Source organism: Streptomyces pseudovenezuelae (genome assembly GCF_029892565.1).
In the GTDB taxonomy this organism is placed as follows: domain Bacteria; phylum Actinomycetota; class Actinomycetes; order Streptomycetales; family Streptomycetaceae; genus Streptomyces; species Streptomyces pseudovenezuelae_A.
Map to the genome: position 1 here is coordinate 278,661 of NZ_JARXVH010000002.1, position 57,271 is coordinate 335,931.

Consider the following 57,271-nt stretch of genomic DNA (forward strand, 5'->3'; position numbering starts at 1 on the left):
GTCACGCGTACGTCGCCGTGGCCCAGGGCGTGGGAGGAGGCGGTGGCCAGTACGCCGGCGGTCACCACGGTGCCGCCCGTGTACTTGTTGTGGCCCTCCAGCGTCAGCGTGCCGGTGCCGCGCTTGGTCAGGCCGCCGTCGCCGTCGATGTCGTTGCGCCAGCTGTCGGCCGCGCCGAAGCCGCCGGCTGCCGCGTCCAGCGTGACGGTGACGTCGCGGTCGAAGGTGCCGTACCCGTCCGCCGCCGCGAACAGGTTGAGCCGACCCCACTGCTCGAAGCCGTCCAGCATCACGTAGCCCGAGGGCAGTGCCGTCGTGCGCAGCACCTCGCGCCGCTGGGCCGCGTCCAGGTACGGCAGCCGCGTCTCCAGGAGCACCTCCGCGCCCTTCGGCACGGTCAGGGGCGTGCTGTGGCCCCTGCGGGTCAGCACGTACGTGAACTTGGGCTCCACGACACGGGCGTTGGCCTCGCGGTCGGCGTACCGGTCGGTGCCGGTGCCAGCGGAGTGGGCGTAGGCGTACAGGGTGTCGGCCGTGGTGCCCGTCCGCGCCTCGAAGTAGGCGAGGGCCTGGGCGCGGGCGGCGGCTTTGAGGTCGGCGTTCGCCGGGTCGGCGAGGGTGGCGGCGGCGAGGGCGGTGGCCATGATGCGGCCGCCGATGACGTCGACGGTGTTGTGCATGCCGGCCACGATCCTGGTGTGGCTCAGTTCCAGGGTCCGGGTCACCAGCTCCTGGAACCGCTCAGGCACGGCGTACGCGTAGGCCAGGCCCGCCAGGTGGAAGGCGTTGGTGTGGCCGCTGGGGAAGCCGCCGTCGTCGACGGGGGAGGTGCTGCGCTGGCGCAGGAGTTGAGGCGCCACGATCACCTTGGAGTCGTAGACGGGGAAGCCGAGCGCGTCGACCTTGCCCGTGTCGACGACCTCGCTGTCCTCGTTCATGCGCCACGGACGCGGGTACTGGTAGGCGTACTTGCCGGGGTTGCCCGACGCGTAGTTGCCGCGCACGGTGTCGACCAGCTCGGCGACCTTGCCGAGCGCCGAGTCGTGCGAACCGGCGCCGAGCGCGGCACCCGCGGGGGCGTCGGCGGGCACCGCGTCGTTGATCGTGGTCGCGGGCGTGCCGTCGGGGGCGCTGGTGATCGAAGTGACCGCCAGGGCACCGGACTTGTAGAGGTCGGCCAGCGGACCCAGGGCCGCGATCATCGCGTAGCTCTGGTGCTGGCGGTCGTGGATGAAGGCTTCCTTGGCCTGGGCGTCCGTGCGCGAGCGGGTGATCTTCGCGCAGTAGCGCATGTTGGCGCGCAGCACCTCGGGCCGGAGCGGTGTGCCGGTGTTCCAGGCGCCGCCGGTCTTCCACACCTTCGCGAAGCCGCCGAGGATCCGCACGACCGCGTTGGTCTCGGGCGTCAGGTTCGTGATGACGTTGCTCTTGTAGTCGTCGACGAACGGGAGCGCCGCGGCCGCGGCCTTGGCGTCGGCGGCGGCCAGCCAGGTGACGAGGGTGGGCGCGGCCAGCACACCGGCCGAGGCGCCCAGCGAGCTCTTGAGGAACCCCCGCCGGTTGACGGCGAGTCGGCCGGCGGACGAGGGAGAGCGGTGCCCGGCTGGTGACGGCATTCGTGTGCCTCTCTTGAGTTCTTCGGCCCTGCGGCCGGGGGGAGTTCGTGCGTGGAGGTGTGGTGCGCGGGACGCGTGGGAGGTACGGATCCGGCGCGTCCCGTTGGTGCCTGAGCGAAGATCTACGGCCGGGCCCTGTCCCGTCAGGGCCGGCCCGGCGACCGCGACAAGGCGGCTGCGTGAACGTGGACCGACCGGTTCACAGGATCGAACGCGCCAGCCTCACGGCGCCCTCGACCGGGGACACCCGCAACGGCTGCGGGCGCGCCCCGGGCACGGACGCGGCGAGCGAGACGGCGAACGCCTCGTACAGCGAGGGTTGGGCGAGGACCGTGCTGCCCGCGACCACCACGTCGTCCACCGGGACCCCGCGCGCGGCGAGCCGCTCGACGAGCGCGGCCAGCGAGCGGCCGGCCTCGGCGATCACGGTACGGGCGATCGTGGAGCCCGCGTCGGCGGCGGCGAACACGAAGGGTGCGCGTCGGCCCCACTCGGCGGAGACGTCCTTGGCGCTCTCCAACGCATCGCCCAGCGCCGGGACTTCGGCGACACCGAACGCCTCGACGAGGCCGAGGGCGAGCGCGTCGGGTGCCTCGCCCCGGTCGTGCGCCGCCCACACGGCGCGCGCGGCGTCCCGGACGAGACCGGCCGCGCCGCCCTCGTCGCCGAGCACCGCGCCCCAGCCACCGACCTGAACGGGGCTGCCGTCGGGCAGTCGGCCCACGGCCACGGAACCGGTGCCGGCGACCAGGCCGACGCCCTTGTCCAGGCCCGCGGCGGGCACGAGGAGTTCGGCGTCGCCCACGACCAGCGCGGGCGCGTCGAAGTGGAGTTGCAGGGCGGTACGGATCTGCGCGCACTGGCGCGGGGTCTCGCAGGCGTGCCCGCCGAGGGCCAGGGCGGACGGACGCGCGCCGGTGGGCAGGGCGTCCGCGACCAGGGCCGCGAGCCAGCCGGCGGCGGCCAACGGGTCGTGCGGCCGCCAGCCGCTGCTCGTCCGGACGTGATCGGCGACCTCGGCGTCCCCCGCGAAGGCGCGGAGGTGCGTCTTGGTGCCGCCCACGTCGATACCGACCACAAGAAGGTTCGAGGGGGGTGCGTCCTGCACGGACTCCTCTTTCATCGTTCCGCTGAACCGCGAACGGTGGGCGAACCGTGCCTGGCCGAAGAGGACTTGAAGGAGTAGGGAAGCCCCGGGACGGGCCTCGTGCGGATCACGGCAGGCGAGTACCGTGTACTTCGTTAGGAAGTTAACTAACGAAGTACAGTGCGTCAAGAGTCATCGCGAACTCGATCACTGGAACGACCTTCCGGGCCGCTGCGTGGCGGGGACGTGCGACGCAAGGGCATCTCAACGCCGCCTCCCGCGACACCCGGGGAGCGCGGCCCCTGACCCATGGGGGAACTGTGGAACACGTCGTGGCGGAGACCCCCCGCCTGACCGAGAGCGCGAGCGCTGTCTTCGCGGTGCTGGCTCAGGCCGGCAGCGCGACCCGGCCCCAGCTCGCGAGCCTGGCGGGCCTGTCCAAGCCGACGGTGTCCTCCGCCGTCGCCGAACTGGAGGCCGCCCGGCTGGCCACCCACTCCGGCACCGCCTCCGGCGGCACCGGCCGCTCCGCCGCCGTATACGGCCTGGGGCCCGCCTCCGGCGCCGTGCTCGCCGTCGACCTCGGTCCCGCCCGGACCCTGGTGCGCGGCTGCGCGCTGGACGGCACTTTGCTGGCCGAGGCGACCGGCACCCGGGAGGAAGCCGTCGAGGCCGTGCGCGAGGCGCTGGACGCGCTGCCCGTCGGCGCCCCCCTGCGCACCATCGTCGTCGCGGTCGGCGACGTCACCGCGCCGGACGGCGCCGGCGGCGGCATGCGGCCCGCGACCGCCAAGGCCGGTCCCGTCTTCGACGCCGTGTCCGTCGCGCTGCCGCCCGGGGTGCCGGTCCACCTGGAGAACAACGTCAACTGCGCAGCCCTCGCCGAGCTGCACGAGGGCGCTGCCCTCGGCAGACGCACCTTCGGCTATCTGCGCATCGGCGTGGGCATCGGCCTCGGCATCGTCATCGGCGGCCAGGTGCTGCGCGGGGCCAACGGCGCGGCCGGTGAGCTCGCGCGGCTGCCCTACCCGTGGGACGACGACCGTGAGCCGCGCCAGGAGGCCCTGGAGGAGTACGTCGGCGCGCACTCCCTGCTGCGCCGGGCCGCGGCGGCCTGGCGGGACGCCGACGGCCCGTGCCCGGACAGCGCCGACCAGCTCTTCGCCCTCGCCGCCGAGGGCCGCGAGACGGCCGGCGCGCTCGTCGCCCGGCACGCAGCCGACGTGGGCCGGCTCGCCGCCGCCGTGGCCGCCGTACTGGATCCGGGACTGATCGTGCTGGGCGGCAGCACCGGCGCGTACCCGCAGCTCCTGCCCGGTGTGCGGGCCGAGCTGGGGCGGCTGAGCTGGCCCACCGAGGTGGTCAGCAGCACGGTCGGGGACCGCGGCACGGTGGTCGGCGCGGCCCGGCTCGCGGTGGCCAGAGGAGTCCAAACCGTGACCGAAGCCGCGTGGGTGAAGGATTGACGGCCTCGGACTCGGTCTGCCAATGTCCGGACAAGCGCTTTCTAAGTCGGCCGGGACGCCGACTTGGGGTGAGCCTCCCAGCCCGTACACGACGACGTACGGCAACCGCACGAGGGCGTGCCCGTGCGGTGACGGCCAGGACGGCCGGGGATCTCGCCCCGTGCGGATGATGCGGCCGGGCGAGGCCGCGCCCCCGGAATGCGAACTTTCTTGCAAAATGCACCTGTGCCGCCTCAGTCGGCGCCGTGCTCCGTCCCCGATGACGAAATGGGATCGAAGATGACCACTGTGGGTGTGCGGCGCTCTCGCCGACTCGGCCGCGGCGGCATGCGCCGCCTGGTTCCCCTCGCTGCCGTCGCCACGGCAGGTGCCCTGCTGCTCTCCGCCTGCGGGTCGGGGTCCGGCTCGGGCGGGAACGCGAAGTCCCTGACGTTCTGGATCTCCACGGTTCCGGGGCAGGACGCGGGCTGGAAGAAGCTGGTGGCGCAGTACAAGAAGGAAGCCGGCGTCACCGTCAAGCTCGTCAACATCCCCTACGACGGGTACCCGACCAAGCTGCACAACGCCGCGCAGGCGAACTCCCTGCCCGACGTGGCGGACGTGCCCGCGCTGGACCCGATCTGGTCGAGCAAGCTGATCGACCTCAGCTCCATCGCCAACAACAAGAGCTACAACATCAACGCCAACTTCCTCGCCAAGGACTCGTCCGGCAAGGTGCTGGCCATCCCCTCGGACGTCACCGCGTCCGGCCTGTTCATCAACAAGACGCTGTTCAAGAAGGCCGGCGTCGACGTCCCGGCCTCGCCCGACAAGACCTGGACCTGGACCGACTTCATCGCGGCGGCGGACAAGGTCCGGGAGAAGACCGGCGCCAAGTACTCCCTGACCTTCGACCAGTCGCCGTCCCGGCTCCGCGCCATGGTGTACGAGATGGGCGGGAAGTACGTCCACGCGGACTCCTCCGGCAAGTTCTCGGTGGACGCCGCGACCAAGAAGGCCGTGAAGTACTTCGTCGGGCTGAACGACGACAAGACCATGCCGAAGTCGGTGTGGACCAGCGGCGCCGACCCGTCGGCCATGTTCCAGAGCGGTGACGTGGTCGCCTACTGGTCCGGCGTGTGGCAGGTCCCCGCCTTCGCGGACAGCATCAAGAAGTTCGACTGGGCGAGCGTCCCGACTCCCGCCCAGCCGGTGCAGGCCAGTGACGTCAACAGCGGCGGCATGATGGTGGGCTTCAACAACAACGGCGCCGCGGCCACCGCCGCGCAGAAGTTCATGTCCTGGGTGTACGAGCCGAAGAACTACACCGAGCTCGTCGAGACCTCCGGGTTCCTCCCGGTCGAGGGCGGCCTGAACCCGAAGTACCCCTTCAAGTCCGCCGCGGCGCAGGCGGCGTTCAAGTTGTACAACGAGGAGATCCCGCTCTACGCCCCGATCTCGGGCTACTTCAACGGCGCGCAGACGAACTGGGTGCTGAAGGGCAAGAGCCTGACCGAGGACCCGACCAAGACGGAGCTCGGCAAGGCGATCAACGGCCAGCAGTCGGTCGACAAGGCCCTGCAGAACATCGTGGACGGCTACAACCAGGCGGTCGGCGGCTGATCGTGGCCCCGGGGGCTGGGCGGTGGGTCGAGACACCGCCGCCCGGCCCGGGCGCCCACGTGATGCCGGGCTCACGGCCTGAGCCCACAGCAATCCATTCCACCAGCACGGAAGTCAGGAAGATGACAAAAAGCGCCGCGGACGTGTCCGTGAGGCCGCCCAGGAGACGACGCAGCACCTACACCCTCGCGCCGCTCGTCCTCATCGCGGCCAATGTCGTGCTCTTCGCGTTGTTCTTCGTGTGGCCGGCGGTGATCGGGCTCGTCTACTCGTTCACGAACTACACGGGTGTGGGGGCGTTCCAGTTCATCGGACTGGACAACTACCAGAACCTGTTCGGGGACTCCACCTTCTACGACGCGCTGTTCCGGACGCTGCTGTACACCGTGCTCGTCGTTCCGCTGAACTTCGTGCTCTCGCTGTTCATCGCCAACCTGGTGGTGAGCAAGCAGGCCAAGGGCGCGTCGGTCGCCCGTGTCGTCTTCTTCGTCCCGTGGCTCATCTCGCCCATCGTCGTGGGTGTCCTGTGGCGGTGGCTGTTCGGTGAGAACTTCGGACTGATCAACTACGTCATCGAGAAGCTCGGCGGGGCCGCCGTTCCGTGGCAGTCGAACGCGGACCTGTCGCTCGGCGTGGTCGTGATGGCGGGCGCCTGGTGGGGAACGGCCTTCTCGATGCTGCTGTTCATCGCGGCGATCAAGAACGTGCCCACCTCGTACTACGAGGCGGCCTCGCTCGACGGTGCGGGCCCCTGGCGCCAGTTCGTCAGCATCACGCTGCCGAGCATCGCGCCCACCTCGTTCATCGTCATCCTGCTCAACACGATCAACGCGATGAAGGAATACCCGCTCTTCGTCTCCCTCAACAACGGCGGGCCGGGTACGTCGAACAACCTGCTTGTCCAGTACATCTATCAGACCGGCTTCAACCGGGGCCAGATCGGCTACGCGAGCGCCGCGTCGTTCGTGCTCATGCTCATCCTGATGGCCGTCGCGATCATCCAGCTGATCGTCAACCGGCGGGTGGAGAACCGATGACAACCACAGACACGCCGCGTCCGGTCGACGCCGATTCCGCGCGGACCGTCTCCAAGAAGCGGCCTCGCAAGGGGAACAGCGGTGAGCTCCGGCGCGCGGTACCCGCGACGACACTGCTGTGGATCCTGGCGGCCCTCTACGGGCTGCCGGTGCTGTGGTTCGTCCTCAGCTCCTTCAAGCCGGCGGGAGACCTGTTCTCCCTTCCGCTGACGGTGCTTCCGCACGACCCCACCCTGTCGGGTTACAAGGCGGCGTGGGACAGCGCCAATTTCTCCCAGTACTTCATCAACACGGCCATCGTGTGCGTGATCACGACGATCCTCACGGTGGGGGTCAGCTGCTGCACCGGGTATGCGCTGGCCAAGTACAACAACAGGTGGCTCAAGTTCTTCTTCATCTGCATCCTGGCCACCACGATGCTGCCGTCCGAGGTCATGCTCGCCCCGGAGTTCCTGGTGGTCCGCGACCTCGGCCTCTACAACTCGTTCGGCGGCATCATCCTCCCGGCCGTGCTCACCGCGACCGGATGCTTCATGTTCCGCCAGTTCTTCCTGACGGTCCCCGACGAACTCGTGGAAGCCGCACGCATCGACGGCGCCCGCGAACTGTCGATCTTCATGAGGATCATGGTGCCGATCTCCCGGCCCATCATGCTGACCCTCGCCATCCTGTCCTTCCAGTGGCGGTGGAACGACTACATCTGGCCGCTGCTGATGCTGAACGACCCCAACAAGTTCACCGTGCAGATCGGCATCCAGAGTCTCGTCGGCGCGCAGAACATCAACTGGTCGGTGCTGCTCGGCGGTTCGGTCATCTCCATGATCCCGCTGATCCTCATCTTCCTGGTGTTCCAGCGTTACGTCATGAGCGCCGACATCAATGCCGGACTGAAGGACTGACCGTGCCCACCCCGCTCGACCACGAGTTCGACCATGAGTTCGTCCGCGCGGTGGCCGGCGCCGCCGACCGGTCGGCCGCCCCGCTGGCGGCCGGCCCTGACGAGGAACCCGCCGGTGTGACCCACCGCGCTCTGGCACGCCGGGTGAAGACCCTGATCGCGGCGTACCGTTCCCCGGACTCGACCCTGTACGGCAGCGGGCAGGCCGTCGCCGCCGCGACGACCCACCTCGGCGCCCTGCGGGCCGCGCAGACCGCCACCGGCCTCTTCGCCGGCGGCGACAATGTGCAGTCACCGCCGGACTCCGGGTTCACCGTCAACGACGTGTGCGACGCGCACGTCCTGGCCGCGGGCGCGGGGCCGGAACTGCGCGAGGTCACGGCCGCGCTCGCCGACATCGCCGGCGCCGCCGTCGGCAGTCTCCTGACCGGTGGGGTGCACACCCCGAACCACCGCTGGGAACTGTCCGCGGCGCTGGCCCGGCTGCACCGCTCGTTCCCTGACGACCGGCTGCTCGACCGCATCGAGGAGTGGCTCGCCGAAGGCGTCGACATCGACGCGGAGGGCCTGTACTCGGAGCGGAGCGCCGTCTACGCCTCCCACGTGTCCAACCCCTCGCTCCTCCTGCTGGCCGACGTCCTCGACCGCCCCGGCCTGCGGGACGCCGTCGAACGCAACCTCACCGCGACCCTGGACCTCATCAGACCGGACGGCACGGTGGAGACCGTCCACTCGCGGCGCCAGGACCAGAAACACCCGTTCCCGCTGGCGCACTACCTGCCGCACTACCGGCTGCTCGCGATCCGCACCGGCCGGGGCGACTTCAGCCGAGCGGCGCGCTTGGCGGCAGTCGGCGGCATCGACGACCCCGACCTGCTCGCCGAGACCATCCTCACCCCCGACCTGTGCCGCGAGCTGCCGACACCGGAGCCGGAACCGCTTCCCCGCGACCGGTACATCACCACGGCACGCCTCGCCTCACGCGCCTCCGCCACCGCGCACAGCGTCCTGTACGGCGGCTCGGACGTGCCCGAGCACCGGCGCATCCGCTCGGGCCTCGCCTGCAATCCCACCTTCCTGCGCCTGTTCGCCGGCGACGCCGTCCTCGACGCGGTCCGCCTCTCGCAGGGATTCTTCGACCTGGGCCCGTTCCGCGCCGCCGACATGGAGCAGCTCGCCGACAACCGGTACCGGCTCAGCGAAACCCTCTCGGCCGCCTACTACCAGCCGCTCCCGCCGGACCGGCGACGGGACGACGGCGCCTACCGCATGGCGGACGAGGGACGCTTCTCGGCCGCGCTGGCCTTCCCTGACCGGCCTCGGGACGAGGTCTCCCGGACGACCCGCGTCGAGGTGGATCTGCGGGACGACGGTGCCGATCTGCGGATCGACATCAGCGGACCACGGGTGCCGTGGGCCCTCGAACTGACCTTCCGGCCGGGGGGCGTGCCAGAGGGCGCCGTACCGATCGGCGACGGACGCTGGTGCCTGACGACCGGCCCGATGACCTACCGGGTCGGTGACGACGAGATCCGGGTCGAGGTGGACGTCGAGGCGGGCGAACCGCTCGCCGGGCCGGACCGGATCGACGTACTGCGGTACGACCCGGGTCAGGACTACACCGTGGCGGGCGGCACCGACGCGACGACCGGGAACCGCGTCTACATCGGTGGACAGGGCCCCCGGACACTGAGCGTCGCACTGCGCGCCCGCCGCCCCGCCCCTGCCTCTTGACCCCGACGACCCACGCCATGGCCACCTTCGGTATGAAGGGCTGATCCACCCGTGCACCTCCTCCACCAGCGCGGCCCGTTGCACCACCTCGCCGACACCCCCGAGGCGTACGACGCCGTCCTCGCCGACGTCACCGAGCAGGCCCTGGCCCGCCTGACGTCGGAGGGCAACCTCGAACACCCCGACGCGCTCGACGACATCGGCGACACCTCGCTCGGCATCACCTCCCTGCTCGCGCTGGCCTGGCAGCGCGGCAAGGACCCACGCCTGCCGGAGGCGGTGCGCAGCAGCCTCGCCTTCCATCTGCGCGAGCGCGTGTACACGGAGGACAACCCCGGCTATCCGAACCTGACGGTCCGCAACTCCGGCTTCCCGTACGCCCGTTACGTCCTGGAGTCCGGCGCGCACCCCATCGGCGACTGGCCGAGCACGGTGTGGGCGCTGCTCCAGGCCGTCAACCTCCTCGACCTGGCGGAGGGCCTGATCGAGGACGAGCAGCGGGCGGAACTGCTGGCGGTGGCCCAGGGCTACTGGCGCTGGCTGACCGAGGCGACCTTCTTCAACCCGCAGGAGGCCGGCAACCAGGCCATCGGCTGCGTGGTCGGCGGCTTGATGCTGGCCCGCCAACTCCCGCCCACCGAGGGCGAGTCGGTGCGCGCCCGGGCACTGCGTGTGTACGAGGACGAGATCCGCGCCCACCGTGTACGCGACCGGGGCGCCCTGCTGCCGCCCGAGCACGGCGGTGCGTACGACAACAACTACGGCCCGATCTCCCTCTCCTTCCTCGCCCAGGCCCACCGGGTGAGCGGCGAGGAGATGTTCGCGCAGGACGGCGACGCGCTCGCCCGCTACATCGACGCACGCCTCACCAACGGCGGCTTCGACAACGGCGGCCCGCGCTACAGCGAGCAGCACTCCGGCTTCGAATCGGTGCTCGGCCTGCGTTACTTCGGCAGCCGTATCGGCTCGGACATCGGCCGCTACCGGGGCGACACCCGCTGGGGGAGGCACGCGGTCAAGCCGGACGGCGGGGTCGACGGGCACTTCGCCTGGATGCTGGTCTGGCAGATCCAGGACAGCACGTGCTGGCACCGCGCCCCGTCCACGTCGGCCGCCCGGCATCAACTCCGGGCGGGAACCGTCTCGGTGGCCTTCGACACCAAAATGACCCCGTCACTGGTCGAGGCGGCCGGCACGTACTACCTGCCCGCCGCCGTGAACCGCCAGCACGGCTTCGGCCCGGTCCTCGACGGCTTCCTGCTGTGCCGTCCCATGGGCGAGGTCCGCGTGCGTGACATCAAGGGGGACGGTCTGACGGCCAAGCTGGTCACCAAGCCGGTCGTCGGCCGCGACCACGTCCTGCGCCACGTCCGCTCCCTGTACGTCACCGACGGCACGACCCTGTGGACGACGGTCGCCGTGGAACGCCTGCCCGGTACCCCGTACCTGCTGGCCGGCCTGCCGTACGCCACGGACGACGGCGACCGGGTGCGCAGGACCGTGGACGCGCAGGTGACGTCGGCCGGCGAACTGCGCCTGACCCACCCGGAGTCGGAGGGCGTCGACCACTTCGACTCCCGCGCGGAGCGGACCCAGGAGCAGGCGGCCTTCGCACTGGCCGAGGACCCGCGCGGCTACGGGAACCCGGACGAGGGGTGGCGGCACCTGGTGTCCTCCACCGCGCTGGAAGCGGAACCGGCTCCCGAAGCGCCGTCGGGGCTGCACGTGTTCGCGGTGCGCTACGGCGCCGACGGCCCGTTCGCGCCCGCCTTCGAGCTCGGCGACAACGGCCTGACCGTCCGCACCGAGGCCTTCACCGCGGTGATCGGCGACCCGGCGGGCGACGCCGACGCCGAGCCGCAGCTCACCCTGCGGGCCTGAGCGTCCTCAACCGCCTGCCCGCGCCGCCGAGTTCTCCTCCGGCGCGGGCAGTGCACCGACCGGCACGACCAAGTCCGCCCGGTCCCGGGTCGTCGCCACCAGGTCGGCGTTGCGCTGGTCCGTGCCCGACACCCAGGCCACCGCCGTCGCGTGGTCCTTGCCGAACTCCTCGTGCCGGGCGACCAGTCGACGGATCCGCTCCTGCTCGTCGATCTCGCAGAACCACACCTCGTCCAGTGCCGCACGCACCCGCGCCCATGAACCGGTGCCCAGCAGCAGGTAGTTGCCCTCCGTCACGACCAGCCGGATGCCCGGCGGCACCGGGATCGCCCCCGCGATCGGCTGCTCCAGCACCCGCTCGAAGCCGGGCGCGTACACGATCTCGTCCGTCTCCTCGCGCAGTCGCCGCAGCAGCGCCGCGTACCCCGCCGCGTCGAAGGTGTCGGGGGCACCCTTGCGGCCCCGGCGGCCGAGCCGGTCCAGCTCGACGTCCGCGAGATGGAAGCCGTCCATCGGGACGTGCGCGGCCCAGGGCTCGCCGGCGCCGTTCAGCTCTCGTACCAGACGCTCGGCCAGCGTCGTCTTGCCGGAACCCGGACTGCCCGCGATGCCGAGGAGCGCGCGGGGTCGGTTGCCTGGGAGCAGGGCGCGGGCGCGGATGAGGAGGTCGTCGAAAGTCAGCGGCACAGGGCCGAGTGTGACACTCGAAGAGATCGAAGAGCTCGGGGAGTGACGAGCCCCCGCCAGGGGAGTCGCCCCCGTAGAGGAAAGGAGCGCCCGCCATGCCCGACGACGTGGCGCGGATCCGTGCCCTGGTCATCCGGTGGGCCGACGCGGTCCACCGCGGCGACCTGGCCGGCGTACTGGCCGATCACGCGGAGGACCTCGTCATGTACGACGTGCCACCGCCGTACGAAGGGCTGCGCGGGCTCGCCGCCTACAGCGCGGCCTGGCCGCCGTTCTTCGCCTGGCAGGCGCAGGGTGCCTGCTTCGAGATCGACACCCTCGACGTCACCGCGGACACCGACGTCGCCTACGCCCATGCCCTGCTGCGCTGCGGCACCCCCGACGAACTCGCGCACCACCCCACGATGCGGCTGCGGCTCACCCTGGGCCTGCGCAAGGACGACGGCCGCTGGGTGGTCGCCCACGAGCACCACTCGTTCCCGCACGACTGACCGGCCTTCATGCCGCTCGATCGTCGAGGAGTGCGCGCAGGGCCTTCTCCTGTTCGGCGTCGAGCCGGGTCACGAACTGTCGCAGTGTCGCGATCGGGTCCGGGCCGCGGTCGAGGGCCTTGTGCATGGCCTCGGCGGTCAGCTCCGCCGCGTTCTTCAACGGCCGGTAGGCGCCGCGCCGCCCGTCGGCGTCCCGGAGCACGAGTCCCTTGTCGTAGAGGCGTTTGAGGATGGTGTGCACGGTGTTGTAGGCGAGCCCGCCGCCGATCTCGGCCTGGATGTCCGCGGGCGTCAACGCCCGCTCGGTCGCCCAGAGCGCGGCGAGGATCTCGCTCTCCAGCTCGCCGGAGCCGCGCCGTTCCGTTCGCCCCTGAGGCGCGCTGCCAGCCATGGGGGCAACGTTACAGCGCGTAGGGAGGTCATCCGCCCGGCGGTACCGCGCTCGGCGGCCTCGCCGGGAGCGGGGTAATTTGTCCCTGTTTTTCGTAGTCGCCGGAGTCCGTGCGGCGGCCGACGAACACCGGCTCGGCGTCCGCCCGCCCTGCCGGCGCACCGGCCACGAGGGGGAGGGGAAGCACCGCATGACATCGCCGCCGGCGCTCGCCGCACCCACCCGCCGACGCGTGTACTGGCAGTCGGTTCTCGCCCTCGCGCTGCTGGTGTGCGCCACCTGTCTGGCCCTGCCGCACTGGCGCGCCGTCGTCACCGGAGCGGGTCGGCTGGCCGTCGCCGACGAGGGGTGGCTGCTGGTCGGGGCCGGCGCCGCCGCGGCGACCTGGGGGTGTGCGGCCCTCGCCCAGCAGGGCGCGGTGCGGGAGCGGCTGCCTGGAGGCCGGCTGGTGGCCGCGCAGTTCGCCGCCACCGCCGCCAACCACCTGCTGCCCGCGGGACTCGGCGCCGGCGCGGTGAACCTGCGCTTCCTCATGCGCTGCGGCCTGCCCGCCGGCCGCTCCGCCACCGCCCTGGCCGTCAAGACGTCCGCGTCCGCCGCCGTCCGCTGCGCCCTGATCGCCGTACTCGCCCTGGCCTGCCCCGGAGTCCTGCGGCTGCCGCCCGTCCCCGGCTGGCTCGTGGCCGTCGTCCCCGCCCTGGCCGCGGCGGTGGTCGTCCTGGTCGGCTGCCCGCTGTGGCCGCGCTGCCGCAAGGCCCTTACGGCGGTGATCGCGGACATCCGGGCCGTGCACGCGCAGCCGCACCGGGCCGCGGCCCTGTGGGGCGGTTCGCTGGCCTTCGCCGCGCTGCACTCCCTGGTCCTGATCGCGGTCACACAGGCCGTGGAACTGCCCCTGGCCCCGGCCCGGGTGGCGCTGCTCTATCTCGCCGCCAGCAGTGCGGCGGCGCTGCTGCCCACCCCCGGCGGGCTCGGCTCGCTCGACGCGGCCCTGGCCTTCGCGCTCACGACGACCGGGGCGCCGGTCGCCGCGGCGGCCTCCGTCGTGCTCGGCTACCGGCTGCTGACCGTGTGGCTGCCGCTGCTGCCGGGACTCGCGGTGCTCGGGGTTCTCGTCCGTCGCAAGGCGCTGTGAGCGGGTCCGCGTTTTGCGTCGGCCTGCTTCAGGTAGGAATTCGTCATCGGCCCGGCGCGGAGGGGGAGTTGGATGACAGGCAGCGAGTCCGAAGGCCGTTTAGGGGAGGAGTTCTTCATCCCCGGGACCTCGTCCTTCGCCGAGTTCCTGGCCACGCACCGCCCCCAGCTGCTGCCCATGAGCCCGCAGCTGCCGCCCGGCGTGCGGGCCGCGCCCGGCCGGTTCCCGCACGGCACCACGGTGCTGGCCCTCGCCTACCGCGACGGCGTGATGATCGCCGGCGACCGCAGGGCCACGATGGGCAACCTCATCGCGCAGCGCGACCTGGAGAAGGTGCACCCCGCCGACGACCACACGGCCGTCGCCTTCGCCGGGACCGTCGGACTCGCCCTCGACATGATCAAGCTCTACCAGGTCGAACTCACGCACTTCGAGAAGATCGAGGGCATCCCCATGACCCTCAACGCGAAGGCGACCCGGCTCGCCGGCATGATCCGGCAGAACCTCGGCCAGGCCATGCAGGGCCTCGCCGTCGTACCGCTCCTGGTCGGCTACGACGGCTCGGCGGCCGCGGGCGGGCGGGGCCGCATCTTCAGCTTCGACGTCACCGGCGGCCCCTACGAGAAGTCCGACTTCCACGCCGAGGGCTCCGGCTCGCCGTACGCCAGGGGGGCGCTGAAGAAGCTGTTCCACCCGCAGATGTCCCGGCGCGAGGCGGCCCTGGCCGCGCTCCAGGCGCTGTACGACGCCGCGGACGACGACTCCGCGACCGGCGGCCCGGACATCAACCGGCGGATCTTCCCGCTGGTGTCGGTGATCACCGAGGGCGGCTTCGAGCGGCTGCCCGAGACGGAGACGGAGCAGCTCAGCCGCGAGATGGTCGACCAGCGGCGCAGCCGCCCGGACGGACCGAACGCGGTGGCCTGAGCAGCCCCCACTTTTCCCGCGCATGGGAAAGGCCTGCCTCGGCCTTTACTGCACATGAGTTGCAAGTACGGGAGCATGGCACAAGGCTGCCTTGTGCGGCCGTTCGTGTTCCACCGACGGAAAGACCCTCCCGATGACGGCCGCCCCTGGTTCCGCTCCGCCCCTCCCCGCCCCGGCCGAGGCCAAGCGCTCGGCCTGGCACCGCGTCCGTGGCTCCATGACGCGGCAGGAGTGGATCAGGGTCGGCGGGATGGCCGCCTTCGTGCTGGCGCTGCACGTCATCGGCTGGTTCACGCTGATCGCGATCGTCGCCCCCGAGCACTACAGCATCGGCACCAAGTCCTTCGGCATCGGGATCGGCGTGACCGCGTACACGCTCGGCATGCGGCACGCCTTCGACGCCGACCACATCGCCGCGATCGACAACACGACCCGCAAGCTGATGGGCGAGGGCCAACGGCCGCTGTCGGTGGGCTTCTGGTTCTCGCTCGGCCACTCGAGCGTGGTCTTCGCGCTGGCCTTCCTGCTCTCCCTGGGCGTGAAGGCCGTAGCCGGCCCGGTCCGCGACGACAACTCGCAACTCCACGACGTCACCGGCCTGATCGGCACGACCGTCTCCGGTGTCTTCCTCTACGTCATCGCCGCCATCAACCTCGTCATCCTGGCCGGCATCTGGAAGGTCTTCCGCCGGATGCGCTCGGGCCACTTCGACGAGGCCGCCCTCGAAGAGCAGCTGAACAACCGCGGGTTCATGAACCGGCTGCTCGGCCGCGTGATGAAGTCGATCACCAAGCCGTGGCAGATGTACCCGCTGGGCCTGCTGTTCGGCCTCGGCTTCGACACCGCCACCGAGATCGCCCTGCTCGTGCTGGCCGGCTCGGGCGCCGCCTCCGGACTGCCCTGGTACGCGATCCTGTGCCTGCCGGTGCTGTTCGCGGCCGGCATGTCGCTGCTCGACACCATCGACGGCTCGTTCATGAACTTCGCCTACGACTGGGCCTTCTCCAAACCGGTCCGCAAGGTCTACTACAACCTCACCATCACCGGCCTCTCGGTCGCCGTAGCCCTCGTCATCGGTACCGTCGAACTCCTCGGCCTGCTCGCCGAGAAGCTCGATCTGCACGGCTTCTTCTGGGACTGGGTCGCCGGCCTCGACCTGAACATCATCGGCTTCGTGATCGTCGGCCTGTTCTTCGCCACCTGGGTCCTCGCCCTGCTGGTGTGGAAGTTCGGCCGCATCGAGGAGAAGTGGTCCGCGGGTCTGGCCAGGCCCGCGGAGCAGTCCGCCGAGTAGCGAGACCTTCGGCTACCCCGGCTCACGAGCGCAGTCGCAGCTCCTTGCGCCACTTGACGAGCTGGTGCTCCGGATCTCCCGTGTAGGACCAGGGAGTTCGGGTCGCCCGCGGCCCCCCCATGCGCAGCAGCGCGACGGCGATGTCCTCGATGCCGGCGTTGCAGGCGCCGTGTGCCAGGTAGTTGAGGTCGCGCAGCTCGCCGGGCTCGATGTCCTCGTCCTCCTGGCGGCCCATGATCCAGCGCTGCCAGGTGCGGCGTACGTCGTTCACCGCGCCGTCGTTGTCCCAGTGCTGCCCCAGGCCCACCGAGGCCCGGTTGCCCTGGGCCGTGTCGAGGGCGTAGCGGTACTCCTCCACGCGCGCGTACTGCACCAGCACCGGCAGACCGCAGCCCGGCGGTGCCACTCCGGCCGCGTCGCGGGCGAAGTCGTACATGAGGCCGTGCGTGCCGTGCCAGCGGGCCGAGTAGTAGTGGAGTATCTGCAGGTGGCCCTCGACGCTGTACGGGTCGCGCTGGTGCAACTCGTCCCACCAGCGCGCCAGTTCCTGCCGGCGGACCCCCGCCGAGTAGAGCCGGGACACGGAGATGAGGGAGATCCACGGCGTCGGATCGTCCAGGTACGCCTCGGCCGCCTGGAGACACGCCGTCACCGCCGCGTCGACGCGGTCCTGGTCGATCGGCACGCCCCGCCCGGCGGTGATGGCCAGGTTGAACGCCCGGGCGGTCTCCGTCGCGGCCCGCAGCAACAGGGCGTCCGCGCTGTACGGTTCGGCGGCCAGCCAGGACTCCGCCGTCGAACTGCCCGTGCAGGCCTGCGCGAGCGTCCGCACCCGGTGGCCCCGGGCGAGCCAGTCCGCGCCGGTGACGCGCATCAGGTCCCGCACGCCCTGCCAGCGGCCGATGACGATGTCGTGGCGGGCGGAACTGAGGGACGTGTCCCCGCAGTCGGGATCGAAGTCGGGGGCGAATCGGTTTCGCGCCATCGGGGTTCTCCTCAGAAGTCCGTGGAGAGACCCTCGTGGACACGGGTGCCCAACGGGGCGGTGCCGACGGGCACGTACTCGGCCTCGATGGTGTGTGTGGCGTCGAGCCGGGCGGGCCGGTAGTAGTCGCTGCCCTGTCTCCAGTACCAGAGCATCGGAACCAGGCCGACGGCCAGGCCGCCGATGCCGATCGCGACGGCCGCGGTGTCCAGCTCGCCCAGCGACTCGAAGAAGATCCAGAACATGAACAGGGCGCCGAACAGCGGCCACACCCCGCCGAGTACGAAGTCGCCCGCCGATCTCAGCAGCGTCTTGCGGTAGGCGACGACCGCCGCGAGCCCGGCGAGACCGTAGTAGACGGCGATCTGCAGACCGATCGCCGAGATCGCGTCGGAGAGGATGTCACCCACCGAGCCGAGGGCGTTGGCGGCGATGAACATCGCGAGCGCCACCCCACCGACCACGGCGATGGCCACCCACGGGGTGTTCCACCGGGGGTGCACCCGGCCCAGGGCGGACGGCATCGTGCGGTCGCGGCCCATCGCGAACAGCGAGCGCGTGACCTGGATGAGCGTCGTCTCCAGCGTGGCGATGGTCGACAGCATCACGGCCACGACGAGCAGCTTGCCGCCGACGCCCGGCCAGACCTCCTGGCCGAGCACGCCCAGCACGTTCGCGTCGTTGTCGTCGATCTGCTTCGAGGACAGGATGACGTTCACCGCGATGGTGAACACCTCGAACAGCAGGAAGACGATGCCCAGCCCGATCAGCCCCGCGAGTCCCGTCGTACGACGGCTGTTACGGGTCTCCTCGCTGAGGTTGCTGGTGACGTCCCAGCCCCAGTAGTAGAAGGCGGCGACCAGCGCGCCCGAGGCGAAGCCGGCCATTCCGTCGAAGTGGCCGAACCCGAGCCAGGACCAGTCGAAGGCGCGGGCGTTGCCGGTGTGGAAGAGGGCGAGTACGGCGAACAGCGCCAGTACGGCGAGTTCGACACCGGACATGGCCAACTGCGCGCGGACGGTGAGGCGGGCGCCGCCCAGCACCACCAGCAGCATGGCGACGAACCAGGCCGCCCCGACCACCGTGGACAGCGCGGTGTCGTCGGCGAGCCCCTGGTCGAACAGGGCGAGCGTCATCGAACCGGCGGGCAGTGAACCGGCCACCATGAAGATGGTCGCCGAGACGACCAGCGCCCAGCCGCTGATGAAACCGAGAAAGGGGTGCAGCGTGCGTCCCACCCAGGAGTAACTGGCCCCCGCGTTCACGTCGATACGGCTGAGATAGCTGAACGCCAGGGCGATGCCCATCATCGGTAAGGCGCAGTACAGCAGCGCGGCCGGACTGGCCAGACCGACCGCGCCGACGAGAACCGCGGTGGTCGCGGCGACGGAGTACGCCGGAGCGCTGCCCGCGATGGCCATCACCACGGTGTCGAACGTACCGAGGGCATTGGGCTGAAGCCCTCTGCCCCTGTTGTTGTTCATCGTTGCGCTGCTTTCCGTCTTGCACGACGCGAGGTCGACCGGCCCCGACGGCGTAGCGGAGGTGGGGGGTGAAACCGCCCCGTACCGGCGAGGGTTGGCCTCGGGGCAGGGGCGGTGAAGTGGGGTGGCGGATACCGCTCGGCGGTTGCGTCGCAGGGTGGTCACACCGTGTGTGCGAGCGATGATAGCCCTACGCGTCGGGCGTTCAGGATCGACCGAGCGGTAACCGGGCGCAGCGCGGAAAAGCAACGCGGGTAGATGCGCGGGGGCGGACCGAAGACGGCCTGCCCCCGGGCGCGTCAGTCGCCGATGTGATCGATCTGCCGGAGTTTGTTCGTCGCGTCGAGGGCCGCGACCTTGTAGGACTCCGCCAGCGTCGGGTAGTTGAAGACCGCGTCGACCAGGTAGTCGACCGTGCCGCCGCAGCCCATCACGGCCTGGCCGATGTGGATCAGCTCGGTGGCGCCGGTGCCGAAGCAGTGCACCCCGAGCAGGGTGCGGTCCACGGGGGAGACGAGCAGCTTCAGCATGCCGTGCGAGTCGCCGATGATCTGGCCGCGGGCCAGTTCGCGGTAGCGGGAGATGCCGACCTCGAACGGCACGCACTCGTCGGTGAGTTGGTCTTCGGTACGGCCCACGAAGCTGATCTCGGGGATGGTGTAGATGCCGATCGGCTGGAGGTTCTGCATCTGCCCGACCGGTTCCGAGCAGGCGTGGTAGGCCGCCGCCCGGCCCTGTTCCATCGACGTGGCGGCCAGCGCGGGGAAGCCGATGACGTCGCCGACGGCGTAGATGTGCGGCACCTCGGTGCGGTAGTGCTCGTCGACGGTGATCCGGCCGCGCTTGTCCGCGGACAGGCCCGCCTTGACCAGGTCGAGGTCGTCGGTGAGACCCTGCCGGCCCGCCGAGTACATCACCGTGTCGGCCGGGATCCTCTTGCCGCTCTCCAGGACGGTCAGCGTGCCCCGCGCATGCCGCTCCACGGCGGCGACGGTCTCGCCGAACCGGAAGGTCACGGCGAGGTCCCGCAGGTGGTACTTGAGCGACTCGATGACCTCGACGTCGCACATGTCGAGCATCCCGGCGCGCTTCTCGACCACCGTCACCTTGCTGCCGAGCGCCGCGAACATCGAGGCGTACTCCATGCCGATCACACCGGCACCGACGATGACCATGGAGCGCGGGACGCGTTCCACGGCCAGGACGTTGTCGGAGTCCATGATGGTGCGCCCGTCGAACTCGACGCTGTCCGGGCGGGCCGGCCGGGTGCCGGTGGCGATCACGATGTTGTCCGCGCTCAACAGCCGTTCCTGGCCGTTGATTTCGCTCAGGGCGACGGTGTGGGGGTCGACGAAGTGGCCGGTGCCGGCGTAGAGCGCCACGTGGTTGCGGGAGAGCTGGTTGCGGATGACCTCGACCTCGCGGCTGACCACGTGCTGGGTGCGCGTGGTGAGGTCGGCGATGGTGATGTCCTCCTTGAGCCGGTAGTTCTGCCCGTAGAGGTCGCGCTGGGTGAGACCGGTCAGGTACAGCACCGCCTCGCGCAGGGTCTTGGAGGGAATCGTGCCGGTGTGGATGGAGACCCCGCCGACCATGTCGGGGCGATCGATGACGGCGACCCGGCGGCCGAGCTTGGCCGCGGCGATGGCGGCCTTCTGGCCACCCGGTCCTGATCCGATGACGAGCATGTCGAAGTCGCGCACCTACCCGAGTCTGTCAGTCCGAAGGCCCTCTTCGAAAGGGTGGACGGACAGTGGCCCGGTCCGGAGACCGTCCGAAGTCCCCGAAAGCGACGAGAGGTTCCCGCCCACGACAGCCCCACGACAGCCCCACGACAGCCCCATGACCGTTCCTTCGTCCACGACCGGCTCCACAGGGCGACAAGGGGTGATAATGCGGACATGGGCCATCGACTCGTCGACGCGAGCGCACCCGCCCGGCTGGCCGCCCCCGACGAGGGCATCGGCCGGGACGAACTGGCGCTCGCCACCCGCAACCACGGTCTGCCGCTGGAGGCGCTGCGCTACGACGTCACCCCGCCGGGCCTGCACTACGTACTGACCCACTACGACATCCCCTACGTCGCCGAGGACCAGCCCTGGCACCTGATCGTCGGGGGCCGCGTCCGCCGTCCGCTGGAGCTGGACCTGGCCGCTCTGCGTGCCTTCCCCGAGGTCACCACGCGCGTGACACTGGAGTGCGCGGGCAACGGCCGGGCCCTGCTGACGCCCCGCCCGGTCAGCCAGCCCTGGCTCGTCGAGGCGGTCGGCACCGCCGAGTGGACGGGCGTGCCGCTCAGGCTGCTGCTGGCCGAGGCCGGCGTGGAACCCGACGCCGTCGACGTCGTGTTCACCGGCGCGGACCACGGCGTGGAGCGCGGGGTCGAACAGGACTACCAGCGGTCCCTGCCGGTCGACGTCGCCACCGGCACCGAGCCTGAGGTGCTGGTCGCGTACGCGATGAACGGCGGACCGCTGCCCCCGCAGCACGGTCACCCGCTGCGGCTGATCGTGCCCGGCTGGTACGGCATGGCCCATGTGAAGTGGCTGCGCGAAGTCGCCGTCACCGACGTGCCGTTCACCGGATTCCAGCAGACGGTCGCCTACCGGCTGCGCCAAGATGCCGGCGACGAGGGCGAGCCGGTCACCCGGATCGACCCCCGCGCGCTGTTGGTCCCGCCGGGGTTCCCGGACTTCATGTCGCGGGCCCGGGTGGTGCGTCCGGGGCAGGTGCCGTTGGAGGGCCGCGCCTGGTCGGGGCGGGCACCGGTGACCGGCGTCGAGGTCAGCACGGACGCCGGACACACCTGGCGGCGGGCCGAGTTGGAGCCCGCCGACGGGCGGCGCTGGGCCTGGCGGCGCTGGCACCTCACCTGGGACGCGAGCCCCGGCGAGCATGTGCTGAGCGCGCGGGCGACCGACTCCGAAGGCCACACCCAGCCGCTGGACCAGCCCTGGAACCGCGGCGGCTTCGCCGTCAACCTCGTCCAGCGCGTACCGGTGCTGTGTCTGGAGGGCGACGGGACCGACCCGGCCGGACAACCGGCGTACGCCTCACGGCAGTAGCTTCTCCAGGGCCGACGGGCCCTCAGCCGCCAGCTTCTGCCGGGCCCATTCGAGGGTGTGCGGGGTGAGGTCCTTGCCGGCGGCGAGAACGAGGTCCTCCGGCGACACCTCGGTGCCGGTGCGGGTGTGCAACTGGTCGTCCGGGGTGACGCGGTCCTCGGACGACTCGGACGGGTCGGGCTGTGACGTCGACATGGTGTGTGCTCCTCGGCGATCCGGATCGCGGCTTCGGCCCCGGTGCTGTCCCATCGGGTCCGCTCTCACCATTCAACGCCATGGCGCGCCCTGCATCCCGAGCCCCGGGAGAGGCACCCGGCCCGGGATGCCGCCGCGACCGGGCGGGCGTCTAATTGATGATGACGAGCGGATCGGCCGACAGGGAAGACCGAGGCCATGACACCCACCGCGGACACCGAAGCGGGAGGGGGACACGCCACCGGAGGGGTACTGCGACGGCTGGGCGAATGGTGCGCCCGCCACTTCGTGATCGTCATCGTGGCCTGGCTGGTCGCCCTGGTGGCGCTGCAGTTCGTGAACCGCTCCTTCGGCGGGGACTACTCCGACAACTTCTCCCTGTCCGGAGTGCAGTCCCAAGACGGTCTGGACGTTCTGAAGAAGCACGACCCCGCGGCCGGCGGCTACAGCAGCCAGATCGTCCTGCACGACGGCAAGCAGTCCCTGACCGCGCTGAACTCCCAGCTGTCCACCACGCTCGGCGACCTGCAGAAACTCCCGCACGTCCTGTCCGTCCAGAATCCGCTCTCCGCCCAGTCCTCGAAGGTCGGACCGGTCTCCACCGACGGCAGGACCGCCTACGTCACCGTCCGCTTCGACGTACAGCCCTCCACCCTGGGCGACGACTATCTGCACGGGGTCGACCACGCCGTACAGCCGTTGCGGGCGGCGGGGGCGCAGGTCGAGTACGGCGGGCCGCTCGGCGAGCTGGCGCGGCCGGTCGCCGACGACCGGGTCAGCGAGCTGATCGGCTTCGCCGTCGCGATCGTCGTCCTGCTGGTCGGCTTCGGCAGCGTGATCGCCGCCGGCATCCCGCTGCTGACGGCGCTGATCAGCGCGATCGGCGGGCTCGCCTGTCTCGGTCTGCTGGCCGCCGCGTTCACCTTCGCCACCGTCTCGCCGACCCTGGCCACGATGATCGGACTGGGCGTCGGCATCGACTACGCCCTCTTCCTGATCACCCGTCACCGGCAGAGTCTCATCGACGGCGCCGACCCGGTGCGCTCGGCCGGCCACGCCACCGCCACCAGCGGACGTGCCGTGCTCGTCTCCGGCTGCACGGTGATCATCGCCCTCGCGGGGCTGTCCGCGTCCGGAGTCAGCTTCATCGGGAAACTCGGCCTCGCGGCGGCCGTCACGGTCGTCTCGGCGGTCATCGGCGCGCTGACCCTGGTCCCGGCCCTGCTGGGCCTGATCGGCAAGCGCATCGACCGCTACCGGATACGCCGCCCGGTCGCCGAGACCGACGCCGCGGCCGGGACCGAACCGCAGGGCACCTGGCACCGGTACGCGCAGCGCGTGGAGCGGCGGCCCTGGCAGTTCCTGGCCGCAGGCGTCGCCGCCGTGGTCGTCCTCGCCATCCCGGTGTTCTCGATCCAGCTCGGCCACATCGGCGACGGCGCTGACCCCACCTCCTTCACGGACCGGCGGGCGTACGACCTGATGACCGACGCGTTCGGCCCCGGCTCCAACGGCCCCCTCACCGTCGTCATCGACCAGACCTCTGTACCGTCGTCCCAGCGCTCGGACCTCTCCTCCCAGGCGCAGAAGACCCTGAACGGCGTGCCCGGCGCCGCCACGGTCACCCCGCTCACCGCCACCAAGGACGGGGAAGTCCTGATCGGCACGGTCTATTCGAAACAGTCCCCGCAGAGCGCCTCCACCACGGACCTGACGAACCGTCTGGTCGACAACACCCTCCCCGACGCGGTCTCCGGCACGGACGCCAAGGGATACGTCACCGGCACGACGGCGGCCCAGGTCGACTTCCGCGACATCGTCGCGAGCCGGCTGCCGCTGATCATCGGCGTGGTGGTCGCCCTGGCGTTCCTGATCATCCTCGCCGTCTTCCGCGGCCTGCTCGTCGCGCTCAAGGCGGCCGTCCTCAACGTGCTGTCCATCGCCGCCTCGTACGGCGTCGTCGTGGCCGTCTTCCAGTGGGGCTGGGGCGGCCCCGCGCTCGGCGTCTCGGGCAAGGTGCCCATCGAGAGCTACGTCCCGATGATGATGTTCGCGATCATCTTCGGACTGAGCATGGACTACGAGATCTTCCTGCTCTCCCGCGTCCACGAGTCATGGCTGCGCACCGGAGACGCCAAGGCCTCCGTCGCGCACGCGCTGGAGATCACCGCGCGGGTCATCACCTGCGCGGCACTGATCATGGTGAGCGTGTTCGCCGCGTTCATCGTCAGCGACAACATCGTCGTCAAGATGCTCGGTCTTGGCCTGGCCGTCAGCGTGCTCATCGACGCCACGGTCGTCCGGCTGCTCATGGTCCCGGCCGTGATGACCCTGCTGGGCCGGCACGCCTGGTGGACACCCCGGTGGCTGGACCGGATGCTGCCGCACATCGACGCCGAGGGCGATCACGAGCAGAGCGCCGAGCCGCAGGTCAGCGACCGTCCGGTGACCCGGGCGTGAGCACCAGAATCGTCACGTCGTCGAGCACGGCCGGTGCGTACCGTACGAGATCCGTCCGCACCCGGTCGGCCAGCGCGGTCGGGTCCTCGTCGGCGAGGGCGGCGAGGCGGGCGGCCAGGGGATAGAAGGCGCCGGAGGTGTCCCTGGTCTCGCTGACGCCGTCGGAGGCCAGGATGAGGCTGTCGCCGGGGTCCAGGCTGAGGGTGATCCCGTCCGACGGAGTGCCGTCGGACAGACCGAGACCGAGCGGCGTCCACGGCGCGAGGTCGATCTCGGTGGCCTTGCGGCCGTGCAGCAGCACGGGCGCCGGATGCCCGCAGGACACGATGCGCACCTCGCACGCGTCGGGCGAGAACTCCAGCAGTACGGCGGTCGCGAACAGCTCGGAGTACTGGGCCGACGCCGAGTCCACCACCAGCCGCCGGTCCAGCCGGGCGGCGACCGACTCCAGGTCCGGCCGGTCAAGGGCCGCCTCCCGGAAGGCCCCCAGCAGGGAGGCGACGGTCGAGATCGCCGACAGACCGTGCCCGCGTACGTCGCCCATGACCGCCCGTACGCCGTGCGGCCCTTCGCGTACGTCGAAGAAGTCGCCGCCCACCAGGGTGCCGCGTTCCGCGGCCCGGTACGGGCCCGTGCAGCGGACGCGGCCGACCCGCTCCGGCACCGGCGGCACGACGGCGCGCTGCGCTGCCTCGGCGACCGTGCGTTCGAGGTCCGGCCGGGCGTCGCGGCGACTGCGTACGTACGACACGAAGACGCTCAGCGCGGAGACGAAACAGATGGTCAGCAGGTCGGTCTCGCCGGGGTGGTCGAAGTGGAAGGCCGGGACGGTGAGGACGGCGACCACCACGAGACCGAGCACCGCCGTCGCGAGCGGACCGTACGACAGGACGGCCGGCGGGGGGATCGCGCCGAGCGGGAAGCCGATGTCGAGGGCATGGCCGTTCACCAGCGTGGCCGCGCACGCACCTTTCCCACACCCCCACGCTCCTACTGCGGGGCGTCTGCCGCACGCCGACCCGCGAAAAGAGAACCTGTGAAAAGTGGATCTGCGAATGGAGAACCTCTGAAAAGAGGTGGACATGTCCGCGATCGGTTCCTTAGCGTGTGACCACCACGCCAGGAGATCGACGGAAGGAGGCGAGTGCCGTGCAGATCACCACCATCCAGCGCTCCCTTCCCGTTGCCCCGGCGTGCTTCGGCTGAGTCCGACCCGGGAGCGCTCCACGCAGTACGTATCCGGGAGGAATCCATGACCGATCTGGTCATCCGCGCGCTCGACGAGCGCGACGCCCCACTCTTCGACACCCTGCCCGACCCGCTGGACAACCGTGCGGCCCACCGGCGGACCACGCACCGCCCCGACTGGAAGCGGGTCGCCCTGCGGGACGGCGTCGTCGTCGCGCGCGCCGCCTGGTGGGGCGGTCCCGACGACGCCGAGCCCCTCAACGTCAACTGGTTCGACGTGGCCGAGGGTGAGGAGGAGGCCGGCGCCGAACTGCTCCGCACGGCTCCCTGGCAGGTCGGACTCGAACTGACCCTGCCCGCCACCTGGCGCGAGGACCCGACGCAACACGCCGCCGCCGAGGCCCGCTTCACCGCCGCACGAGCGGCCGGCTACGAACTCCTCGTCGAGCGTTACCTGTACCGCTGGACCCCGCAGGACGGTCTCCCCGAGCGCCCCGGACGGCTGACCTTCCGTGCCGAACCGGACGACTCCGTGTTCTTCGACGCGGTACGCCGCATCCACTCCGCCACCCTCGACGCGCACGCCCTCCGGGACATCGAGGAAGGCGGCCTCGACCAGGCCGCCCAGTCGGAACTCGACTTCTTCAACTGGTGCCCGTCGCCCCGGGATTGGTGGCAACTGGCACACACCGAGCAGGGCGACCTGGCCGGCATCCACATCCCGGCCCACAACCCGTCCGGCCCGTGCGTCGGCTTCATCGGCGTACTGCCGGACCAGCGCGGCAACGGCTACGCCTACGACCTGCTGGCCGAGTGCACCCACTTCCTGGTCGACCAGGGCGCGGAGTTCGTCTCGGCGGCGACGGACCGCGGGAACTTCCCGATGGCGGCGAACTTCGCGAAGGCCGGGTATCCGGTCGTACGGGAGCGCATCAACTTCGAGGTGACGCGGGGGTAGTTGGAGGAGACGGGGGCGGGGACGGCGCACACATGGGCCGGCCCCGCCCCCGCCCCCGCCCCCGTCACCGCTGCCGTCTCGGCTGTCGCAGTAAGGTCACCGGCATGCGAGAGGTGCGGGTGGTGCTGATCGGGGGCACCTCGAACGTCGGCAAGTCGACCGTCGCCCAAGAGGTGGCGCAGCGGCTCGGGTTCGGGTGTCTGTCGACGGACGGGCTGGCCCGGCACCCCGGGCGGCCGTGGCGCACACCCGAGTGGGAGGTGCCCGCGCATGTCGCCGAGCACTACGCGTCCCTCACTGTCGAGGAACTGATCGTCTCCGTGCTCGACCACTACGAACGACTCCGGCCGCGCATCGAGCGGCTGATCACGGACCACGCGGCCGGGGACGGCGGCGGCTCCGGCCTGGTCCTGGAAGGCTCCGCGCTCTGGCCCGTCCGGGTCGCTGAGCTGACCGTCCCGCGCACCGCCGCCGTCTGGCTCACCGCCGACCCTGCCGTGCTGCGCGACCGTGTGCACGCCGACGGCCGGTACGAGGCCTCGACGGCCCGGGAACAGGCCTTGATGGACAAGTTCCTGGCCCGCACGGACCGCTACCAGAGCCTCATGATCGAGGCTCTCGACCAGCGGGGCCTGGACCGCCTCGACGTCGGTGCCGGACAGTCCGTCGAGGCGGTCGCCGACGCGGTGCTCGCGACCGTCGCGGCGCAACAGGCGGTGGGCGGCCGGTCGTCCGGTCGGCGGTGAGACGTCAGCCGGCGTTCGCGTTCAACAGACTCTCCGCCTCGGCCAGGATCTCTGTGACCCGGAGGCCGAACGCGGCGTCGCACGGGTGCGGTTGGCCGCCTGCGGCGGAGGCGATCAGGGCGTCGGCTGCGCGGATGAGGGCCGGGACCGGGCCGACGGCGCTGTCCGGGAGGTGGATCACGCCGGACTCGCCGCGGAGTTCGACGTCGGCGCCCGAGGCGGCGGGCGGTGCGGTCAGGCTCAGGGTGAGGGTGCTTGAGGCGCCGCTCGCGTGGTCGAGGATCAGTTGGACGGTGTCCCCGGGGCCGGGTGCCGCGGCGGCCACGCGTCGGGTGTCGCCCAGGATCGGCAGCAGTACGGACAGGGCGTGCGGGCCCACGTCCCACAGGGCGCCCTTCTCCCGGCGCCACGGCGTCGCGAACGGGCTGTCGCCGGAGAAGACCGCGCCGAGCCACTGGGCCCGTGCCGTGAACCAGCCGCCGGTGCCTGCCTGTTCGGCGATCCACGCGTCCGTCTCGGGGACGAAGCGGCTCGTGAAGAAGACGACGGAGGCGACGCCGGTCTCCTGGACGGCCTCGACCACGGCCCGGCCCTGGTCCACCGTCGTGGCCAACGGCTTGTCCAGCAGCAGGTGCAGCCCCGCCCGCGCGGCACGTGCCGCCAGGTCCGCCTGTACGGCCGGCGGCAGCGCCACGGCCACCGCGTCCACGTCGGCGAACAGTGCGTCGACGTCGTCGTAGGCGTGGGTGCCGTGCTGGTCGGCCAGTTCCTTGGCGGCGTCCGGCCGGCGGCCCCACACCCCGACGAAGTCCAGGTCGGGGTGTTCCTGGAGGGCGGGAGCGTGAGTCATCCCCGCCCACGGGCCGGTACCGAGCAGTCCGATGCGCATGCCGCCGCCTCTCCACTCCGCCGCACGTTACGACGCCTGTTCGAGAGCGAGCGTCGCACACCTCCCGGCCGGGCGCGCAACCCACTTACCGATCATGCCTCACCCGCCGCCGATTCAGTGGCGTGGCTGCTGAATGCGTTCTCATTCCTCTATTGGACCTCCGGCCACCCGCGGGGTCAGGCTGGAAGGCGGTCCGGCACGCCGTCACCCTGACCGGTGCGCCGGACGCCACCGCTTACGCGCGACAGCCGAAAGAGGTCACGAATCCATGCAGACCCGCCGCATCGGTGATGTCGAAGTCAGTGCGATCGGACTGGGCGGAATGCCCATGTCCATCGAGGGCCGCCCGGACGAGGCGCGCTCCCTCGCCACCCTGCACGCCGCGCTCGACGCCGGTGTCACCCTGATCGACACCGCGGACGCCTACCACCGGGACGCCCACGAGGTCGGCCACAACGAGACCCTGATCGCCAAGGCCCTCGCCTCCCACGACCGGGGCGGCGATGTCCTGGTCGCCACCAAGGGCGGCCATCTGCGTCCCGGCGACGGCAGTTGGACCCTCGACGGCAACCCCCGTTACCTCAGGGAGGCCTGCGAGGCGTCCCTGCGCCGGCTCGGCGTGGAGGCCATCGGGCTCTACCAGTTCCACCGCCCCGACCCGAAGGTGCCGTACGCCGAATCGGTCGGCGCGATACGGGACCTCCTGGACGAGGGCAAGATCCGGATGGCGGGCGTCTCGAACGCGAACCCCGACCAGATCCGGCAGGCGAACGAGATCCTCGGCGGCCGACTGGTCTCCGTGCAGAACCAGTTCTCACCCGCATTCCGCTCCAGCGAGCCGGAGTTGGAGCTGTGCGCCGAGCTCGGCATCGCCTTCCTGCCCTGGAGCCCGCTCGGCGGCATCACCCGGGCGAGCGAACTGGGCTCCACCTACGGGCCGTTCGCCCGGATCGCCGAGGACCGCGGAGTGAGCCCGCAGCGCGTCTGCCTGGCCTGGATGCTCGCCAAGTCGCCGGCGGTCGTGCCGATTCCCGGTGCCAGCCGCCCCGAGACCATCCTCGACTCCCTGGCCGCGACGGACCTCGACCTGAGCGCCGACGAAGTCGCGGAACTGGACGCCGTCTGACAGCACTCTCCCGGCGCCGGCCGGTGTATTCCCCGCATGCGTGGGGAGAAAGCGCTTGCTCGACACCCGGCCACTGGGGGAGGACACCGCACATGGCGTCGTCGTCGGAGAAACCGCTCGACCACCGCTACCGGGGCGAACACCCGATCCGCACACTCGCCTATCTGTTCCACGCCGACCGTCGCCGCCTCGCCGCGGCGGTCGGCGTCTTCACGGTCAAGCACAGCCCCGTCTGGCTGCTGCCGTTGATCAGCGCGTCCATCATCGACACCGTCGTACAGCACCAGCCGGTCGGTCAGCTGTGGTGGAGCACCGGGATCATCCTGTTCATCCTGCTGATCAACTACCCGCTGCACGTGCTGTACGTGCGCCTCCTGTACGGCAGCGTGCGCCGCATGGGCACCAGCCTGCGGTCGGCGCTGTGCACGCGGATGCAGCAACTGTCCATCGGCTACCACTCGCGCGTCAGCGCCGGCGTCCTGCAGGCCAAGGTCGTGCGGGACGTCGAGACGGTCGAGCAGATGGTGCAGCAGACCGCGGAGACCGGGCTCGGGGCGATCACCGTGCTCACCGGCGGACTGGTCATCATCGCCGTCCGCACACCGGAGTTCGTGCCCGTCTTCCTGGTCGTCGTGCCCGCCGCCGCCCTGGTCGTGGCCCGGCTGCGATCCCGACTGCGCACCCACAACGAGCACTTCCGGCACGAGGTCGAGACCCTGTCGACGCAGGTGACGGAGATGACCCGGCTGATCCCGGTCACCCGCGCCCACGGCCTGGAGGGCAAGGCGCTGCGCCGCATGGACGGCACCCTGAGCCGGCTGCTCACCTCCGGCATGCGCCTCGACCTCGTCAACGGCCGGTTCGGCTCGCTGGCCTGGGTCGTCCTCAACGTGGTCGGCGTCCTGGTCCTGGCAAGCGCGGCGCTGGTCTCGTACTACGGCGTCTGGGGCGTCACCGCCGGCGACGTCGTCATGCTCAGCGCGTTCCTGACCACCCTCACCAACTCGACGACCACACTGGCCGCGCTGGCGCCGGTCATCACCAAGGGCCTGGAGTCGGTGCGTTCGGTCGGCGAGGTCCTCCAGGCGCCCGAGCTGGAGGACAACGAGGGCAAGGACGAGGTGACTTCGCTGCGCGGGGCGATCACCTTCCAGGGCGTCGGGCACGTCTACGAGGCCGGCGACCGGCCCGCCGTACGCGACTTCACCCTGTCGGTCGTGCCGGGCGAGACCGTCGCACTGGTCGGCGCCTCGGGCGCGGGCAAGTCCACGGTGCTCAATCTCGTCATCGGCTTCGTCCGGCCGACCTCGGGCCGACTGCTGCTCGACGGCGCCGACATGAGCACCCTCGACCTGCGCACCTACCGGCGGTTCGTCTCGGTGGTACCGCAGGAGTCGATCCTCTTCGACGGCACGATCCGGGAGAACGTCGCCTACGGGATGGACGAGGCCGACGAGGAGAGCGTGCGGGCGGCTCTGCGGGACGCCAACGCCCTGGAGTTCGTCGACCGGTTGCCGCGGGGGCTCGACACGCTGGTGGGGGACCGTGGGGCCCGGCTGTCCGGCGGACAGCGCCAGCGGCTGGCCATCGCCCGCGCCCTGATCCGGGACCCCAAGGTGCTGGTCCTGGACGAGGCGACGTCGGCGCTGGACACCCGCTCGGAAGCCCTGGTCCAGGAGGCGCTGGCCCGGTTGCTGCGCGGTCGTACCACCTTCGTGGTGGCGCACCGGCTGTCCACCGTGCGGGGCGCCGACCGGATCGTGGTGATGGGGGACGGCGCGATCCTGGAGGTCGGCACGCACGAGGAACTCCTGCGCGGCGGCGGGGCGTACACCGCCCTGCACGGCGGACAGGTCGCCTGACGCGGCTGCCCGGTGCGGTGTCGTCAGGCGGCGCTGCTCCGGGGGAACAGGTGCGGACAGACCGCGTCGTGGTCGGTGCCGAGACTGGTCCACCAGCGTTCGCAGCAGGCGGCGTCCAACTCCTCGCGGACGATCTCGTCGGCGGCCGAGCGGGCCGGGCGGCGCGGCCAGGCCGAGGCCGTGCGCAGGTCGTGGACCAAGGTCTCGCGTACGACGGCGATGACCAGGACCACGCTCGCGGCGGCGAACAGGAAGGCGATCCACAGGGGGCCGTAGCGGAATTCGAGGACCATGGTCCAGACGAGTCCGCCGCTGGTGGCGAGATACAGGGCGCAGAGGAGGCGGCCGGAGCGACTCATGAGCGTTCACCGTTCGTGCAGGATTGGTTGCGCCTGTTCAACGCCTCAGGACGGGCGAGGAATCGGGTGGAGAGGCGGATTTGCGTCAAATCCGGGTCGGAGTAGGGAAGATGTGACGCGTGATACCGCCGGAACCCCTGGTGACGGTGTTGGCGAGAATCCGTTGGATCTTGTCATTTCAGCCTCTGTGGGAGCGCTTCGACGATCCATAGCCTGAGCCGCGCACGGCTGAACGTCCATGGAGTAAGGCGCCCCGATGACCAAGTTCCTGTTGTCCCTGCACGTCCTGGCGGCCATCGTCGCCATCGGCCCCGTCACCGTCGCGGCCAGCATGTTCCCGCCGGCCGTCCGCCGGGCCGGCGCCGACGTGGCCGGGGTGGGCGCCGTCCGGCTGCTGCACCGCATCTGCCGTGTCTACTCGGGCCTCGGCCTCGCCGTGCCCCTCTTCGGCTTCGCCACCGCCGCCGCGATGGGGGTCCTCGGCAACGCCTGGCTCATCGCCTCCATCACCATGACCACGGTGGCCGCCGGCGTCCTGATCGCCTTCGTCCTGCCCCGCCAGGACGAGCTCCTCGGACAACTCGACGCCGAGCAGCCGGTGGAGCGGTCGAGCACGGCGCAACTCGCCATGTTCACCGGCATCTTCAACCTGCTGTGGGCGACCGTCACCGTCCTGATGATCGTGCGGCCGGGCTCGACCACGGGCGCCTGACCGCACGTCACGGTCTGCCACCGGGGACACACACCGCATGTGCGGACGTCAAGTCCCCGGGGGGATTCACACCTCGGAGTGCCGGTCCGCATACACTCGGCGACCGGGCCCATGTGCGTGGGCCACCACAGGAAAGGCGCGTTGCCGGGTGTTCCAGGATTCCCCCATCTACGACCGACTCGTCGCCGAGCGCGGCGACGTCCCCACTCAGACCCGTCGCGAGGCCGAGCGCGTGAGCCGGGAACTGGAGTACGTCATGCGACCGCTGCAGTCCTTCGGCGCCACACCGCCCGCCGAGCGACCCGCCTCCCCGGGCGCGGGCTGGCAGCGGACGGCACTGCTGCCCGGCTCGCGGCCGCAGTGACCGCACTCAACACACCCTCGTGGTCGAGCCGTTGACCCGGGAGTGCGGCTCGGGCCCGGGACGGGACAGCCACTCCGCTATCGTCCGCGCGATCGGCTGACCCGTCTCCACCTCCACGAACCCGAACTGCCCCGACTGATTGCACTCCAGGAACCACCAGGTCCCGTCGGCGTCCTCCGCGAAGTCGAAGGCGCCGTAGGACAGTCCGGCCTCCCGCAGATACGAGAGCACGGCCTCCGCGATGCGCGGCGGGACGTCGGCGGGCTGCCACGGCAGGTCGGAGGAGGCGAACCGGACGTCCACCTCGTCGGGGTCGGCGTCCGCCAAGGTCGCCTTGCGGGCCGCGAGCAGCCGATCGTCGACCGCGGTCAGCCGGATGTCGGCCCGCTTGGGGACCCGCCGCTGCAGCAGCGTGGGCCCGTAGGCGACGGCGGTGAAGTCGGTGTCCGGCGCCACCCGGCTGGTCGGCACCGCCCGGGGCGGGTCCTGCGGGTGCGCCCCGGAGACCGGCTTGACGACCAGGTCCGGGTAGCGGTCCGCGAACTCCCGGGCGGCTTGCGGAAATGTCGTGATCAGCGTGGCCGGCACCGGCAGCCCGCAGCGCTGTGCGAGCCGGAGCTGCCAGGGCTTGTGCCGGGCGCGGCGGGCCGCGTCCGGGTGGTTCATCCAGCGCGCGTCCGAGCCGCGCAGCATGCCGTACAGGGCCTGTGCGGACTCCTCGGTCAGCCAACTGGACGGCTGGGCCGCCCGGGTGGCGGCGGTACCCGGCCTGCGTACCCAGATCGACCGCAGCCCGCTGATGCTCACGAGGCGGTCCGCGGCCTGGAGGTGGCCGCGGAACGCCCCGTGCACATACTCACCGGACAGCGAGACACCGCCGGTGAGATCGGCGGGGTCGAGTCGGATCACTGGGACCCCTGAGGCGTTGAGGTGCACGACCACCATGTCGGCCGTCACATCCTCTTCAGAGGTCAGGATCAGCACGGTCATCGTCGGCGGTTCCGTGTTCAGTCGTCGAAGTGCGTCTTGGAGCCCGCGGTGGAGGTGGTCGTCGCGAGTTCTCTCAGGAGCGCGAAGTCGCGGGCCGCGACCCGTCCGTCGAAGAGCACGTTCAACTGCAGCCCGGTGTCGTAGACATATGGAGCTGTGGCCTCCAAGTCCACCGCCGGACGTGCGTAGTTGAGCGCGAACGGTTGCATGGTCTCTCCCTCGTCGGTCTGCGCCGACCCAGCGGTTTCCATCCCCACGGCACCGCTCGGTCCGCCGACTGCCTTGCCCTTCCAGTCACTTATACGAATCGAACGAGTGATTGGTTTCCTTACTCTGAGTAATCAGAGGGACGTTTCGTGACCATTCGGCCTGCCGGGAGAGGTGCGCAGGGTGCGCAGGGCGAGCAGAAGGACGCCGATATCGTCCAAATACACGGGGTCGGGCAAGAGATCGGTCGGTAGGACGAAATACAGGACGGCTCCCCAGAAGACCCAGCGAGGACCGGTCGGCAGCCCGGCGCGCCGCAGGTCCCGTCGGGTCCGCACCAGTCGCACCAGCAGGACGACGGCCATGGTGAGCACGACCGCCGCGAGCACCACGGCGACGACGATCACCGTTGTGGTCGATTTCACTGGTCCTCCTCGTCGGCGGGCCGCTCGGCGCGCTCTTCTCCCAGATGCCCCCATCCGGCGTTCGTACGTACTTGACGGTGGATCGGATCCGCCGGGAGCGGGGTGGTTCATACCGGTGGCTCACCCGAGTGGCACGGGGCGGCGGCGGGACCTAGTAATGGTCACCGTAACGACGCTTCCCAGGCGTCCGAGGCGCGAGAGGCGCCACACCCTCCCATGGAGACGAGCATGAGCAGCGGCTCTTCATCACCCCAACCGAACGAACACTCCATATCCGAGGCGCCCGGCGACCCGGTCGGTGCCCTGGTGCACGCGGCCGTGGCCGACCGCCCTCTTGAGGAGGTCGTCCGCCTGATCACCCTGCTTGAGCAGTCGCCCCAGTACGCGCGGGCCACTGTCGACGCGCTGCGCGCGGTCGGCGTGGACCGGTCCGTGGAGGACGTCACCCGTCTGGTGGCCCTGCTCACCCAACCACCCCGCGACGCCGACAGCGCCGACGAGGCGATCCGCGCCGCGGCCGAATCACGTCCCGTGGAGGACGTGACCCGGCTGATGGCGCTGCTGCACCAGTCCCCGTTGGAACCGCACGTCGGTCAGGAGGCGGCCCGCGCCGCCGCCACCGCGCGGCCCGTCGAGGAACTGGTGGAGCTGATCGGCCGGCTCAGCGAGGAACGCGACGCACAGCCCGTCCCCGGCCCGTACATCGCAGCGCCGGGAGCATCCGACGGCCCGTACATGGCTCCGGAGGGCTTCGCGGTGCCGCCCGCCCCCGACGTCCCGCCCGCCATGGCGGACGGTCGCGCGCCACGCCGTGTCGCGCGCGGGTCGGCCCGGCGCGCCACGCACCTGGCCTGGCCGGGGCTGGTCTCCGCCGCGGCGCTCCTGCTGTGCGCGATGCTGTGGTTCCCGCTCCACCGCGACGGCGCGTCCCTGCGTGCCTACGGTTTCGCGCTGGGCGTGTCGGCGCTGTGCGCGGTCCTGGCCGTCCTGCTGACCCTCCGCCCGGCCATGGTCCTCCTGGCGCTCGCGGTGGTGGTACCGGCGGTCCTCGCCGGGGCCCAGCTGTACGGGGGCCGCTTCCACTCGGCGCGGCTGTCCCAGGCCCTGGACCTCACTCTGGCCCCGAGTTGGGCGGCCGGCCTGGCCGCCGTGTGCGCGGCCCTGGTCGCCCTCACGGCCCTGGTCGTCCGCCTGGCCTGGCAACCGCCGCCGATCGTGGTGGAGAGCCGGCCGATGGCCACGGCGAGCCATCCGGCGGATTGACGGTCCCTGTCTCGCGCCGACTGGCGGGGACCGCCGACCGTGGCTCGCTCAGGACGGCGACCACGGTCCGGCGGTCCCGGTCTGCGTCGGGCAGCGAGGGCGGGTAGGGCCCGTCGGCCCATCAACACCGGCCGTCATGAGCCGGGGCCCTCAACCTGCCGATGGATCCGGCCCGTTGGCCTTCTCGTCCCCGTCCGTCGCCGTGTTCTCCTCGCCCGCTCCGCTTTCCGGGGTGGGCTTGGGGCGGCGGGACTTGGCTGTGGTTCGGAGGCGTTCCAGGCCGCGGGTCAGTTGCTGGAACGGGGAAGCGGTGGGCGGTTCGGGTGGCTGGGGGGCCGGGGTGGCGATCCCGGCGCCGGACTCGCGGTACGCGGTCAGCGCTTCGTGGGCGCGGTCGGCGGCCTCGCGGTACAGGTCCCGGGACTGGGTCATGGCCTCCAGCGCCTCGGTGTACATCGCCACCAGCCTGCGCTCGCGGGCGAGTTCCTCCTCCAGCGTCATCAGGTGCCAGTCCTCCCTCAGTGCGGTGAGGGGCTTTTCGGCGCCGTCCGGCAGCGAGGGAGGCAGCGCCGTGAAGCGGGCCAGCGCGTCGATCAGCTCGGTCGGTCGGGAGCCGTCGAGGAAGACGCTGCGTACGGCGAAGTCATCCGCGGCCCTGCCAGGCAGCGCTCCGTGCAGCAGGACGGCCCCGCCGCGCGGAACCTCGACGCCGAACTCCCGCAACGCCCGGTTCACGACCCGCAGTTGCTCCGGCGCGGCACGGTGCTCCACCACGCGGTGCCGCAGGCTCGGCGGCAGCAGCCGGCTCAGCGGCAGCCGGCCGTGCTCGTCGGGCGTCATGGCCTCGTGGACGACGACGTTGAGTGCCCAGCCGCCGTCCACGCAGTCGCGCAGCAGCCGCCGTATCTCCTTGTCCTCCTCCGGGAGGCGGTTGACCTCGCGGAAGCGCAGCCCTCTGGCGGGCTCACGGTCCCAGTCGGCGTCCGGCTCCTCGGGCCAGAACATGGTGGCGGGGGAGGGCCACTCCAGGTCCCAGGGGCGTTCCGCTTCGGCGAGGAGCACCCACTCCTGCCCCTGCTCGGAGGCGCGGGAGAGACTCAGCCGGGCCCGTACGGTCACCTTCCCGGCGACCTTCCAGCGGGCCTCGAAGACGTGTTCAGCCTCCGTCCGGGCCTCGGGCGGCTCCAGACGGTCGTCGATGAGCCCGTCGTTCTTGCGGCGCAGCAGGGTCTGCCGGACGACGGGTTCCGCTTCGGGGCCGGTACGACGGCCGCGGGCGAGCCAGAGGGTGGTGGGAACTGTGGGCCGGTCTGTGGCGGAGCTGGACATGAGTCCTTGTCTGGGCGGGGGCAGGTGCGCCTACCAGTATCGTCCGCGCCGGTCGCGCGGGATCATCCGGGGTCGCGCACACGGGACCCGAACACGCACACTCGGGGTGCGTACGGCGCACTCCAGTTCGCGGTGATTCACTCCTGCCCCCGCGGTGTCCCGGCCGCGACAATGTCCTCCGCGAACAGGACCCGCCCACCATCCGCTTGGGGCGGGTCCTGTTCGCACCTCACAGGCTGCCGTCGTATTTCGTGGGCCGCCTTCGTGCCTCCCGGGTCGCCGCGACACTCCGCCGAGCCGCATCGACTCGATATATATCGGTTGCCGATATATCCTGGCCGCATGGCATCGAAGGGCATGACCACAGCCGCCTTCTTCGTCCTGACCGCACTGGCCGACCAGCCCCGGCACGGCTACGGGATTCTGCGGGAGGTCGAGGAACTCTCCGACGGCGCGGTGCAACTGCGTGTCGGCACCCTGTACGGCGTACTGGACCGGCTCACCGCGGACGGAATGATCGTCCTGGACCGGGAGGAGGTGCACGACGGCCGGCTCCGGCGCTACTACCGCCTCACCGACGAAGGGGCCCAGGCCCTCGACGCGGAGGCGGAGCGGATGGCGGCCGGCGCCAGCGCCGCCAAGCAGCGGATCGCCGAGGGGCGCAAGGCCCCCGGAGCCGCCGCGAACCCCACGACCGGACCCGGACTGGCCGGAGGCCTCGCATGACGACGCTGCTCGAAACGCGCTACCGCGCCGTACTGCGCCTGCTCCCCGCCTACTACCGGCAGGCCCGGGAGGAGGAGATGGTCGAGACGTACCTGTGGGACCTCGACCGCGACACCCAGGACCAGAGCCGGCCCACCCTCGGCGAGACGGCGAGCGTCGCCGCACTCGCCCTGCGCAGCCGCCTCGCCGCCTCCGGAGCACCCCGGCGCTACGCGCTGCTCGGCTCGACCGCCCGGCACTTCGCGCTGTTCGCCGTCCTGCTGCAGGCGACCGCCGCGCTCGTCGACCGGGTCCTCGGACTGACCTGGGCGTCGACCCACGGTTCGAGCCAGTGGGACATGTTCGTCTCGGCGTTCACCGACCAGGGGCCACTCTTCGGCGTCGTCGAGGTCGCCGAGTGGGCGCTGCCCCTGCTCTGGACGGTCGGCTTCTTCGCCCTCGTGCACGACCGCCGGCGCCTCGCCCGTACGTCCGTGCTGCTGGCCGCGCTGCCCACGCTCTGGCCCTTCGTCGGCCCGCTGGTCAGCGACAGCGTGGTGCCGTCGGATCTGTGGTTCGCCGTCGTCACCGCCCTGTTCGCCTGGCTGTCGGCGCTCGCGCTCTGCGCGGCCTACCACCGGGACGCTCCCGCCGCCGCGCTGCCGGTCGGCTCTCCCGGCCTCGTCTTCGCGGCGTTCGCCGTGGTGACGGGCGCGTCCATCGTCCTGCTGCCCGGCGCTCCGGACACGGCCTGGGCGCCTGCCACCTGTTTCCTCGTCGGTGCCGTCGGCTGGCTGGTGCTGCGCAGCCGCAGCGCGGACCGAGGTCCCGCCGGAGGCGCCGTCGCCCTCGCCGCACTCGGCCTGCTGCTTCTGGCGGTCCGGGTCGCGGCTTTGTACCCGTGGCTCGGCCTCCCGCTGCCCGCCGTGTACTTGGGCGGTGCCTTGGGGCAGGTCGCCGGGCTCACCCTGCTGGTGGTGGTACTTGGAGCGGTCGCGCGCCGAGACCTCGTCAGGCACTGACCGGTCCGGGCGGCCGGCCTGACGAACGGCTGCGGTGGGCCAGGGAGTTCACCCCCTGAGGGAGTTCTCCCGACCCACCGCGCGGCAGCGTCTACGACCCGCTCGCCCTGAGCATGTCCTCGCGCTCGACGAGCTTCACGCGCTCGCGGCCCTGCGGCTCGCCCAGTGCCTTCTCCGCCGCGTCCAGCCGGTACCAGCCGTCCCACGTGGTGTAGCGGACGTTGCGCTCGGCGAGGAACGTGTCCACGGCCTCGGGTGCGGGCGTGGCAGGCTCGTGCAGGCGGCCGCCGGCGTAGTCGGCCAGCAGGTTGGACACCGTCTCGTTGGCGTCGCCCTTGGTGTGACCGATCAGACCCACCGGACCGCGTCGGATCCACCCGGTGACGTACGTCGACTGGAGGTGCTCGCCGCTCTCCTGGATGACCCGGCCGCCCTCGTCCGGCACCGTGCCGGAGTCGATGTCCCAAGGCAGCTTGGGGAGTTTGTCGGAGAGGTAGCCGACCGCGCGGTAGATCGCGGTGGTGTCCCAGTCCTTGAACTCGCCGGTGCCCTTGACGTTGCCGGTGCCGTCCAGGGCCGTGCGCTCGGTGCGCAGGCCGACGACCTTGCCGTCCTCGCCGAGGATCTCGGTGGGCGACTCGAAGAAGTGCAGGAACAGCTTGTGCGGGCGGTCGCCGACATCGCGGATTGCCCAGTTCTCCAGGGTCTTGGCGACCATGTCGGCCTGCTTGTTGCCGCGCCGGGTCTCGATCGAGCCCTCGTCGTAGTCGATGTCCTCGGGGTCGACGATGACCTCGATGTTGGGGGAGTGGTCCAGCTCCCGCAGCTCCAGTGGGGAGAACTTCGCCTGCGCCGGGCCGCGGCGGCCGAACACGTGGACCTCCAGCGCCTTGTTCGCCCTGAGGCCGTCGTGGACGTTCGGCGGGATCTCGGTCGGCAGCAGCTCGTCCGCGGTCTTGGCCAGGATGCGGGCCACGTCGAGCGCGACGTTGCCGACGCCCAGCACGGCGACCTTGTCGGCCTCCAGCGGCCAGGTGCGCGGCACGTCCGGGTGACCGTCGTACCAGGAGACGAAGTCGGCGGCGCCGTAGGAACCGTCCAGCTCGACACCCGGTATCGACAGCTCGCGGTCGGCCGTCGCGCCCGTGGAGAAGATCACGGCGTCGTAGAACGCGCGCAGGTCGTCCAGGCAGATGTCGGTCGGGTAGTCGACGTTGCCGAAGAGCCGGATCTGCGGCTTGTCCAGCACCTGGTGCAGGGCCGTGATGATGCCCTTGATGCGGGGGTGGTCGGGGGCGACGCCGTAACGGATCAGGCCGAACGGGGCGGGCATCCGCTCGAAGAGGTCGATGGACACACCGGGCTCGGCGGCCACCTCGGACTTGAGCAGGGCGTCGGCGGCGTAGATCCCGGCGGGGCCGGCTCCGACGATGGCTACCCGCAGGGGGCGCGGCATGATCAGGTTCCCTTCGAGTGGAGGTAGATCGACTCGACGGAAGCCTAAACTAAGGCAAACCTAAGTCGGTACGCGGGTCCGGTCTATGGACTCATAAATCAAATTTATGAGCCGGGAACGGGAACTCGAACGCGGGTATCGGCCAACAGCAGTCGACCGTGCCCGCGACCTCAAGGGAAGCCCATGAACCTGAAGGGCGATCAGTGACCGCCTTGCCGAGTATCGGAGCCCTGCCTGCCCTCGGCCCGCACGACGACTCTGTGTCCGAAGTCTCCGATGCCTCCGCCGGCGCTTGCTCCGACGCCTCGGTCATCGAGCGGTCGTGGGACGAGCCGGACGCGTTCGCGGAGCTCTTCAACCGCTACGCCGACGACATCCACCGGTACGCGGCCAGACGGCTGGGTACCGAGGCCGCCGACGACCTCATGGCCGAGACCTTCGTGATCGCCTTCCAGCAGAGACGCCGCTACGACCTCTCGCGCCCGCACGCTCGCCCCTGGCTGTACGGGATCGTCACCAACCTCGTCGGCCAGCACCGGCGCGCCGAAGCGCGTCGCCTCAAGGCCCTCTCCCGGGTCGCCGCCGCCGCGCCTGCGGAGAGCGAGCCGCTCGCCGACCGGGTTGCCGCCAGGGTCAGCGCCGAGAGCTCCCGCGCCGAACTCGCGGGCGCGCTCGCGGAGTTGCCCGCCCGCCACCGGGACGTGCTGCTGCTGATCGCCTGGGGCGATCTCGACTACGCGGAGGCCGCCGAGGCCCTGGACGTGCCCGTCGGGACCGTGCGCTCACGACTGCACCGGGCCCGGACCAAGCTGCGCCGGGCGCTGGGCGGGACGGATCCCACAGCCCTGCACGAGGAGACCGAAGCGACCGAGGCGACCGAGAGGAACAGGGAGAGCGATCGTGGATGACCTCACCGCAGTGCGTGAACTGCACGCCGACGTACCCGAGTTGACCGACGAGGCCCGTTCGGCCGCCCGCGCCCGCCTCCGGCGTGCCATCGTCCAGGAGAGCCTCCCGGGCGCGCTGCCCCGCCGGTTGATGCTCAGGGTCGCCGTCGCCGGGACAGCCGCGGCGGCGGTCGCGGGAGGCGCCGTCGTCGCCACCCGGCGCGACCAGGACACGGACGCCCCGCGGATGACCACGCTGAGCGCCGCCCAACTGCTGCACAAGGCCGCGGACAAGTCCCGGGCCGACGGCACCAGGATGCCGATTCCGCGCAACGACCAGTACGTGTACACCAAGACCTACATCACCCGGACCTACGCGAAGGACGGGAGGACCAAGACCTGGACGGACGAGAGCTGGACCTCGGTGGACGGCTCCAGGCCCTCCAGGCGTGAGGAGTACGGCAAGATCCACAACGATCCCCCGGTGGGCAGGCACGAGGTGATGTGGCCGCCCACCGTGTACACGGAGTTGGCGAAGTGGCCGACGGACCCGGACACGCTCCTCAAGTGGCTCCGGATGGGCAATGCGAAGGCCGATATGGAGGCGTTCGTGAACGCGTGCCAGTTCTTCGTAGTGCCGCGGGTCATGCCGCCCGGTCTGGAGGCCGCCACGTTCGAGGCCGTCGCGAGGATTCCCGGCATCCGGATCGACCGCCAGGCGGTGGACGCCCTCGGCCGCCGTGGCGTCGCGGTCTCGTACCCGAAGATCTACTTCGCTTTCATCTTCGACCCGGAGACCTACGCCTACCTGGGCATGAGCCTCAAGGGGAGCAGCGGGGACTGGAGCGACGGAAAGTTCGAGGACTCCGACTGGTATCGCGAGGCGCGCGGTCTGGAGGAGAAGGGCGTCGTCGACCGGATCGGTCAACTCCCCTAGGGCGGCAGGGGCGTTGGGCGTCCCGGCCGCCGTACCACGCGGGGTCGGTACGGCGGCCGGGAGCACGGTCAGCCGATGTGGAAGCTGTCCCCGTAGACCTTCCAGTCCAGGGGCGTGTTCAGACACAGGTTGTTGTTGCGCAGGAAGACCCGCTGCTCGGTGTCGACCCGGGTGGTGTCGCTGTGTGCCTCCTCCTGCTTCATGGCCCACACCCGCGCGTTCAGGAAGGCGTTGAGGTAGGTCACCTCGTTGCCGCCCTGGGCCGGCGGCTTGGCGCTGTTGAGGGCACGCTTGCGTATGTTCCGGAAGCTGGTGGAGTCGCTGCCGTCACCGTGCATGACGATGGCGTCGTAGTACGCGAACTGCCCGAGCGTGCCCAGCCCGTCCGTCTTGCCCTGCTGGACGGACGGGTTGAAGTACACCCGGTCGCGCTCGTCGTTCTGGGCCTGCTGGAAGGCGCTGTCCCCGGCCGCCGTCCGCCAGTCCCTGGGGAAGTTCGGGTCCAGACCGGAGTGCGAGTCGGTGCCGTCGACCTGGCGCAGCGCCGGCAGGTACTTGGCGAGCACGTTGCCCGGCTTGCGTGCGGCGTACAGCTCGACGAGGTCGAGCATGTCGCCGGTGCCCGAGCAGAAGCCGATGATGCCGGCCGTGTAGCCGCGGCCGTCGCCGATGTCCTCGATGTACTTGTACTGCGCCTTCCAGTCGAGCGAGGAGTTCTCGGCGCTGGAGACGAGCTTCATGGCGATCTCCTTCTTCGCCGGGTCGTCGAGCGGTGTGCAGGCCGCCGCCGCGGATGCGGAGGCGGACGCGCGCGAGGGCCTGAGCAGCGGTGCCGCGACGAGCGACGCGCCGAGCAGGGTGAGGAGGGTGCGGCGCGAGGTGTGGCTGGGATCGGTCGCGTCGACGGAGGGGTGCCTCACGGAAGCTCCAAAGGGGAGTGGGGGGTGGGGAGTTGGCCGTGCGTCACACTGATAGGAAGGTTTCCTATCAGAAGAAGCGGGCGCGTGACACCCGTCGCGTGAAAAGTTCGTACGGAAGAACGAAAACCCGTTCGGTCAGGGCAGGGGCTGCTCGGTCCAGATGACCTTGCCCGCCGGGGTGTAGCGGGTGCCCCATCGCTCGGAGAGCTGCGCCACCAGGAACAGGCCGCGCCCGCCCTCGTCCGTCATCGCCGCGTACCGCAGATGGGGCGAGGTGTTGCTGCTGTCGCAGACCTCGCAGACCAGCGTGCGGTCGAACAGCATCCGGACCCGGATGGGTTCTCCGCCGTAGCGGATGGCGTTGGTGACCAGTTCGCTCAGGATGAGCTCCGTGGTGAACGCTAGCTCGTCCAGGCCCCATTCGGTCAGTCGGCGGGTGACGCGTGCGCGTACCTCCGCGACCGCCGCCGGGTCGGACGGCACCTCCCACTCGGCGATCCGGTCGGCGGGCAGCGCGCGGGTGCGGGCGACGAGCAGGGCGATGTCGTCGCCCGGCTTGGACGGCAGCCGTGCGTCGAGCACGACCCGGCAGGTGTCCTCCGGCGAGGGACCGGCCTGCTCCAGCGCCTCGCGCAGCATGTCCAGGCCCTCGTCGATGTCGTGCTCGCGGTCCTCGACGAGCCCGTCCGTGTACAGCACGAGACGGCTGCCCTCCGGCAGTTGGAGATCGGCCGTCTCGAACGGCAGCCCGCCGAGGCCCAGCGGCGGACCGGCGGGCACCTCAAGGAACTCGACGCTGCCGTCGGGCCGGATCAGCGCGGGCGGGGGATGCCCGGCGCGGGCGACCGTGCAGTTGCGGGACACCGGGTCGTAGATCGCGTACAGACAGGTCGCCCCGATGACCGGCGCGCTGCCGTCCTCGGGCGTCTCGTCCTGGTCTATGCGGCCCACCATCTCGTCGAGCAGGGCGAGCAGTTCGTCGGGCGGCAGGTCAAGGGCGGAGAAGTTGTGCACCGCCGTACGCAGCCGCCCCATCGTGGCCGCGGCGTGCAGTCCGTGCCCGACGACATCGCCCACCACGAGGGCGACCCGGGCGCCCGACAGCGGCAGTACGTCGAACCAGTCGCCGCCGACGCCCGCCTGGGCCGGCAGATAGCGGTACGCGATCTCCAGGGCCGTCTGCTCGGGCAGGGTGCGCGGGAGCAGGCTGCGCTGGAGGGTGACGGCCATGCTGTGCTCGCGGGTGTAGCGGCGGGCGTTGTCGATGGAGACGGCCGCACGGGTCACCAGCTCCTCGGCGAGGGCCAGTTCGTCCACGTCGAACGGCTCGGGCTTCTGCGAGCGCCAGAAACTCACCACGCCCAGGACCATCGCCCCGGCCCGCAGCGGCACGGTGATCAGCGAGTGGATGCCGTACTCCACCACCTGCGTGGTCCGCTCCAGGTCCTGCTCGCGCCAACCCGCCGCCCGCGCCAGGTCCGGTTCCAGCACGGCCTGGCCGGAGCGCAGGCTGCGGGACTGCGGCGCGGTGGCGACGTACCGGATCTGCTGCTGGAGGGGATACAGCGGCGCGTCCTTGCGGATCCCGCTGAGCGCGGTCCGGCGCACCGGGGTCACCGCCTCCGGCTGGCCGCCGCTGAGCACGGCGTCGAAGAGGTCGACCGTCGCGAAGTCCGCGAACCGGGGGACGGCGAGCTCCGCCAACTCCTGGGCGGTACGGGTGACGTCCAGGCTCGTCCCGATGCCCACGCCGGCGTCGTAGAGCATGTTGAGGCGCTCGCGTGCCGCCTCCGCCCGGCCGGACAGGGCGCGCAGCTCCGTCGAGTCGCGCAGCGTGGCGACCCAGCCGGGCGGGCCGCCCTTGACGTCCGTGGGCCGCTGGTTCACGGCGAGCAGGCGGTCCTTGACCAGGTGCACCTCGTCCGTGGCCATCCGGCCCGAGGCCAGCAGGTCGGCGGTGTCGGGAGGCAGGCCGAGGTCGCGGGCGGGCCGGCCGTCGGCGTCCGCGGGCAGGTCGAGCAGCCGGTGCGCCTCGTCGTTGGCGAGCAGCAGCCGGCCCTCGCCGCTGAAGATGATCACGCCCTCCCGCACGGAGTGCAGGACCGCGTCGTGATGCTCGTACATCCGGGTCATCTCGTGCGGACCCAGCCCGTGCGTCTGGCGCAGCAGCCGTCTGCTCACCAGCGCGGTGCCGCCCGTGGCCAGGGCGAGCGCCGCGGCGGCGGCGAGCAGGACGAGGGGCAGTTGGCGGTCGGCGGCGCCGCCCACGTTCTCGGTGGTGATGCCGGCCGACACCAGGCCGACGACCTTGCCGCCGGGCGCCTCGATCGGGACCACCGCCTGGACGAGGCGGCCGATCGTCCCGTTGATCTCCTCGGTCACGGTGCGCCCGGCCAGCGCGGGCGCCAGCGTCCCGACGAACTTCTTGCCGATGCGGTCCGGCTTCGGGTGCGTGTAGCGGATGCCGTCGGTGTTCATGACGACGATGAAGTCCACGCCGGTCGCCTCGCGGGCCGCCTCCGCGCGCGGCTGCAGGATGGCCGAGGGGTCGCGACTGCTGAGCGCCTCGCGGGTGCCGGGCGCGTTGGCGAAGGCCTCGGCGACGGCGACCGAGCGGTTACGGGCTTCCTGGGTGCTGTCGTGCCGCACCTGCAGCACCAGCGCGACCACGGCGGCGACCACCAGCAGCAGCACGATCGCGACCTGGAGGACGAACACCTGTCCGGCGACGCTGCGTCCGCTCAGCGCCGACCGCAGTCCCCAGAACCGCTCGCGCGCGGCCCGATCCGCGTGCCCCACTCGTCGGGCAGGGGTGTGCCGGGCGCGCGTGGGGTCAGCCCGGTGGGTCGACCGGGCCTGGGAACGACCCAGAAGTCGGACCATGTGCTCATGTCTACACTGCCGGGCCGCACGAGGCGAGAGGCGTCACAGAGGGTGACAGGGCGCGTCGTGGTTCCTGTGTGCGGGCTGTGCGGGATGGGGTGGCGCGGTGGATTCGGCAGTCGGCTCCGGTAGCGGGATTTCGTACGGCGCCTCCGTGCATGCCGGTCTCTCCGGAGGGCCGGCTCCCGCTCAACGCCGGTCTTCCTGGGTGGCGCGGCGGGTCGCGAGCAGGAGGGCGATGTCGTCGGGGCGGTCGGCGGTGTGCCGGGCCGCCGCGGTGAGGCGTTCGGCGACGCCGGCCAGGGAGCGGCCGCCGGGGCGGGCGGCCGAGGTGCCGGCCTTGGCCAGGGCCACCCGCAGGGCCGTGATGCCGTCGTCGATGTCGACGCCCGGCCGCTCGACCAGCCCGTCGGTGTACAGCGCGAGGATCGCGCCGGGCTCGACCTCCAGCTCCGCCACCGGGTAGTGGGCCTGTGGGTCGACCCCGAGGACGACCCCGCCAGGCAGGTCCACCACCTCGGTGTGACCGTCCGGCCGGCGCAGCAGCGGCGGCGGATGTCCCGCCCGGGCCGCCCGCGCAAGACCGGAGGCCGGGTCGAGCCGGATGTAGCAGCAACTCGCGAACTGGCCGGGATCGAGGTCGATGAGCAGGTGGTTCGTGCCGCTCAGCACCTCGTCGGGTGGCCGGTCGCCGAGTGCGAACGCCCTTACCGCGGTGCGTAGTTGACCCATCGTGGCCGCCGCCTGCACACCGTGCCCCTGTACGTCGCCGATGACCAGCGCCAGCCCGTCCCCGGCCTCGACGACGTCGTACCAGTCCCCGCCCACCTCCATGCCCTGGGTGCCGGGCAGATAGCGTCCGCTGGTCTCCACGTCCGGGTGGACCGACAGCTTGCGCGGCAGCAGGGCCTGCTGCAGGCCGCGCGCGAGGGCGGCCTCGCTCTCGTAGCGCTGGGCCTTCTCCATGGCGTGGGCGATCAGCCCGGCGAGCGCGGTGAGGACCGTGCGTTCCTCGGTGCTGAAGCTGCGCGGGCGGTCGAAGCCGAGGATGCAGGAGCCGACCGGGCGCCCGGAGGCGATCAGGGGCAGGAAGGCGCGGGCGCCCTCGGCCGCGTCCAGGGGGATACCCGGGTAGGCGGCCGTCAGCTGCTGCATCGAGTCGAAGAAGAGCGGCCTACCGCTGGTCAGCGTCTCGACGCCGGGCAGCCGGGCGTCGAGACCGACCCCCTCGAAGGGGGCGAGGAACCCCTTGGGGAAGCCGGCCTCCCAGGCCAGGTACAGGTGCCGGTCCTGCAGGAGGTAGAGGGCGAGCCGTCGGCCGCCGAACGCGGGCAGCAGCTCCCGCATGACCACGGCCGACACCTGCCGTGCCGTGACCGCCTCGGTGAGCGCGATGGCCAGCACGATGGGCCGGTACAGCGGGGCCAGCGAGGGCATGCCGGACTGGGACGCATCGGCCGGTACGTCCGTGTCGGCCGCGGTGCTCGCCATCCGGTTCGCCGGGCGGAAGGTACAGGTAAGGACGGATGCGCCGGCATGGACGGAGACGTCGAGCCAGGCACTCTCGTACGAGGCGGCGCCGCCGTCCGTGTCGGCGTCGTCGGCGTCGTCGGCCGGGCGCTCGACGTGGAAGCGGACCGGGTCGGGAGAGAGCAGGGCGCTGCGCAGATGGTCCTCGCAGGCGGGCTGGTTCAGCCAGGGCACGGCCTCCCACAGCGGCCGGCCCAGCAGTTCGCCCTGTGAGCGGTGCAGCAGCTGTCCGGCGCGTGGATTGGCGTAGTGGACAAGGCCGAGCCGGTCCAGGCCGAGCACGCCCTCGGGCAGCAGGTCGGCGGCGGCGTCGGCAGCCGGGCCGGGCCCGGGTTCGACGACTAGACCCCGCACGGGACGGGGGTTCGACGGGGTGCCGGGGGCGGTGGCGTACGGGTTCCACAGCTCGACCAGCCGGAGCGGGCCGGTCTTGGGCTGCGTGTACAAGGGGAGGGCAGGAGGCCTGCCGGCGGCCGTGTCCCGGAGAGCGGTCAGGATCCGCTCGGCCTCGTCCGGGGCCACCGCGTCCGCGAGCGCCGCCGCGGAGGCCGAGATCTCGCCCTTCGGCCCGCCCAGCAGGCCCGGCAGCCGTTCGTCCACGGTCACCACGTCCGTCGCCGGGTCCCAGGCGAAGGCACCGGCCCGCCCGGCCGGCCGCTGCGCGCCCGGCGGACGTATGCAGACCGGCTCGCCGTCCCAGGCGACCGCCGGGCCGCCCTCGTCGTCGAGACCCCGCAGATCCTCGCCCAGCTCCTCGGCCAGGCCCACCATGCGGTCGCGGTGGCGCAGCAGCTCGGTGGCGTCGGCGGCGGAGGGCCGTAGCACGGTCAGTACGCCGAAGGTGGTCGCGCCCGCCGCGATGGGCACGTACAGCGAGCCGAACTGGAAGGGCAGGCTGGCCGCGAACTGGGGGTAGCGGCGCATCGTCTCCGTGGCGTTCGGGAGGACCACCTGGACGCCCAGCCGGTAGGCGTCGGCCACGGGGAAGGCCCGGTCCACGTGCATCCGCCACCAGGCGCGGAACAGCGGGCCGGGCAGCCCCGAGAGCACGGCCAGGCGCAGCAGGCCGGGCGTGCCGGAGCGCAGATAGACGCCGCCCGAGTGCCCGCCGGCCGCGCCGATCGCCTCCGTCGAGGCGTCGATCAGCAGCGCGGCCAGCTGCCCGGGCGTCCGTATGTCCTCCGCGCTCCCAGTCATCAGCCCTGCCTCGTCCGCGCCCGCCGAGCGGGCGACACAGCAAGAATGCGCCACGACGGGGGCGCGGCGCACCTGGGCGGTACGGATTCGGTGCTCGCGGCGGGAGTGACGCACGGTTGTGGCGGGATGCGCGGAGTGTACCGGGAGTCCGGCGGCACGGCGCTCCACGGGAGTGCGGCCCCGGCCGACGTGACCCGGTCCGGGAGGCAATGCGCGACCGCGGCCGGAAAGTGATGCCGCCGACAGCGTCCGACTGCCCTTCCTCCGAAGGGACTTGGCGGAGCCGTCGATCCATGTAGCCGCCATTGTTTTCCCAACGGGCGGCAACGGCCGTGCAACCAGCCGATATCCCGGGTCATGGCTTGGCCAACCCCTTCCCGCACGTTGTCCACAAGTTCACCACCCACCCCTGATGCACCCCACCGAGCCGGGCGGAGAGTGATCGGCGGTCCGCTTCCAGGGCGGGCTCAAGCCCTCACTCCGCAGAGCCGATCCCGCTCAAGAAGGGGCGATCATGGCCGAGTTGACACGCCGTAGACTTCTGGGTTCCGCCGCGGGCGCGCTGGGCGGCGCCGCGGCCTTCAACCTCCTCCCGCCGAGCGTCCAGAAGGCCGTCGCGGCCGAGCCGCCCAAGAACGGCTCGCTGCGCGACATCGAGCACGTCGTCATGCTGATGCAGGAGAACCGGTCCTTCGACCACTATTTCGGCACCCTGTCCGGTGTCCGCGGCTTCGCCGACCCGCGTGCCCTGAAACTCGACAACGGGCGCAACGTCTTCTACCAGCCGGACACCGTGAACCCGAAGGGCTACCTGCTGCCCTTCCACCTCGACACCCACACCTCCAGCGCCCAGGCCATCCCCTCCACCAGCCACGCCTGGTCGGTCCAGCACCAGGCCTGGAACAACGGCAAGATGGACCAGTGGCTGCCCGCCCACCGCGCGGCCGACGGCGTCAACGGCCCCTACGTCATGGGCTATTACACGCGCGAGGACATCCCGTTCCAGTTCGCGCTCGCTGAGACCTTCACCATCTGCGACAACTACTTCTGCTCGGTGTTCGGGCCGACCTGGCCCAACCGCCTGATGTGGATGACCGGTTCGATCGATCCGGGCGGCACGCAGGGCGGCCCGATCATCAGCAACGTGGCGCCGACGCCGTACCGCTGGACCACCTACGCGGAGCGCCTCCAGAACGCCGGCGTCAGCTGGAAGGTGTACCAGGAGGAGGACGACTACGGCACCAACATGCTGGAGCAGTTCGCGTCGTTCAAGAACGCGCAGCCCGGCTCCGACCTGTACGAGCGGGGCGTACGCCCGCAGCCGCACGGCACCTTCGAGGACGACGCCCGCAACGACCGGCTGCCGACGGTCTCGTGGATCTGCCCCACGAGCTACCAGTCGGAGCACCCCGACTACCTCCCGGCAGCGGGCGCCGACTACGTGGCGTCGAAGATCGAGGCGATCGCGTCCAACCCGAAGGTGTGGCGCAAGACGGCCTTCATCCTCAACTACGACGAGAACGACGGTCTGTTCGACCACGTCGCCCCGCCGACCCCGCCCGCGGGCACCAAGGACGAGTTCATCCAGGGGCTGCCGATCGGTGGCGGCTTCCGCGTGCCCGCCATCATCATCTCGCCCTGGACCGTGGGTGGTTGGGTCGCCTCGGAGGCCTTCGACCACACCTCGGCGCTGCAGTTCCTGGAGCGGTTCACCGGCGTCGAGGAGCCGAACGTCACCGACTGGCGGCGCGAGACCTTCGGCGACTTCACCACCGCCTTCCGCTTCCGCGACGCCCGCCCGCGCTCGCCCCGGCTGCCCCACGACACGGCGGAGCAGCTGGAGAAGGCGCAGGAGGAGGTGGCCACGCTGCCGAAGCCGACGCTGCCCGGCGCGGACCAGAGGTTCCCGCACCAGGAGCGGGGCCGCCGCCCGCACGTCTGACGGACGACCGAGGGCCCGGGGCGCATCTGTCCGGGCCCTCTTCGCGGGTCCGCAGTCTTGTGGGAGCGCTCCCAAGGCGGCAGGATGCTGCGGTGACCCCGTCTTCAGACAGCCGCGGCACCATCCGCCCGTACCGGCCCGAGGACCGCGAGGCCCTCGACGACATCTGCGTGCGCACCGCGCACCTCGGCCAGGACAGCCGACCCTTCTACGCGGACCCCGGCATCTTCCCGGTCATCTTCGCCGCTCCGTACGTCCATCTGGAGCCGGACCTGGCCTTCGTCCTGGACGACGGCGAGGGGCACGCGGTCGGCTACATCGTCGGCACCGCCGACACCCCCCGGTTCGTCGCGGAGTTCCGCGCGAAGTGGCTGCCCCTGGTCTCCGACCGCTACCCGCGGAACCCCGGCCCGCCGACCACCGCCGACGCGGCGATGATCCCGCTGCTGTACGACCCCGAGCGGATGATCGTCCCCGAAGTCGCCGCCTACCCGGCCCACTTGCACATCGACTTGCTCCCCGACTGGCAGGGGCAGGGCCACGGCCGAGCGCTGATGCGCACCTTGCTGCGCGCCCTGGCGGACCGGGGCGTCCCGGCCCTCCACCTCTGCATGGTCACCGCCAACACCCCGGCCAGGGCCTTCTACGATCGCCTCGGCTTCCACGAGATCCCGGTGCCGGACCCCGGCACCGTCACCTATCTCGGGCGTACGACAGGGGAGTTGGCCTGAGCGTCGGGCCGACTCCGCCGACCGGGCCTCAGATCCAGGTGTCCAGCCACATCCGTGCCTGCCAGTCGGGGTACGGGATCGTCATGCCCGTATAGATCGGGAAGAAGTAGATGAAGTTCCAGACGATCAACAGCACCAGTACACCCGCGCCCACCGCGCCCACCCTCCGCCGCCGCTGATCCGCGCCGGGCGGACCCGGCATCGCGCCCACCATCATCGCGACGGCCAGACACAGGAACGGCACGAACACCACGGAGTAGAAGGAGAAGATCGTACGGTCCTGGTAGTTGAACCACGGCAGGTAACCGGCGGCCACCCCGCACAGCACTGCGCCCGCGCGCCAGTCGCGGCGCCAGGCCCAGCGGAAGAGCAGGTAGAGGATCGCGCAGCAGCCCGCCCACCACAGCAGCGGTGTGCCCAGGGCGAGGATCTCCTGCGAGCAGCCGGCGGTGGCGTGGCAGCCGTCCTGGGCCTTCGGGGCCTCGTAGTAGAACGACACGGGCCGGCCCTGGACCAGCCAGCTCCACGGGTTCGACTTGTAGCGGTGCCAGGCGTGCAGGTCGATGTTGAACTCGTAGACGGCGTGCTCGTAGTGCCACAGGCTGCGCAGCGGTGCCGGGATCCACGACCACAGGCCGCCGCGGCCGTCCGCCCAGTGCCGGTCGTACCCCTTGTCGGACAGGAACCAGCCGGTCCAGGTCGCCAGATACGTCAGGACGGCGACCGGCACGAGGGACAGCGTCGACCAGCCGAAGTCCTTGCGCAGCATCGCGCGGTAGGGGTGGCGCGCTCCGGCGACGCGGCGGGAGCCGACGTCCCAGAGCACGGCCAGGGCGACGAAGAAGACCAGGAAGTACAGGCCGTTCCACTTGCTCGCGGCGGCCAGGCCAAGGAAGAAGGCGGCTGCCAGTCGCCACGGCCGCAGGCCCGTGCCCACGTGTTCGCCGGTGTGCAGGTCCGGCCGCGCGAAGCCGTCCTCGCCCACCGGGAGGGCGGCCGCGAGCCGGGCCCTTGCCTTGTCGCGGTCGACGAGCAGACAGCCGAACGCCGCCAGCGCGAAGAACATGACGACCAGGTCCAGCAGGGCGGTGCGGCTCATCACCAGGTGCAGGCCGTCCACCGTCATCAGCGCTCCGGCCAGACAGCCCAGCGCCGTCGAGCGGAACAGGCGGCGCCCTATTCGGCACAGCATGAGCACCGACAGCGTGCCCAGGACGGCCGTCATGAAGCGCCAGCCGAACGGGTCCAGGCCGAACATCCACTCCCCGAGGCCGATCACCCACTTCCCCATCGGCGGGTGCGCGACGAAGCTGCCGGCGTCGGAGAGCGGGATGACCTGGTGCTGCGCCAGGATCTGCGGGTCGGCGACCTTGCGGTCGGGCCAGGTGCCCTCGTAGCCGAGCCGGAGCATCGACCACGAGTCCTTGGCGTAGTACGTCTCGTCGAAGATCAGGTCGTGCGGTGAGCCCAGCCGCCAGAACCGGAGGATCCCGGCGACGACGGCGACGAGCACCGGGCCCACCCAGCCCACGGACCGGGCGGCGAGGCCGGCCAGCCGCGGGCTCAGCCCGACCGAGTCCCAGCGGCCGGTGCCCGGTTCCGGGAAGGGCGGGACCAGTCGCTCGCGCGTGTCGACGGGGCGGGGCGCCGAGTACCCGAACCGGCGCAACCGCCGCGCCCAGGCACTCGGCTCGCCATCCGTCAGGTCCTGTTGGCCGACCTGTTCCCGCGTCGGGGTGTCACTCGTCACCGGATCATCGTAGGGAAGGGCACGCGGCCGGGGTCAGGCGGTGCGCAGGGTCTGCTTCGCCAGCTCGAACGCCGGGAGCATGTCCTCGTACTCCTCGGAGTCCAGGCCGCCGAGGTGCAGGACGACCGGTCCGCTCGCGGTGGTGACGGCGAGCGCGCGTTCCTTCTTCGTCTCGTCCAGGAGCTTGCTGGTGAACAGGTACTCCACCTCGACGCCGTCGAGGCCGCCGCTCTTGAACGTCGTGTACTTCGGCTTGCTCGTGTTGTCCTCGGCCGCCACGAAAGCCTTCAGCACGGTACGTGCGTCGTCCTTGCCCGGCTTCCCGGTCCAGACGCGGAGGAAGCCGATGTGGCCCGCCGGCTTGGCGTCCACCTCGCAGGTGCCGGTGACCGGGCCCTGGTGCAGGAGCGCGTCGGCGAGTTCCTCGGCGAGGTCGCTCCCGTCCCCGGTCGTCTCGGCGTCGATGGCCTCCGCCTTCCAGTCCGCGGCGATGTCGAAGGTGACCGGGAGTTCGCAGGCCGAGCCCGACCTGCCGATCGTGCCGCCGCTCTTTGCGACCTTGCCGCTCCCGCCGGCCGCGTCCGCCGTCGTCGCACTCGCTCTCGGCGCCTCGTCGGACGCCTCCGCGCACCCCGTCAACACCCCTGCCAGCAAAGCCGTACAGGCCAGCCCGCGTCGTGTGTTCCCCGCCCCCACCAGCATTTTCGACCTCTCCTCTTCGATTCGGCCGGGACACAGTATCCGAGGTGCGGCGACGGCCCCGAATGACCCATGATGGCCCGGTGAGTTCGCTGACGTTCGACCGCTATTGCCATGAGATCGGCTACCAGACCGATCTGCTCGCCGGGCATGTGAAAGGCGCGGACGGGACCGCTCCGGTCGCCTCCTGCCCCGGCTGGGACCTCGACCGACTGCTGCGGCACGTGGGCGGTGACCACCGGTGGGCGGACGAGGTGGTCCGTACGCGAGCCGACGGACCCGTCCCCGACGAAGGGGTCAACGACCCGTCCGTGTATGCCGACATCGACGCCGCCGCACTGGGCGCGTGGCTCTCCGACGGAGCCGCCGCACTCGCCGCGGGCCTGCGTGCCGCGGGGCCGAGAGCGCAGGTGTGGACGCCGGCCGAGGACCGGTTCACGACCGCGTTCTGGGCCCGGCGCATGGCCCACGAGACCGTCGTGCACCGGGCCGACGCGGCATTGGCGACCGGGGCGGAGTTCCGGCTGGACGACGACCTCGCGGCCGACGGGATCGAGGAGTGGTTGGAGTTCTCGACCGTCTCCGAGGCGTACGAGCCGCAGCCCGGCACCTCCGAACTGCTAGGCGCCGGCCGCTCGCTGCGCTTCCACGCCATCGGCGCGGGGCAGTGGTTCGTCGACCTCGACGGCGACCGGCCCACCTGGCGCATCGGGTACGGCGAGGCCGCCGTGAGCCTGCGCGGCCCCGTGACCGACCTGCTCCTGCTCCTCTACCGACGCCCCGCGCCCGCCGTCGAAGTGCGCGGCGACACGGACCTCTTGGACCTGTGGCTGACCCGAACGGGTTTCTGGCTGGAGGTTTAGCGGTCGGCGCCCCGTGATCAGGCGCCCGACCAGTATCGTTTTCGATTCTCCTGCGGCCCGTGTGTCTGTGGACTCGAACGCTTCCTAAGAGATTCCGATGAATTTCCGATGCGGTTGAACACACCTGTCGTCTTGTGCGTATGGGACCGGGGGAAGCTATGCCCGACCGGACCCGAGGCGCAGGAGAACTTCCGTGGGACGCAACACGCGCAGACGACCAACAGGCGCGCGCCGCGCCAGCTTCGCAGCAGTGGCGCTGATGTTGGGAGGAGGAGGCCTCGTCGCGGCCAACGTGTACGCGTCGGCCACCGAGAGCGGCGGGGACTCGTCGCAGCACACGGACAGCGCCCAGGGCGGCGTCACGGTGGACTGCCCCGACGTCGGTGACCAGTTGACCGACGTGCCCGACGAGGCGCAGCCGAAGGTCGACCAGGACCTCGCCGCGCTGGACGGGCAGATAGCCGAGGCCTACCAGCGGATGCAGGGCGGAGGCTCCGACGACGTCCTCGCCTCGCTGAAGGAGAAGCGGTCGGCGACGATCGAGGACATCTCCAACACGATGGACGACGCGGGGGAGCGGCCGCAGGGCCTGGACGACCTCGCCGAGTGCACATGGCGTCAGTCCGACGACCAGAGCGGACAGGACCAGGCCCAGGACCAAGGGCAGGAACAGGGCCAGGAAGGTCAGGACCAGGGCGACGGCTCGGACCAGGGCGACCAGCCGGCCGGCAACGGACCGGTCGTCGGGGACTACGCGGACATCAACTCCGTGCAGCCCAACTCGCCCGCGCCGGACCTCAACTCGTTCGTCTCCAAGGGCACCTTCACCACCAGCTGTGGTGTGAACGAGAACGGACTGCGCAACTCCGACAACGTGATCGTGGCCCCGGGTGTCTCCAACGGCGCCCACCACTTCCACGACTACATCGGCAACCAGTCCAACACCGCCTTCGCGAGCGACGACGACCTCGCCAACGCCGACACCACCTGCGAGAACCCGGGCGACAAGTCCACGTACTACTGGCCGGTGATCCGCCTGCAGAACGGCACGCAGGAGAAGGACGCGGGCGCGCCCGGCGGTGGCACCGAGGGCAACGCGGGCCAGATCGTCACGCCCAAGCAGGTCACGCTGACGTTCATCGGCAACGCGGGCAGCGAGGTCACGGCGATGCCCCGCCTGCTGCGCATCATCACCGGCGACGCGAAGGCGTTCGTCAACGGCACGGCCAACGCCAACGCCTCCTGGAGCTGCACCGGCTTCGAGGACCGGCAGCTGAAGGACAAGTACCCGCTCTGCCCCCAGGGCAGTGACGTGGTCCGCACCTTCCGCTTCCAGAGCTGCTGGGACGGCCGCAACATCGACAGCGCCAACCACCGCACCCACGTGGCGTTCGCGGACGCCTCCGGCAACTGCCCGAACGACTTCAAGGCCATCCCGCAGCTGGTGCAGCGGATCGTCTACGACGTCGACGCGCCGAGCCTCCAGGACGGCGGGAAGACGACACCACTGTTCGCGGTGGACTCCTTCCCCGAGCAGCTGCACAAGCCGGTCACCGACCACGGCGACTTCATCAACGTCTTCTCCGACAAGCTGATGGGCGAGGCCGTCGACTGCATCAACGGCGGCCGCCAGTGCGGTGCCGGCACCGGCGAGGACCCGGGTTCGGACGACGGTGCGACCCCGCCGGCGACCGAGCAGCCCAGCGAGCAGCCCACGGACCCGGCGTCCGAGGACCCGACCGAGCAGCCCACGCAGAAGCCCACCGAGGAGCCGACCGACCAGCCGACCGAGGAGCCGCCGGCCCAGCCGACCGACGACCCGGCCGACAACCCGTCGGAGTCTCCCCGCGAGACCGCCGGTGACGACAACGGGTCGAACTCCGGGAACGGCAACGGGAACAACAACGACAACGGCAATGAGAACGGCAACGGCTCCGACGACCAGAACAACGACGAGCCCACCGTCTCCAGCACCAAGGAGCCCCAGGTCCTCGCCTCCTCCTCGAAGAGTGCCGAGGCGGCTCCGGTGGGCCAGGACAGCTCCACGCAGCCTTCCCAGAACGCGGGCGGCAACGACCCGGTTGCGGAAGGCGGGAGCCAGTCGCAGGCGGTCCAGGGCGGTGACCTCGCCGAGACGGGCACGACCCTGTGGCCCGCAGCGGCCGGCACGGTCCTCCTGATCGGAGGCTTGGTCCTGCTCACCCGCACCAGGCGCCGCTACCCGGCCAGCTGACACACGCTCATCCACACAAGAGCGCTCGGACCGTACGTACGACGTACGGTCCGAGCGCTCTTGTCCGCCGTCATTCCTCCGGCTGCGGGTGCCGCGACGCCGTCTTGACGTCCGCCTCGACGTCGTTGCGCGCCAGCCCCTCGTCCTTCGCGTACTCGGTGACGGCGGCCTGCACCTCGCGCGCGAGATCGCGCCAGGCCCGCCAGGCCGTCTCGTAGGTGTCGGTCTGCGTCGCGCTCCAGCCGTCCGGCAGGGTCGGCGGCCCGTAGGAGTCCCGCAGCTCCTCGACCCGGTCGTGCGCCTGGTCGGCGGCGCGCTGCTTCTCCACGAGTTCGTCGTAGGTATGTGTCACGGGATCAGACGATAAAGACCGATACATCCCTTAGTGCGATGGACACGACTGTCCGGACCGGCATTCAGGCGCTCCGGGTCACGGCCTCGCCCAGCAGTTCGCGCACCGCGTCCAGAGCCGCGGCCCGGTCGGCGGGCACCAGACCGATGCGGGTACGGCGGTCCAGCAGATCGGCCTCGTCGAGTGCCCCTTCGTGGCGTACGGCCCACAGGAGTTCGGCGGCGGTGACGGCATGCCACGGCAGCACGGGCTCGCCGAGCCGGGGATCGCGCTCGGCGAGGGCCTGGACGGCCGGGGCTTCGGTGCCGTAC

At 71.1% G+C, this 57,271-nt stretch carries 50 protein-coding genes (2 of these 50 only partly in view); 27 read left to right on the plus strand and 23 right to left on the minus strand.

Features of this window, described 5'->3' with window-relative positions:
- Positions 1–1,616, minus strand: partial view of a phosphatase PAP2 family protein gene (locus M2283_RS06030; RefSeq protein WP_280874983.1) — the 5' portion only. Its footprint begins 319 nt before the window's first position; 1,616 of the gene's 1,935 nt are visible here — the first part of the coding sequence; its start codon is at positions 1,614–1,616; its stop codon lies off the left edge, out of view.
- Positions 1,617–1,815: 199 nt separating this feature from the next.
- Positions 1,816–2,724, minus strand: coding sequence for an N-acetylglucosamine kinase (locus M2283_RS06035; RefSeq protein WP_280874984.1), 909 nt, complete (start codon positions 2,722–2,724; stop codon positions 1,816–1,818).
- Between the two features lie 311 nt (positions 2,725–3,035).
- Here M2283_RS06035 and M2283_RS06040 point away from each other — a divergent pair, with 311 nt between their 5' ends.
- The 6 genes from M2283_RS06040 (at position 3,036) to M2283_RS06065 (ending at position 11,321) form a co-directional block, all read left to right on the plus strand.
- Complete coding sequence (locus M2283_RS06040) at positions 3,036–4,169, plus strand: ROK family transcriptional regulator (RefSeq protein WP_280874985.1); 1,134 nt, start codon at positions 3,036–3,038, stop codon at positions 4,167–4,169.
- A gap of 279 nt (positions 4,170–4,448) precedes the next feature.
- Positions 4,449–5,771: an ABC transporter substrate-binding protein gene (locus M2283_RS06045; RefSeq protein WP_280874986.1), complete on the plus strand. Its 1,323-nt coding sequence runs from the start codon at positions 4,449–4,451 to the stop codon at positions 5,769–5,771.
- A gap of 122 nt (positions 5,772–5,893) precedes the next feature.
- Positions 5,894–6,808, plus strand: coding sequence for a carbohydrate ABC transporter permease (locus tag M2283_RS06050; protein WP_280874987.1), 915 nt, complete (start codon positions 5,894–5,896; stop codon positions 6,806–6,808).
- A complete protein-coding gene (locus M2283_RS06055; protein ID WP_280874989.1) occupies positions 6,805–7,707 on the plus strand; it encodes a carbohydrate ABC transporter permease in 903 nt (300 codons plus the stop codon). The genes M2283_RS06050 and M2283_RS06055 overlap by 4 nt, the downstream gene beginning before the upstream one ends.
- Before the next feature lie 2 nt (positions 7,708–7,709).
- Entirely contained in the window at positions 7,710–9,440 is a 1,731-nt protein-coding gene (locus M2283_RS06060; RefSeq protein WP_280874990.1) for a hypothetical protein, read from the plus strand.
- Positions 9,441–9,491: 51 nt separating this feature from the next.
- Entirely contained in the window at positions 9,492–11,321 is a 1,830-nt protein-coding gene (locus tag M2283_RS06065) for a hypothetical protein (protein ID WP_280874991.1), read from the plus strand.
- A gap of 6 nt (positions 11,322–11,327) precedes the next feature.
- Here the strand turns inward: M2283_RS06065 and M2283_RS06070 are convergent, their stop codons facing one another.
- Positions 11,328–12,008: a nucleoside/nucleotide kinase family protein gene (locus M2283_RS06070; RefSeq protein WP_280874993.1), complete on the minus strand. Its 681-nt coding sequence runs from the start codon at positions 12,006–12,008 to the stop codon at positions 11,328–11,330.
- 95 nt (positions 12,009–12,103) lie between these two features.
- Between M2283_RS06070 and M2283_RS06075 the strand changes: the two genes are divergently transcribed.
- The gene (locus M2283_RS06075) at positions 12,104–12,499 is read left to right on the plus strand and encodes a YybH family protein (protein WP_280874994.1); all 396 of its coding nucleotides are present in this window, start codon (positions 12,104–12,106) and stop codon (positions 12,497–12,499) included.
- 7 nt (positions 12,500–12,506) lie between these two features.
- Here M2283_RS06075 and M2283_RS06080 read toward each other — a convergent pair whose 3' ends face one another.
- Positions 12,507–12,890, minus strand: coding sequence for a BlaI/MecI/CopY family transcriptional regulator (locus tag M2283_RS06080; protein WP_280874995.1), 384 nt, complete (start codon positions 12,888–12,890; stop codon positions 12,507–12,509).
- A gap of 190 nt (positions 12,891–13,080) precedes the next feature.
- Here M2283_RS06080 and M2283_RS06085 point away from each other — a divergent pair, with 190 nt between their 5' ends.
- From M2283_RS06085 to M2283_RS06095, 3 genes are all read left to right on the plus strand, one after another.
- Complete coding sequence (locus M2283_RS06085) at positions 13,081–14,025, plus strand: lysylphosphatidylglycerol synthase transmembrane domain-containing protein (protein WP_280874996.1); 945 nt, start codon at positions 13,081–13,083, stop codon at positions 14,023–14,025.
- A 72-nt stretch (positions 14,026–14,097) separates the two neighbouring features.
- On the plus strand, positions 14,098–14,952 hold the full coding sequence (gene prcB / locus M2283_RS06090) for a proteasome subunit beta (RefSeq protein WP_280874997.1): 855 nt from the start codon (positions 14,098–14,100) through the stop codon (positions 14,950–14,952).
- 133 nt (positions 14,953–15,085) lie between these two features.
- A complete protein-coding gene (locus M2283_RS06095) occupies positions 15,086–16,246 on the plus strand; it encodes a HoxN/HupN/NixA family nickel/cobalt transporter (protein ID WP_280874998.1) in 1,161 nt (386 codons plus the stop codon).
- Between the two features lie 22 nt (positions 16,247–16,268).
- On the opposite strand, the gene M2283_RS06100 is transcribed toward M2283_RS06095, so the two are convergent.
- From M2283_RS06100 to sthA, 3 genes are all read right to left on the minus strand, one after another.
- The gene (locus M2283_RS06100; protein ID WP_280874999.1) at positions 16,269–17,231 is read right to left on the minus strand and encodes a hypothetical protein; all 963 of its coding nucleotides are present in this window, start codon (positions 17,229–17,231) and stop codon (positions 16,269–16,271) included.
- A gap of 11 nt (positions 17,232–17,242) precedes the next feature.
- Positions 17,243–18,715, minus strand: a complete 1,473-nt coding sequence (locus M2283_RS06105; RefSeq protein WP_280875001.1) for an APC family permease — start codon at positions 18,713–18,715, stop codon at positions 17,243–17,245.
- A gap of 299 nt (positions 18,716–19,014) precedes the next feature.
- A complete protein-coding gene (gene sthA, locus M2283_RS06110; protein ID WP_280875002.1) occupies positions 19,015–20,418 on the minus strand; it encodes a Si-specific NAD(P)(+) transhydrogenase in 1,404 nt (467 codons plus the stop codon).
- 198 nt (positions 20,419–20,616) lie between these two features.
- On the opposite strand from sthA, the gene M2283_RS06115 reads away from it, so the two are divergent.
- Entirely contained in the window at positions 20,617–21,780 is a 1,164-nt protein-coding gene (locus tag M2283_RS06115) for a sulfite oxidase (RefSeq protein ID WP_280875003.1), read from the plus strand.
- Here M2283_RS06115 and M2283_RS06120 read toward each other — a convergent pair.
- Positions 21,769–21,975, minus strand: coding sequence for a hypothetical protein (locus M2283_RS06120; protein WP_280875004.1), 207 nt, complete (start codon positions 21,973–21,975; stop codon positions 21,769–21,771). The genes M2283_RS06115 and M2283_RS06120 overlap by 12 nt on opposite strands.
- 198 nt (positions 21,976–22,173) lie before the next feature.
- On the opposite strand from M2283_RS06120, the gene M2283_RS06125 reads away from it, so the two are divergent.
- Entirely contained in the window at positions 22,174–24,435 is a 2,262-nt protein-coding gene (locus tag M2283_RS06125; protein WP_280875006.1) for an MMPL family transporter, read from the plus strand.
- Here the strand turns inward: M2283_RS06125 and M2283_RS06130 are convergent.
- Positions 24,407–25,519, minus strand: coding sequence for a PP2C family protein-serine/threonine phosphatase (locus M2283_RS06130; protein WP_432423031.1), 1,113 nt, complete (start codon positions 25,517–25,519; stop codon positions 24,407–24,409). The genes M2283_RS06125 and M2283_RS06130 overlap by 29 nt on opposite strands.
- A gap of 168 nt (positions 25,520–25,687) precedes the next feature.
- On the opposite strand from M2283_RS06130, the gene M2283_RS06135 reads away from it, so the two are divergent.
- Together M2283_RS06135 and M2283_RS06140 are read left to right on the plus strand one after the other, a co-directional pair.
- Positions 25,688–26,581: a GNAT family N-acetyltransferase gene (locus tag M2283_RS06135; RefSeq protein WP_280875007.1), complete on the plus strand. Its 894-nt coding sequence runs from the start codon at positions 25,688–25,690 to the stop codon at positions 26,579–26,581.
- Positions 26,582–26,685: 104 nt separating this feature from the next.
- Complete coding sequence (locus tag M2283_RS06140; RefSeq protein WP_280875009.1) at positions 26,686–27,327, plus strand: AAA family ATPase; 642 nt, start codon at positions 26,686–26,688, stop codon at positions 27,325–27,327.
- A 4-nt stretch (positions 27,328–27,331) separates the two neighbouring features.
- Here M2283_RS06140 and M2283_RS06145 read toward each other — a convergent pair whose 3' ends face one another.
- Positions 27,332–28,216: a Gfo/Idh/MocA family protein gene (locus M2283_RS06145; RefSeq protein ID WP_280875010.1), complete on the minus strand. Its 885-nt coding sequence runs from the start codon at positions 28,214–28,216 to the stop codon at positions 27,332–27,334.
- A gap of 268 nt (positions 28,217–28,484) precedes the next feature.
- On the opposite strand from M2283_RS06145, the gene M2283_RS06150 reads away from it, so the two are divergent.
- Together M2283_RS06150 and M2283_RS06155 are read left to right on the plus strand one after the other, a co-directional pair.
- A complete protein-coding gene (locus tag M2283_RS06150) occupies positions 28,485–29,342 on the plus strand; it encodes an aldo/keto reductase (protein WP_280875011.1) in 858 nt (285 codons plus the stop codon).
- 92 nt (positions 29,343–29,434) lie between these two features.
- Complete coding sequence (locus M2283_RS06155; RefSeq protein WP_280875012.1) at positions 29,435–31,204, plus strand: ABC transporter ATP-binding protein; 1,770 nt, start codon at positions 29,435–29,437, stop codon at positions 31,202–31,204.
- Between the two features lie 23 nt (positions 31,205–31,227).
- Here the strand turns inward: M2283_RS06155 and M2283_RS06160 are convergent, their stop codons facing one another.
- On the minus strand, positions 31,228–31,563 hold the full coding sequence (locus M2283_RS06160) for a hypothetical protein (RefSeq protein ID WP_280875013.1): 336 nt from the start codon (positions 31,561–31,563) through the stop codon (positions 31,228–31,230).
- A gap of 256 nt (positions 31,564–31,819) precedes the next feature.
- Here M2283_RS06160 and M2283_RS06165 point away from each other — a divergent pair, with 256 nt between their 5' ends.
- Complete coding sequence (locus M2283_RS06165; RefSeq protein ID WP_280875014.1) at positions 31,820–32,275, plus strand: hypothetical protein; 456 nt, start codon at positions 31,820–31,822, stop codon at positions 32,273–32,275.
- Positions 32,276–32,423: 148 nt separating this feature from the next.
- Positions 32,424–32,639, plus strand: coding sequence for a hypothetical protein (locus M2283_RS06170; RefSeq protein WP_280875015.1), 216 nt, complete (start codon positions 32,424–32,426; stop codon positions 32,637–32,639).
- Between the two features lie 6 nt (positions 32,640–32,645).
- On the opposite strand, the gene tgmB is transcribed toward M2283_RS06170, so the two are convergent.
- The 3 genes from tgmB to M2283_RS06185 all read right to left on the minus strand — a co-directional run bounded on the left by tgmB (position 32,646) and on the right by M2283_RS06185 (position 34,261).
- On the minus strand, positions 32,646–33,629 hold the full coding sequence (gene tgmB / locus M2283_RS06175) for an ATP-grasp ribosomal peptide maturase (protein WP_280875016.1): 984 nt from the start codon (positions 33,627–33,629) through the stop codon (positions 32,646–32,648).
- Between the two features lie 17 nt (positions 33,630–33,646).
- Positions 33,647–33,838: a putative ATP-grasp-modified RiPP gene (gene tgmA / locus M2283_RS06180; RefSeq protein ID WP_123996126.1), complete on the minus strand. Its 192-nt coding sequence runs from the start codon at positions 33,836–33,838 to the stop codon at positions 33,647–33,649.
- 132 nt (positions 33,839–33,970) lie between these two features.
- Entirely contained in the window at positions 33,971–34,261 is a 291-nt protein-coding gene (locus M2283_RS06185; RefSeq protein WP_280875017.1) for a YkvA family protein, read from the minus strand.
- Between the two features lie 228 nt (positions 34,262–34,489).
- Here M2283_RS06185 and M2283_RS06190 point away from each other — a divergent pair, with 228 nt between their 5' ends.
- Positions 34,490–35,524 carry a hypothetical protein gene (locus M2283_RS06190; protein WP_280875019.1) on the plus strand — a complete coding sequence of 345 codons (1,035 nt, stop codon included), beginning with the start codon at positions 34,490–34,492 and terminating at the stop codon, positions 35,522–35,524.
- A gap of 150 nt (positions 35,525–35,674) precedes the next feature.
- Here the strand turns inward: M2283_RS06190 and M2283_RS06195 are convergent, their stop codons facing one another.
- Complete coding sequence (locus tag M2283_RS06195) at positions 35,675–36,853, minus strand: hypothetical protein (RefSeq protein WP_280875020.1); 1,179 nt, start codon at positions 36,851–36,853, stop codon at positions 35,675–35,677.
- Positions 36,854–37,210: 357 nt separating this feature from the next.
- Here M2283_RS06195 and M2283_RS06200 point away from each other — a divergent pair, with 357 nt between their 5' ends.
- Together M2283_RS06200 and M2283_RS06205 are read left to right on the plus strand one after the other, a co-directional pair.
- Positions 37,211–37,579: a PadR family transcriptional regulator gene (locus M2283_RS06200; RefSeq protein ID WP_280875563.1), complete on the plus strand. Its 369-nt coding sequence runs from the start codon at positions 37,211–37,213 to the stop codon at positions 37,577–37,579.
- Positions 37,576–38,580 carry a hypothetical protein gene (locus M2283_RS06205; protein ID WP_280875021.1) on the plus strand — a complete coding sequence of 335 codons (1,005 nt, stop codon included), beginning with the start codon at positions 37,576–37,578 and terminating at the stop codon, positions 38,578–38,580. Before M2283_RS06200 ends, M2283_RS06205 begins: the two co-directional genes overlap by 4 nt.
- A gap of 91 nt (positions 38,581–38,671) precedes the next feature.
- Here the strand turns inward: M2283_RS06205 and M2283_RS06210 are convergent, their stop codons facing one another.
- Positions 38,672–40,036, minus strand: a complete 1,365-nt coding sequence (locus M2283_RS06210; RefSeq protein WP_280875023.1) for an FAD-dependent oxidoreductase — start codon at positions 40,034–40,036, stop codon at positions 38,672–38,674.
- 260 nt (positions 40,037–40,296) lie between these two features.
- Between M2283_RS06210 and M2283_RS06215 the strand changes: the two genes are divergently transcribed.
- Positions 40,297–40,944, plus strand: a complete 648-nt coding sequence (locus tag M2283_RS06215) for an RNA polymerase sigma factor (protein WP_280875025.1) — start codon at positions 40,297–40,299, stop codon at positions 40,942–40,944.
- The gene (locus M2283_RS06220; RefSeq protein WP_280875027.1) at positions 40,937–41,860 is read left to right on the plus strand and encodes a CU044_5270 family protein; all 924 of its coding nucleotides are present in this window, start codon (positions 40,937–40,939) and stop codon (positions 41,858–41,860) included. Before M2283_RS06215 ends, M2283_RS06220 begins: the two co-directional genes overlap by 8 nt.
- 68 nt (positions 41,861–41,928) lie before the next feature.
- Here M2283_RS06220 and M2283_RS06225 read toward each other — a convergent pair whose 3' ends face one another.
- The 3 genes from M2283_RS06225 to M2283_RS06235 all read right to left on the minus strand — a co-directional run bounded on the left by M2283_RS06225 (position 41,929) and on the right by M2283_RS06235 (position 48,390).
- Entirely contained in the window at positions 41,929–42,780 is an 852-nt protein-coding gene (locus M2283_RS06225) for a chitosanase (RefSeq protein WP_280875029.1), read from the minus strand.
- Positions 42,781–42,915: 135 nt separating this feature from the next.
- Positions 42,916–45,663: a SpoIIE family protein phosphatase/ATP-binding protein gene (locus tag M2283_RS06230; protein WP_280875031.1), complete on the minus strand. Its 2,748-nt coding sequence runs from the start codon at positions 45,661–45,663 to the stop codon at positions 42,916–42,918.
- A 189-nt stretch (positions 45,664–45,852) separates the two neighbouring features.
- The gene (locus M2283_RS06235; RefSeq protein WP_280875564.1) at positions 45,853–48,390 is read right to left on the minus strand and encodes a SpoIIE family protein phosphatase; all 2,538 of its coding nucleotides are present in this window, start codon (positions 48,388–48,390) and stop codon (positions 45,853–45,855) included.
- 514 nt (positions 48,391–48,904) lie between these two features.
- On the opposite strand from M2283_RS06235, the gene M2283_RS06240 reads away from it, so the two are divergent.
- Complete coding sequence (locus M2283_RS06240) at positions 48,905–50,332, plus strand: alkaline phosphatase family protein (RefSeq protein ID WP_280875032.1); 1,428 nt, start codon at positions 48,905–48,907, stop codon at positions 50,330–50,332.
- 92 nt (positions 50,333–50,424) lie between these two features.
- Complete coding sequence (locus tag M2283_RS06245; RefSeq protein WP_280875033.1) at positions 50,425–51,063, plus strand: GNAT family N-acetyltransferase; 639 nt, start codon at positions 50,425–50,427, stop codon at positions 51,061–51,063.
- A 28-nt stretch (positions 51,064–51,091) separates the two neighbouring features.
- Here M2283_RS06245 and M2283_RS06250 read toward each other — a convergent pair whose 3' ends face one another.
- Both M2283_RS06250 and M2283_RS06255 read right to left on the minus strand, forming a co-directional pair.
- A complete protein-coding gene (locus M2283_RS06250; protein ID WP_432423032.1) occupies positions 51,092–52,813 on the minus strand; it encodes a dolichyl-phosphate-mannose--protein mannosyltransferase in 1,722 nt (573 codons plus the stop codon).
- A gap of 33 nt (positions 52,814–52,846) precedes the next feature.
- Entirely contained in the window at positions 52,847–53,515 is a 669-nt protein-coding gene (locus M2283_RS06255) for a lipoprotein (protein WP_280875034.1), read from the minus strand.
- Positions 53,516–53,595: 80 nt separating this feature from the next.
- Between M2283_RS06255 and M2283_RS06260 the strand changes: the two genes are divergently transcribed.
- Together M2283_RS06260 and M2283_RS06265 are read left to right on the plus strand one after the other, a co-directional pair.
- Complete coding sequence (locus M2283_RS06260; protein ID WP_280875035.1) at positions 53,596–54,375, plus strand: maleylpyruvate isomerase family mycothiol-dependent enzyme; 780 nt, start codon at positions 53,596–53,598, stop codon at positions 54,373–54,375.
- Between the two features lie 259 nt (positions 54,376–54,634).
- Complete coding sequence (locus M2283_RS06265) at positions 54,635–56,608, plus strand: DUF1996 domain-containing protein (RefSeq protein ID WP_432423038.1); 1,974 nt, start codon at positions 54,635–54,637, stop codon at positions 56,606–56,608.
- Between the two features lie 70 nt (positions 56,609–56,678).
- Here the strand turns inward: M2283_RS06265 and M2283_RS06270 are convergent, their stop codons facing one another.
- Positions 56,679–56,960, minus strand: a complete 282-nt coding sequence (locus M2283_RS06270) for a hypothetical protein (protein WP_280875037.1) — start codon at positions 56,958–56,960, stop codon at positions 56,679–56,681.
- 64 nt (positions 56,961–57,024) lie between these two features.
- Positions 57,025–57,271, minus strand: partial view of a glycerol-3-phosphate dehydrogenase/oxidase gene (locus M2283_RS06275; protein WP_280875038.1) — the 3' end only. It continues 1,331 nt past the right edge of the window; only the last 247 of its 1,578 coding nucleotides appear in the window; its start codon lies off the right edge, out of view; it ends in the stop codon at positions 57,025–57,027.

Bases quoted from the DNA above. Each gene is read 5' to 3' on its own strand.
- M2283_RS06095 (WP_280874998.1), top strand. From the start codon at position 15,086: ATGACGGCCGCCCCTGGTTCCGCTCCGCCCCTCCCCGCCCCGGCCGAG.
- tgmA (WP_123996126.1), bottom strand. From the start codon at position 33,838: ATGCAACCGTTCGCGCTCAACTACGCACGTCCGGCGGTGGACTTGGAG.
- M2283_RS06105 (WP_280875001.1), bottom strand. From the start codon at position 18,715: ATGAACAACAACAGGGGCAGAGGGCTTCAGCCCAATGCCCTCGGTACG.
- M2283_RS06130 (WP_432423031.1), bottom strand. From the start codon at position 25,519: ATGTCCACCTCTTTTCAGAGGTTCTCCATTCGCAGATCCACTTTTCAC.
- M2283_RS06080 (WP_280874995.1), bottom strand. From the start codon at position 12,890: ATGGCTGGCAGCGCGCCTCAGGGGCGAACGGAACGGCGCGGCTCCGGC.
- M2283_RS06230 (WP_280875031.1), bottom strand. From the start codon at position 45,663: ATGGTCCGACTTCTGGGTCGTTCCCAGGCCCGGTCGACCCACCGGGCT.
- M2283_RS06075 (WP_280874994.1), top strand. From the start codon at position 12,104: ATGCCCGACGACGTGGCGCGGATCCGTGCCCTGGTCATCCGGTGGGCC.
- M2283_RS06195 (WP_280875020.1), bottom strand. From the start codon at position 36,853: ATGTCCAGCTCCGCCACAGACCGGCCCACAGTTCCCACCACCCTCTGG.
- M2283_RS06240 (WP_280875032.1), top strand. From the start codon at position 48,905: ATGGCCGAGTTGACACGCCGTAGACTTCTGGGTTCCGCCGCGGGCGCG.
- M2283_RS06160 (WP_280875013.1), bottom strand. From the start codon at position 31,563: ATGAGTCGCTCCGGCCGCCTCCTCTGCGCCCTGTATCTCGCCACCAGC.
- prcB (WP_280874997.1), top strand. From the start codon at position 14,098: ATGACAGGCAGCGAGTCCGAAGGCCGTTTAGGGGAGGAGTTCTTCATC.
- M2283_RS06200 (WP_280875563.1), top strand. From the start codon at position 37,211: ATGACCACAGCCGCCTTCTTCGTCCTGACCGCACTGGCCGACCAGCCC.
- M2283_RS06235 (WP_280875564.1), bottom strand. From the start codon at position 48,390: ATGACTGGGAGCGCGGAGGACATACGGACGCCCGGGCAGCTGGCCGCG.
- M2283_RS06190 (WP_280875019.1), top strand. From the start codon at position 34,490: ATGAGCAGCGGCTCTTCATCACCCCAACCGAACGAACACTCCATATCC.
- M2283_RS06165 (WP_280875014.1), top strand. From the start codon at position 31,820: ATGACCAAGTTCCTGTTGTCCCTGCACGTCCTGGCGGCCATCGTCGCC.
- M2283_RS06135 (WP_280875007.1), top strand. From the start codon at position 25,688: ATGACCGATCTGGTCATCCGCGCGCTCGACGAGCGCGACGCCCCACTC.
- M2283_RS06205 (WP_280875021.1), top strand. From the start codon at position 37,576: ATGACGACGCTGCTCGAAACGCGCTACCGCGCCGTACTGCGCCTGCTC.
- M2283_RS06050 (WP_280874987.1), top strand. From the start codon at position 5,894: ATGACAAAAAGCGCCGCGGACGTGTCCGTGAGGCCGCCCAGGAGACGA.
- M2283_RS06045 (WP_280874986.1), top strand. From the start codon at position 4,449: ATGACCACTGTGGGTGTGCGGCGCTCTCGCCGACTCGGCCGCGGCGGC.
- M2283_RS06155 (WP_280875012.1), top strand. From the start codon at position 29,435: ATGGCGTCGTCGTCGGAGAAACCGCTCGACCACCGCTACCGGGGCGAA.
- M2283_RS06055 (WP_280874989.1), top strand. From the start codon at position 6,805: ATGACAACCACAGACACGCCGCGTCCGGTCGACGCCGATTCCGCGCGG.
- M2283_RS06100 (WP_280874999.1), bottom strand. From the start codon at position 17,231: ATGGCGCGAAACCGATTCGCCCCCGACTTCGATCCCGACTGCGGGGAC.
- M2283_RS06115 (WP_280875003.1), top strand. From the start codon at position 20,617: ATGGGCCATCGACTCGTCGACGCGAGCGCACCCGCCCGGCTGGCCGCC.
- M2283_RS06140 (WP_280875009.1), top strand. From the start codon at position 26,686: ATGCGAGAGGTGCGGGTGGTGCTGATCGGGGGCACCTCGAACGTCGGC.
- M2283_RS06125 (WP_280875006.1), top strand. From the start codon at position 22,174: ATGACACCCACCGCGGACACCGAAGCGGGAGGGGGACACGCCACCGGA.
- M2283_RS06120 (WP_280875004.1), bottom strand. From the start codon at position 21,975: ATGTCGACGTCACAGCCCGACCCGTCCGAGTCGTCCGAGGACCGCGTC.
- M2283_RS06150 (WP_280875011.1), top strand. From the start codon at position 28,485: ATGCAGACCCGCCGCATCGGTGATGTCGAAGTCAGTGCGATCGGACTG.
- M2283_RS06145 (WP_280875010.1), bottom strand. From the start codon at position 28,216: ATGCGCATCGGACTGCTCGGTACCGGCCCGTGGGCGGGGATGACTCAC.
- M2283_RS06085 (WP_280874996.1), top strand. From the start codon at position 13,081: ATGACATCGCCGCCGGCGCTCGCCGCACCCACCCGCCGACGCGTGTAC.
- tgmB (WP_280875016.1), bottom strand. From the start codon at position 33,629: ATGACCGTGCTGATCCTGACCTCTGAAGAGGATGTGACGGCCGACATG.
- M2283_RS06265 (WP_432423038.1), top strand. From the start codon at position 54,635: ATGTTGGGAGGAGGAGGCCTCGTCGCGGCCAACGTGTACGCGTCGGCC.
- M2283_RS06210 (WP_280875023.1), bottom strand. From the start codon at position 40,036: ATGCCGCGCCCCCTGCGGGTAGCCATCGTCGGAGCCGGCCCCGCCGGG.
- M2283_RS06255 (WP_280875034.1), bottom strand. From the start codon at position 53,515: ATGCTGGTGGGGGCGGGGAACACACGACGCGGGCTGGCCTGTACGGCT.